Origin of the sequence: Neorhizobium turbinariae (genome assembly GCF_023223505.1) — a bacterium.
Classification (GTDB): domain Bacteria; phylum Pseudomonadota; class Alphaproteobacteria; order Rhizobiales; family Rhizobiaceae; genus Neorhizobium; species Neorhizobium turbinariae.
Map to the genome: position 1 here is coordinate 56,309 of NZ_JALPRY010000006.1, position 57,671 is coordinate 113,979.

General features: G+C 60.0%; 49 protein-coding genes (1 of these 49 cut by a window edge). 24 read left to right on the top strand and 25 right to left on the bottom strand.

Annotated elements, in window-relative coordinates:
* Positions 1-140 precede the first annotated feature (140 nt).
* Genes M0654_RS04705 through pcaD form a run of 5 tightly spaced genes read right to left on the bottom strand, consistent with a single transcriptional unit; the run spans position 141 to position 3,817 of the window.
* Entirely contained in the window at positions 141-1,211 is a 1,071-nt protein-coding gene (locus M0654_RS04705) for a 3-carboxy-cis,cis-muconate cycloisomerase (RefSeq protein WP_248682049.1), read from the bottom strand.
* Positions 1,212-1,232: 21 nt separating this feature from the next.
* Entirely contained in the window at positions 1,233-1,850 is a 618-nt protein-coding gene (gene pcaG, locus M0654_RS04710) for a protocatechuate 3,4-dioxygenase subunit alpha (RefSeq protein ID WP_248682050.1), read from the bottom strand.
* Positions 1,851-1,852: 2 nt separating this feature from the next.
* Positions 1,853-2,593 carry a protocatechuate 3,4-dioxygenase subunit beta gene (gene pcaH / locus M0654_RS04715; RefSeq protein WP_118852184.1) on the bottom strand — a complete coding sequence of 247 codons (741 nt, stop codon included), beginning with the start codon at positions 2,591-2,593 and terminating at the stop codon, positions 1,853-1,855.
* Positions 2,590-3,018 carry a 4-carboxymuconolactone decarboxylase gene (pcaC, locus tag M0654_RS04720; RefSeq protein WP_248682051.1) on the bottom strand — a complete coding sequence of 143 codons (429 nt, stop codon included), beginning with the start codon at positions 3,016-3,018 and terminating at the stop codon, positions 2,590-2,592. The genes pcaH and pcaC overlap by 4 nt, the downstream gene beginning before the upstream one ends.
* 7 nt (positions 3,019-3,025) lie before the next feature.
* A complete protein-coding gene (gene pcaD / locus M0654_RS04725) occupies positions 3,026-3,817 on the bottom strand; it encodes a 3-oxoadipate enol-lactonase (protein ID WP_248682052.1) in 792 nt (263 codons plus the stop codon).
* A gap of 90 nt (positions 3,818-3,907) precedes the next feature.
* On the opposite strand from pcaD, the gene pcaQ reads away from it, so the two are divergent.
* Together pcaQ and M0654_RS04735 are read left to right on the top strand one after the other, a co-directional pair.
* Positions 3,908-4,834 carry a pca operon transcription factor PcaQ gene (pcaQ, locus tag M0654_RS04730; protein ID WP_118852187.1) on the top strand — a complete coding sequence of 309 codons (927 nt, stop codon included), beginning with the start codon at positions 3,908-3,910 and terminating at the stop codon, positions 4,832-4,834.
* 65 nt (positions 4,835-4,899) lie between these two features.
* Entirely contained in the window at positions 4,900-6,156 is a 1,257-nt protein-coding gene (locus M0654_RS04735) for a glycerate kinase type-2 family protein (RefSeq protein ID WP_248682053.1), read from the top strand.
* Between the two features lie 17 nt (positions 6,157-6,173).
* Here the strand turns inward: M0654_RS04735 and M0654_RS04740 are convergent, their stop codons facing one another.
* From M0654_RS04740 to M0654_RS04755, 4 genes are all read right to left on the bottom strand, one after another.
* The gene (locus M0654_RS04740) at positions 6,174-7,079 is read right to left on the bottom strand and encodes a S1C family serine protease (protein ID WP_118852189.1); all 906 of its coding nucleotides are present in this window, start codon (positions 7,077-7,079) and stop codon (positions 6,174-6,176) included.
* A 110-nt stretch (positions 7,080-7,189) separates the two neighbouring features.
* The gene (locus M0654_RS04745; RefSeq protein ID WP_118852190.1) at positions 7,190-7,444 is read right to left on the bottom strand and encodes a hypothetical protein; all 255 of its coding nucleotides are present in this window, start codon (positions 7,442-7,444) and stop codon (positions 7,190-7,192) included.
* A 114-nt stretch (positions 7,445-7,558) separates the two neighbouring features.
* On the bottom strand, positions 7,559-8,089 hold the full coding sequence (locus tag M0654_RS04750) for a DUF992 domain-containing protein (RefSeq protein WP_118852191.1): 531 nt from the start codon (positions 8,087-8,089) through the stop codon (positions 7,559-7,561).
* Between the two features lie 170 nt (positions 8,090-8,259).
* On the bottom strand, positions 8,260-9,372 hold the full coding sequence (locus tag M0654_RS04755; protein WP_248682054.1) for an RHE_PE00001 family protein: 1,113 nt from the start codon (positions 9,370-9,372) through the stop codon (positions 8,260-8,262).
* Between the two features lie 715 nt (positions 9,373-10,087).
* Between M0654_RS04755 and repA the strand changes: the two genes are divergently transcribed.
* From repA to ligD (M0654_RS04780), 5 genes are all read left to right on the top strand, one after another.
* Positions 10,088-11,284, top strand: coding sequence for a plasmid partitioning protein RepA (gene repA, locus M0654_RS04760; protein WP_118852193.1), 1,197 nt, complete (start codon positions 10,088-10,090; stop codon positions 11,282-11,284).
* A gap of 75 nt (positions 11,285-11,359) precedes the next feature.
* Positions 11,360-12,337, top strand: coding sequence for a plasmid partitioning protein RepB (gene repB / locus M0654_RS04765; protein ID WP_248682055.1), 978 nt, complete (start codon positions 11,360-11,362; stop codon positions 12,335-12,337).
* Positions 12,338-12,493: 156 nt separating this feature from the next.
* Positions 12,494-13,783, top strand: coding sequence for a plasmid replication protein RepC (gene repC / locus M0654_RS04770; RefSeq protein ID WP_248682056.1), 1,290 nt, complete (start codon positions 12,494-12,496; stop codon positions 13,781-13,783).
* Positions 13,784-14,042: 259 nt separating this feature from the next.
* The gene (locus M0654_RS04775; RefSeq protein WP_248682057.1) at positions 14,043-14,837 is read left to right on the top strand and encodes a DUF2243 domain-containing protein; all 795 of its coding nucleotides are present in this window, start codon (positions 14,043-14,045) and stop codon (positions 14,835-14,837) included.
* Between the two features lie 57 nt (positions 14,838-14,894).
* Entirely contained in the window at positions 14,895-17,531 is a 2,637-nt protein-coding gene (ligD, locus tag M0654_RS04780) for a DNA ligase D (RefSeq protein ID WP_248682058.1), read from the top strand.
* Between the two features lie 2 nt (positions 17,532-17,533).
* Here ligD (M0654_RS04780) and ligD (M0654_RS04785) read toward each other — a convergent pair whose 3' ends face one another.
* Genes ligD (M0654_RS04785) through ku (M0654_RS04795) form a run of 3 tightly spaced genes read right to left on the bottom strand, consistent with a single transcriptional unit; the run spans position 17,534 to position 20,289 of the window.
* The gene (gene ligD / locus M0654_RS04785; RefSeq protein WP_248682059.1) at positions 17,534-18,571 is read right to left on the bottom strand and encodes a non-homologous end-joining DNA ligase; all 1,038 of its coding nucleotides are present in this window, start codon (positions 18,569-18,571) and stop codon (positions 17,534-17,536) included.
* Between the two features lie 2 nt (positions 18,572-18,573).
* Positions 18,574-19,386, bottom strand: a complete 813-nt coding sequence (gene ku, locus M0654_RS04790) for a non-homologous end joining protein Ku (protein ID WP_248682060.1) — start codon at positions 19,384-19,386, stop codon at positions 18,574-18,576.
* 12 nt (positions 19,387-19,398) lie between these two features.
* Positions 19,399-20,289 carry a non-homologous end joining protein Ku gene (gene ku / locus M0654_RS04795; RefSeq protein ID WP_248682061.1) on the bottom strand — a complete coding sequence of 297 codons (891 nt, stop codon included), beginning with the start codon at positions 20,287-20,289 and terminating at the stop codon, positions 19,399-19,401.
* Between the two features lie 329 nt (positions 20,290-20,618).
* On the opposite strand from ku (M0654_RS04795), the gene M0654_RS04800 reads away from it, so the two are divergent.
* Genes M0654_RS04800 through M0654_RS04830 form a run of 7 tightly spaced genes read left to right on the top strand, consistent with a single transcriptional unit; the run spans position 20,619 to position 29,239 of the window.
* Entirely contained in the window at positions 20,619-21,386 is a 768-nt protein-coding gene (locus tag M0654_RS04800; protein WP_248682062.1) for a FadR/GntR family transcriptional regulator, read from the top strand.
* A 58-nt stretch (positions 21,387-21,444) separates the two neighbouring features.
* Entirely contained in the window at positions 21,445-22,953 is a 1,509-nt protein-coding gene (locus tag M0654_RS04805) for an ABC transporter substrate-binding protein (protein WP_248682063.1), read from the top strand.
* 58 nt (positions 22,954-23,011) lie between these two features.
* Complete coding sequence (locus tag M0654_RS04810) at positions 23,012-23,959, top strand: ABC transporter permease (RefSeq protein ID WP_118852201.1); 948 nt, start codon at positions 23,012-23,014, stop codon at positions 23,957-23,959.
* Positions 23,956-24,828: an ABC transporter permease gene (locus M0654_RS04815; RefSeq protein WP_248682064.1), complete on the top strand. Its 873-nt coding sequence runs from the start codon at positions 23,956-23,958 to the stop codon at positions 24,826-24,828. The genes M0654_RS04810 and M0654_RS04815 overlap by 4 nt, the downstream gene beginning before the upstream one ends.
* 35 nt (positions 24,829-24,863) lie before the next feature.
* The gene (locus tag M0654_RS04820) at positions 24,864-26,648 is read left to right on the top strand and encodes a gamma-glutamyltransferase family protein (protein WP_248682065.1); all 1,785 of its coding nucleotides are present in this window, start codon (positions 24,864-24,866) and stop codon (positions 26,646-26,648) included.
* Between the two features lie 3 nt (positions 26,649-26,651).
* On the top strand, positions 26,652-27,413 hold the full coding sequence (locus M0654_RS04825; RefSeq protein WP_248682066.1) for a DUF1028 domain-containing protein: 762 nt from the start codon (positions 26,652-26,654) through the stop codon (positions 27,411-27,413).
* 14 nt (positions 27,414-27,427) lie between these two features.
* Positions 27,428-29,239, top strand: a complete 1,812-nt coding sequence (locus M0654_RS04830; RefSeq protein WP_248682067.1) for an ABC transporter ATP-binding protein — start codon at positions 27,428-27,430, stop codon at positions 29,237-29,239.
* A 23-nt stretch (positions 29,240-29,262) separates the two neighbouring features.
* Here M0654_RS04830 and M0654_RS04835 read toward each other — a convergent pair whose 3' ends face one another.
* The gene (locus M0654_RS04835; protein ID WP_248682068.1) at positions 29,263-31,179 is read right to left on the bottom strand and encodes an FAD-binding monooxygenase; all 1,917 of its coding nucleotides are present in this window, start codon (positions 31,177-31,179) and stop codon (positions 29,263-29,265) included.
* 103 nt (positions 31,180-31,282) lie between these two features.
* Here M0654_RS04835 and M0654_RS04840 point away from each other — a divergent pair, with 103 nt between their 5' ends.
* The 7 genes from M0654_RS04840 (at position 31,283) to M0654_RS04870 (ending at position 38,605) form a co-directional block, all read left to right on the top strand.
* The gene (locus M0654_RS04840; RefSeq protein ID WP_248682096.1) at positions 31,283-31,732 is read left to right on the top strand and encodes a MarR family winged helix-turn-helix transcriptional regulator; all 450 of its coding nucleotides are present in this window, start codon (positions 31,283-31,285) and stop codon (positions 31,730-31,732) included.
* A gap of 97 nt (positions 31,733-31,829) precedes the next feature.
* Positions 31,830-32,900: an ABC transporter ATP-binding protein gene (locus M0654_RS04845; RefSeq protein WP_248682069.1), complete on the top strand. Its 1,071-nt coding sequence runs from the start codon at positions 31,830-31,832 to the stop codon at positions 32,898-32,900.
* 42 nt (positions 32,901-32,942) lie between these two features.
* Entirely contained in the window at positions 32,943-34,181 is a 1,239-nt protein-coding gene (locus tag M0654_RS04850; RefSeq protein WP_248682070.1) for an extracellular solute-binding protein, read from the top strand.
* Between the two features lie 58 nt (positions 34,182-34,239).
* The gene (locus M0654_RS04855) at positions 34,240-35,160 is read left to right on the top strand and encodes a carbohydrate ABC transporter permease (protein WP_248682071.1); all 921 of its coding nucleotides are present in this window, start codon (positions 34,240-34,242) and stop codon (positions 35,158-35,160) included.
* Entirely contained in the window at positions 35,157-36,017 is an 861-nt protein-coding gene (locus M0654_RS04860) for a carbohydrate ABC transporter permease (protein ID WP_248682072.1), read from the top strand. Before M0654_RS04855 ends, M0654_RS04860 begins: the two co-directional genes overlap by 4 nt.
* A gap of 148 nt (positions 36,018-36,165) precedes the next feature.
* Entirely contained in the window at positions 36,166-37,560 is a 1,395-nt protein-coding gene (locus M0654_RS04865; protein ID WP_248682073.1) for an FAD-binding oxidoreductase, read from the top strand.
* A 103-nt stretch (positions 37,561-37,663) separates the two neighbouring features.
* Positions 37,664-38,605: a nucleoside hydrolase gene (locus M0654_RS04870; protein ID WP_248682074.1), complete on the top strand. Its 942-nt coding sequence runs from the start codon at positions 37,664-37,666 to the stop codon at positions 38,603-38,605.
* A 51-nt stretch (positions 38,606-38,656) separates the two neighbouring features.
* Here the strand turns inward: M0654_RS04870 and M0654_RS04875 are convergent, their stop codons facing one another.
* The 8 genes from M0654_RS04875 to M0654_RS04910 form a co-directional block, all read right to left on the bottom strand.
* Complete coding sequence (locus tag M0654_RS04875; RefSeq protein WP_248682075.1) at positions 38,657-39,586, bottom strand: pseudouridine-5'-phosphate glycosidase; 930 nt, start codon at positions 39,584-39,586, stop codon at positions 38,657-38,659.
* Between the two features lie 30 nt (positions 39,587-39,616).
* Entirely contained in the window at positions 39,617-40,726 is a 1,110-nt protein-coding gene (locus tag M0654_RS04880) for a PfkB family carbohydrate kinase (RefSeq protein ID WP_248682076.1), read from the bottom strand.
* A 77-nt stretch (positions 40,727-40,803) separates the two neighbouring features.
* Entirely contained in the window at positions 40,804-41,124 is a 321-nt protein-coding gene (rhaM, locus tag M0654_RS04885; RefSeq protein WP_248682077.1) for an L-rhamnose mutarotase, read from the bottom strand.
* Complete coding sequence (locus M0654_RS04890) at positions 41,124-42,122, bottom strand: ABC transporter permease (RefSeq protein ID WP_248682078.1); 999 nt, start codon at positions 42,120-42,122, stop codon at positions 41,124-41,126. Before M0654_RS04890 ends, rhaM begins: the two co-directional genes overlap by 1 nt.
* Positions 42,119-43,108 carry an ABC transporter permease gene (locus M0654_RS04895; RefSeq protein ID WP_248682079.1) on the bottom strand — a complete coding sequence of 330 codons (990 nt, stop codon included), beginning with the start codon at positions 43,106-43,108 and terminating at the stop codon, positions 42,119-42,121. The genes M0654_RS04890 and M0654_RS04895 overlap by 4 nt, the downstream gene beginning before the upstream one ends.
* Positions 43,109-43,117: 9 nt before the next feature.
* Positions 43,118-44,587, bottom strand: a complete 1,470-nt coding sequence (locus M0654_RS04900) for a sugar ABC transporter ATP-binding protein (RefSeq protein WP_248682097.1) — start codon at positions 44,585-44,587, stop codon at positions 43,118-43,120.
* A 189-nt stretch (positions 44,588-44,776) separates the two neighbouring features.
* Positions 44,777-45,772: a rhamnose ABC transporter substrate-binding protein gene (rhaS, locus tag M0654_RS04905; RefSeq protein WP_118852217.1), complete on the bottom strand. Its 996-nt coding sequence runs from the start codon at positions 45,770-45,772 to the stop codon at positions 44,777-44,779.
* Positions 45,773-45,819: 47 nt separating this feature from the next.
* A complete protein-coding gene (locus M0654_RS04910) occupies positions 45,820-46,635 on the bottom strand; it encodes a DeoR/GlpR family DNA-binding transcription regulator (protein WP_118852218.1) in 816 nt (271 codons plus the stop codon).
* 201 nt (positions 46,636-46,836) lie between these two features.
* Between M0654_RS04910 and M0654_RS04915 the strand changes: the two genes are divergently transcribed.
* Complete coding sequence (locus tag M0654_RS04915; protein WP_248682080.1) at positions 46,837-48,933, top strand: bifunctional rhamnulose-1-phosphate aldolase/short-chain dehydrogenase; 2,097 nt, start codon at positions 46,837-46,839, stop codon at positions 48,931-48,933.
* Between the two features lie 20 nt (positions 48,934-48,953).
* Positions 48,954-50,246, top strand: a complete 1,293-nt coding sequence (rhaI, locus tag M0654_RS04920; RefSeq protein WP_248682081.1) for an L-rhamnose catabolism isomerase — start codon at positions 48,954-48,956, stop codon at positions 50,244-50,246.
* Between the two features lie 49 nt (positions 50,247-50,295).
* Here rhaI and malQ read toward each other — a convergent pair whose 3' ends face one another.
* On the bottom strand, positions 50,296-52,176 hold the full coding sequence (gene malQ / locus M0654_RS04925) for a 4-alpha-glucanotransferase (protein WP_248682082.1): 1,881 nt from the start codon (positions 52,174-52,176) through the stop codon (positions 50,296-50,298).
* A 90-nt stretch (positions 52,177-52,266) separates the two neighbouring features.
* Positions 52,267-53,151: a helix-turn-helix domain-containing protein gene (locus M0654_RS04930; protein WP_248682083.1), complete on the bottom strand. Its 885-nt coding sequence runs from the start codon at positions 53,149-53,151 to the stop codon at positions 52,267-52,269.
* Positions 53,152-53,420: 269 nt separating this feature from the next.
* Between M0654_RS04930 and M0654_RS04935 the strand changes: the two genes are divergently transcribed.
* Positions 53,421-54,872 (top strand): aldehyde dehydrogenase, encoded by a 1,452-nt coding sequence (locus M0654_RS04935; RefSeq protein ID WP_248682084.1) that lies wholly within the window; start codon positions 53,421-53,423, stop codon positions 54,870-54,872.
* Between the two features lie 48 nt (positions 54,873-54,920).
* Here M0654_RS04935 and M0654_RS04940 read toward each other — a convergent pair whose 3' ends face one another.
* On the bottom strand, positions 54,921-55,469 hold the full coding sequence (locus tag M0654_RS04940) for a DUF1003 domain-containing protein (RefSeq protein ID WP_248682085.1): 549 nt from the start codon (positions 55,467-55,469) through the stop codon (positions 54,921-54,923).
* Between the two features lie 92 nt (positions 55,470-55,561).
* A protein-coding gene (locus M0654_RS04945) for a xanthine dehydrogenase family protein molybdopterin-binding subunit (RefSeq protein ID WP_248682086.1) crosses the window boundary here: on the bottom strand, positions 55,562-57,671 show its 3' portion. The gene runs 143 nt beyond the window's last position; the window shows 2,110 of its 2,253 coding nt (coding positions 144-2,253); its start codon lies beyond the right edge, outside the window; the stop codon is at positions 55,562-55,564.

Below are 57,671 nucleotides of genomic sequence, written 5' to 3' on the forward strand. Positions count from 1 at the left end.
CAGCCAAACAGGATTAGAAGCTGGTTGTTACTGTCGCATTTCCCAAGTCGATACATCGCCCGCTTCAATATGGGACAGCGGTTACATGGCATGACCGGATCTGTCAGCAGCTTGCTCAAGCAGGTTGCTACAGACCAGCCTTATGCCCGCCCGATGGACTTGATGTTCCCGACGAGCTCCATCGCAAGTCGCAATGAGGCCCCAGTTGCCATCACCATCGGCGGCAGGAGCAGCCATTCCAGCGTCCAGGCGGCACCCGAACGCTCCTGCTCGTGCACCATCGACTGCTGCATGCCAGATACCTGCACCGCATTGAACCGCGCCAGCGCAACGAGCGCCTCGGCAGCGACCGGGTTCTGCTTATGCGCCATCGCCGACGATCCGCCGCCGCCAGCGAGCGCTATTTCCCCGCCCATCTCGGCCAGAAGCGCGACGTCCTGGCCAAACTTGCCAAGCGTTCCGGTGATCAGGGTCAGTACGCCTGCTAAGTCGACAAGGCGGTCTCGCTGGCTTTGCCAGTGCAGCGCGTCGGTCAGTTGAAGCTCCTTGGCAAGCGCTTCCCGGACTGCTGCCGCCTTGTCACCGAGTCTTTCGAGCGTGCCGGCCGCGCCACCGAACTGCACCGGCAGCCCGGTTTCGACAATGGCCACCAGCCGGTCACGATGACGGGTGAGCGGTTCTGACCAAGCGCGCAGGCGGTCGGAGACGCGGATTTCTATTGCGGCCTGCATGCGGGTGTGGCCCATCAAGGCACGGGAGCCATACTTCGCATCGACTTCCGCGAACTGTGCCTCCACCGACATCAGTCGATCGATGAATATATTGCAGGCGCGCTTCAACCGCAGAACCAGAGCCGTATCAATAACGTCCTGGCTGGTCGCGCCGAAGTGGACGTGTGTTGCAGCATCTGTGCTGCCAGCCTGCTTCTCCACGGCTCTACGCAACTGCTTGACCAGATCCGCCACGACGACCCCATCCCGACCCGTGCCCATGCGCAGTTGCGCCATGTCCGGTTCGAATACCCGCGAGACTTCAGTAATGAGTTCGGCGGCCTCACGGGGGATGAGACCACAGGCCGCTTGTGCGCGGGCGAGACTGGCTTCGAAGGCCAGCATCGCATCGATCTCGGCTTTTACTGAAAACACCTCCGCGGTCTCGTCGTCGCCAACGAGACCGGAAAGATAGGGATGCTGGAACGCCGATACGCTCATGCCTGCGCTCTTATGTCCGCGTCAGATGTCAAAGAAGATCGTTTCGTTCTCACCCTGGATGTGGATGTTGAACGTCACGGTGTCCCCTTCCCGCTTGCCGATCAAGGTCGGCACGCGAACGCGATGCTCGATGCGCGACAGAATCGGATCTTCCGCATTCGCCTCTTCTTCGTCAGAGAAGTACATGCGCGTGTTCAGGCCGAGGTTAATGCCGCGAGCGACAATCCAGAAACTGACGTGCGGCGCCATCAGGCGACCATCGCGGAACGGCACCCGGCCGGGCTTGATGGTCTCGAACACGAACTCGCCTGTCGCCATGTCACCCGGGCAGCGAGCCCAGCCGAAGAAGTTCGGATCGGCCTTGCCGCGTGTTTCCGACGGGCTGTTGTAGAAACCATCGGCATCGGCCTGCCAGATCTCGATCAGCGCGTCCTTCAATGGCGTCATGGTGCCATCGTAGACAAAACCGCGGATCGTGATGCGCTCGCCGCGTGTGTTCTCGTTGACCATCGGACCCGAACCCAGATCTTCTGGGTAGACGCCGGTGATGCCCGCAAAGTTGGGGGTGCATCCGATGTGGACATAAGGGCCTGCCGTCTGCGAAGCGGATTCCTTCAGGTAGTTGAGCGGCTGTACCATGATCAGTTCCCCTCCTTGCGGTTCTCGAAGAAGGTCGAGCGTCGACCACGCAAAATGATATCGAATTTGTAGGCGCGCATGTCGTGCGGGATCGTGTTCTGCATGTCGAGAGCCGCGATCAGCCCGTTGATGGCTTCCTGATCCGGGATCGTGTTGACGATCGGGCAGATCTTGATCATCGGATCGCCCTCGAAATACATCTGCGTCACGAGGCGCTGCGCAAATCCATGGCCGAAGACGGAGAAATGGATGTGCGCCGGGCGCCAGTCGTTGACGCCGTTAGGCCAAGGATATGCGCCGGGCTTGATCGTCTTGAAGTAATAGCCACCGTTCTCGTCGGTGATGGTGCGTCCGAAGCCCCCGAAGTTCGGATCGAGCGGCGCCAGATACGTTTCCTTCTTGTGCCGATAGCGACCGCCGGCATTGGCCTGCCAGAATTCGACAAGCGCGCCGGGAACGCCAAGACCACGTTCATCCAGCACGCGACCGTGAACCAGAATTCGTTCGCCGATCGCGGACTCGCCCGGCTGGGCATAGTTGACGATCAGGTCATTGTCGAACTCGCCCAGAATGTTGTGACCGAAGACCGGTCCGGTGATTTCAGTCTTTGTGCCTTCAAGCGAGATCAGGGCGCGCTGCGGCGACCGGAGAACGGAGGTCTTGTAGCCCGGCGTATATGCCGGCGGATGCCACAACCGGTCACGCGCAAAGAAGGGTGTCGTTTCTGGGGGCGTGTTCTTCATTTCATCTCTCCCGCGGCTTGTCCGTCAGATCCTGTTTTGTCCATTTCGGCATAAGTTGCCTTGGCAATCTTGAAAGCATGGTTGGCGGCTGGCACACCGGCATAAATCGCCACATGCATGAGCGCCTCGCGAATGTCCTCGGGCGTCGCACCCGTGTTTGCCGTGGCGCGAATGTGCATGGCAACTTCATCATGATGGCCGAGTGCGGCAAGCAACGCGATGGTCACGATGGAGCGTTCGCGCTTGGTCCAGTTCGTGCGCGACCAAACCGTACCCCATGCGCCTTCCGTGATGAGCTCCTGGAATGGCTGGTCGAATGCCGTCTTGTTTGCCTCTGCACGGTCGACATGCGCATCGCCGAGTACCGAGCGGCGCGTTTTCATACCCTGCAGGAAACGTTCGGATGGAGCCGGATGATCTGCCATGGAAGCCTCAGTCGAGTTGGTCAATGAAGCCGCGGATCAACGCAGCATGAGCGGCGGGCGCTTCAACGCACGGAATATGCGCAGCGTCTTCGAGTATTTCGTACTGTGCGCCGGGAATAAGGTCTGCAAGAGACTTCACGAGCTCCGGGGGGGTGGAGCCGTCCTGCTGCCCAGCAATGCAAAGCACCGGGACGGCGATCTTCTTGGCGTCTTCGGTAAAATCAGCGTCACGTATCGCTTCACATGTCCCGCTGTAGCCGGTGGCTGGCTGTCGAACCAGCATGTTGCAATAGGCGCGGTAGGCCGGGTTCTCCGGCTTCCGGAACGGCTCCGTAAACCAGCGCTCCATAATGGCGTCGAGGATGCTGCCGATCCCGTTCTGATCGACCGCGGCTATACGATTGTTCCACGTCTCCGCATTGCCGATCTTGTGGGCCGTGTTTGAAAGGATCAGCGCCTTCACAAGATCCGGTCGTTTTGCATAAAGCCCCTGCCCAATCAGACCTCCGACGGACAGACCGCAGACGATGACCTGCGAAAGCCCGAGATGATCAAGCAATCCTGCCAGGTCTGCCACATGGTCAGCAATGGAATAGGGCGGATTGGCGAGGTCCGAGAGGCCGTGACCACGCTTGTCATAAGTCAGGACTGTGTAATGATCCGTCAGCTTCGGCAGTTCGTGATGCCAGATGCGGCTGTCCGTCCCGAGCGAGTTCACGAACACCAGAACCGGCCGCTGCTCATCCGCCCGCTGAAGACGATAGTGAATCAAAACGCCGTTGATGTGTACAAACTGCATCTAGCCTCTCCCTTCCTTCTTCATTGCATTCCTATAAAGTTAAGTAAAATGACATTTTAATGCCATTACATAACTCATTGGCTATCTGATATGATCGACACCCGCATCAAGTTTCGCCACCTGCATACATTCCTGGAAGTCGCGCGACAGAAAAGTGTCATGCGCGCGGCTGAGATCCTGAACGTCAGCCAACCTGCGGTGACGAAAACGATCCGCGAACTGGAAGAAGCTCTCGGCGTCACCGTTTTCGAGCGCGACGGACGTGGGATTCGTATTACTCGTTACGGCGAGGTGTTCTTGAAGCATGCGGGGGCGTCGCTTGCTGCGCTTCGCCAAGGCATAGATTCCGTTTCGCATGAGCTCTTCACCACCGCTCCGCCGGTTCAGGTTGGCGCGCTGCCGACCGTCTCAAACCGCATCATGCCACGCGCAATCACGTTGTTCCTAGCCGAAACGACGGGTGCCCGGGTCAAGATTGTCACCGGCGACAATGCGGTGCTGATGGAACAGCTGCGGCTGGGGGAGCTTGATCTTGTTGTTGGGCGGCTCGCGCCACCAGAGAAGATGACCGGCCTCTCGTTTGAACATCTTTATTCCGAGCAGATTGTTTTTGTGACGCGGACCCGCCATCCGCTGCTGGACCCCAGGCAATCCATCTTCGAGAGGCTGAAAGACTTCCCGGTGCTGATGCCGACGCGAAGCTCGATCATCCGACGATCCGTGGAGCAGTTCCTGATCGCCAATGGTGTCGCGAACCTTCCGGTCCAGGTGGAAACGGTGTCGGATGCTTTCGGCCGCGCCTTCGTGAGCTCCAGCGATGCCGTCTGGATCATCTCGGCGGGCGTGGTCGCGGAGGACATCAAGCACGGGCTCCTGGCAACACTGCCGATCGACACCAGCGAGACCAAGGGGCCGGTAGGGCTGACCATCGCGGCTGATGCCGTGCCGTCTGCCCCGCTCTCCATCCTCATGCAGACAATCCGGCAGGCAGCTATGGAAATCATGCCAAACAGCTGAGGCATAGCCGGTTGACGCTTCGCACGTGCCATGGAAGGTACCGCGTGCTGACAGGGGAGAAGCCAATGAAAGACCGGGAACTGCTCGAGGCGATGTTTGCGGAAGCCGTCAAGGCAGCCGAACCCATCAACGGCATCAAGAAGCATCTTCCGACCCCTCCCCCGAATGGACGCACCGTGGTCATTGGTGCCGGCAAGGGAGCCGCGCAAATGGCAGCGGCTCTGGAGCAGGTCTGGCCGGGCGACCTTTCCGGCGTTGTCGTGACCCGTTATGGTTATGGCTGTGCCACCCAATCAATTGAGATCATTGAAGCTGCCCACCCGGTGCCGGATGCCGCCGGTCTTGCTGCGTCGGAACGCTTGTTCGCAACCATCGCTGATCTGAAGGAAGACGATCTGGTGATTGCGCTGATCTGCGGCGGCGGCTCAGCGCTGCTGCCCGCTCCGCCTCAGGGGCTGACGCTCGACGACGAGATCAAGCTCAACGAGATCCTGCTCGCCTCAGGGGCACCGATTTCCGCCATGAATGTCGTGCGGAAACACCTTTCGAGGATCAAGGGCGGACGATTGGGCGCTGCGACGCGGGCCCGTGTCGTGAGCCTCATCGTATCCGACATCCCCGGAGACTACCCTGCATTCGTGGCCTCAGGCCCAACAGTTCCAGATCCCTCGACGCGGCACGATGCACTCGAAATCGTAGAACAGTACAAACTGCAGCTTCCGCCGCCGATGATGGAGTATCTCAAAACACCTGATGCCGATGCTCCCCATCCGGATGACGCCTGTTTCGCAGGTCATGAGCATTTCATCATTGCTTCCGCGGCAGTGTCGCTGGAAGCCGCAGCCGAGGTCGCGCGGCGTCAGGGCGTCACCCCTTATATTCTGTCGGACGCGATTGAAGGCGAAGCGCGCGACGTTGCCATGGTTCACGCGGCGATTGCTCGGGAAGTTTCACAGCGCAAAAGGCCCTTCGCCAAACCCGCGGTGCTGCTTTCTGGTGGAGAAACGACCGTCACCTTGCGCGCCAAGGGTGGCAAGGGAGGCCGAAATGGCGAATTTGCCCTCGCCCTTGCGCTGGCGATAGATGGAGAAACGATTTCAGCGCTTGCCGCCGATACCGATGGAATCGACGGATCAGAGAAAAACGCCGGCGCCTTTGTCGATGGCACGACCGCCCGCCGGCTACGCGCCGCCCGGCTGAACGGTCGCCAGCTCCTAGCCGACAACAACAGCTATCACTGCTTTTCGGCCTTGGGAGATCTGTTCGTGACAGGTCCAACGGGAACGAATGTCAATGACTTCCGGGCGATCCTGATCCGCTAGGGCGAACGGCTGCCAAGCTACTGCAACTGCGGCTTGCGGAGGAAATCGTTACGGTCTGCCGACTTGATGCGCAGCCAAGCCTCGCGACCATCGCGCAGCACTCGCATCGGGATCTCGGCACCAGGAGCGCCGCTGTCCCAGATCTTGCGGTAGAAATCGGCCAGTCCATCGACTTCACCATCGCGGATCTCGGAGATCACATCGCCGCGTCGCAGGCCACCGCGCGCGGCGGGGCCGTTCTCGGTCACGCTCATCACGACGACCTCACCGTTCGTTTCAGCCGACATTGCGCCGAGCCACGGCCGAGGCGGACGCTTGAACTCGCCCTCGTGCAGCAAACCGTCGAGGATCGGCTTCACCAGGTTGATCGGGACGATCATGTTGATGTCCGCGATCTCACCGCCCTTGCTCATCTGCAGACGCAAGGACCCGATGCCGACAAGCTGGCCGCCATCATCGATCAGAGCCGCACCGCCCCAGGAGGGATGCGCCGGTGTGGTGAAGATTGCCTCGTCCAGCAGGTATTCCCAGTACCCGGCAAATTCCTGCTTGGCGACGATGTTGCCGCGCACATACTGGCCTTCGCCGTCGGCAACGACGATAGCATCACCGACATCGGCCAGATTGGAATCGCCGATCTCGATCGGCGGCAGGTCGAGCGGCGCCAGCGCCTGCACCAGGCCAAAGCCGCTCTCCTGATCGTAAACCAGGGGATGGGCAGGGACAACTTGTCCGTCGTGGCGGGTGAGCCAGACATCTTCGGCCTCGGTAATCAGGTAACCTATGGTAAGCACCAAGCCATTCTCGCGGATGACAACACCGGAACCCTCGCGACGGGTGCCAAGCGTATCCGCAGTGAAGGCATTGTCTGGAATGGATGCGCGAACGGCCACCAGCGACCGCATAACTTTTTCTAGGTCCATAGAAACATTCCCGAAGCAGTAGCCCCGCATCGGTCAAATGCGGGCTGTTATTAACTACTTAGGTAGGGACCGTTTCCGGCACTGCAAGCTTTGCGGCTCGAGCCGGCTGATCAGATATGCCCACCAGAAAGATGCGTACGGCGCTCAACGAGGCTTTCGCGCCAGTCTCCCGCAAAGCCGAAGGTCGGTGCCGCAATCTGATCAGCAAACCAGAACGAGCTCAAGTGCGAGGTGTTGGGTGCACAGTACCAGTGCGCCTTGCCGTCTTCATCAACGGCCCACCATCGTGCATGTGCAGGTGCCAGATCCCAATCCACCTCTATGGCTGCAACGGCAGCAGGTGTTGGCTTTTGTAAATCTTCCATGGCGGCCGCAACTTAAACCTCCGCCCTGAACATCTTCTGAAAAACCCGGTCATCCCGGGTTCAGGTTGGGCCTCCGCCGCCGGGGGCGGCGGCAAGAGGCCACAATTGTGACCGTCAGCCCGCAGGCGTCAACGTCACGGAGGTGCCGGTCGCTGCGACGTTCAGGCCAAGCTGCCCGGTGACGCTCACCGTCTGCAGGTGGATTGAGCCGGCGGTACCCCCAACGAGGATATTGGCGCCAACGCCTGCACCCACCGTCGCTTCTGCGGTGGCTCCTTGGTAAAGTCCGCCAAGCGAGCCTGGATGGTAACCGGCCGTCGGTGCGAACACTGCCCAGATTAGCCGCGAACGCGTCGTGAAGCCGAGGTCGACGCCCATCTTGCGAACGACGCCCGTGTAATAGTCGAGCGGCTCACTTCCGATCGTGCTCGTGAACACACAATCGGCTTCCTTGGCCGAGCCGATAACATAGCCGACCCCGCCACCGATCGAGCAGTCGAGATAGCCGATGCGGACGCCTCCGCGCGACCCCGACTCCTCATAAACCGGCGCCTGTTCGCGGCGGACGAGATCCGCGGACACGGCGACACCGGCACTCGTTAGCAATGATGACGTAGCAAGTGCTGCGGCAACGATCTTCTTCATCCCTGTACTCCTTGTGGTCATTTATCGCCCCCAAAAGGCACCACCAGATCCGTGGTGGAGCGTCGACAACGTCGCCGGTCCATTTTTGCTCCCTCAGGAGCGATCACGTTTCTTTCGCAGATATTGCGATTTGTGACTTCAAGCCGGGCGGGTTGTCCCGCGGCAGAAGATCAGATTAGGCCCCAGGCGCGGAACCGGCCCCTTCCCGTCAGCTCACGCAGCCCGAGTTCTTCGATAATTCGCAATGCGGCGCGCGGCGTTACCTTCAGCGTCTCGGCGATCATAGTCGCAGACACCAGCGGTCGCTGGACGACGAGCTCGGCCAGTTCCGGAAGCTTGGAGGTCGATCGTTTGCCGATCAATCTCCGCTGCAGCATCTGACTTGCAAGGCTCAGGCGGTCGTGCTCCTTCAACCCCATTTCGCCAGTCGTCTGCAGCGCGCGTACGACAGCGAGCAGCCTGACGCCGCGATCTTTTGAGCGTCGTCGATCGACCGGGATCGACTTCAAGCCGACATTCAATGCGGCGAGATGCTGTCCAGAGGTCACGTTTTCCCGATGCAGAATGGCGGAGGCAAGAAGACGTCCAAGCCACGGCATGTTTTGGAGAACCTGGATCTCCTCCCAGGCATCCAGGGCGACCGCAGCCTGCAGCACCGGCGGCAGATGTTCGATCTCGCCGACCACCCTTTGCCATTCGTGCATCCGCGCCTCTTCGTCCCAATCCAGATCGTAGAGAAGCGGATCCTTTTCACGTGCCGGGCGCGGAACAGCATTTCCAATGTCGTCGAGCGCTGCAGCGGAGCGTGCGAGTAGGGCGTCGATCTCCGAGTAGTCGATCTCGAGGTCGTCCTGCCCTTGAAGAAAATCCTCTTCCTGGTCCTGCAATCCGGGCGGCGAACCACCAAAATCCCCCTCAATCGAACCCGAAGGCATTGCTTGCGGTGATGTGCGCTTGGCGCGAAGGACGGAAAGGCCGTCTGAAGACAATGCCCATCCCGGCTTCTGCTGTGCGATCCGCCGGCGAGCCCGAAGCACATCTCGCGCAATGACGAGTTCATGGGTGGGCGAGCGAACATCGTGGCCGGTGTCGTGGAGGACGAGATCCTCGAGGTTGACCAACTCACCATCCACCCAGAGCGATGCGCAGGCATCGGCGAAGTCGAGCCGCTCGACGACACCGTTGGCGAGCGAAGACCGCGCCGTGCGCTCGTCGAAACGAACGAGCGCTATCTCGGCACTTGAAGCCGCCTTTAGCAGCGTCCGGCAGCTCAAATCGGGCATGGCATAAGTCATTGAAGAATCAATATGCGATTCGTCAAACAGACGCTATCTGCCCGTTACGGTCCGTCACTGCGTATTACTGTTGAATGGGCTTTTGGGGAGAGAGAGGGCCGCTAGATCAGGCTTGCAGGCACTGTAGAGTTCTAGTGGACATCCCCTAACATCGCGTTAGCATGAGGGACGCTACAGAGGATTTCTTACCGACGCAAGCCCCTTCAAGTTAGACCCACCACCTTCAGTCGCGGGATCATTGGCGCGCCGAGAACTTTCGAAGACCGCGCCGCAGCGCGTCAAAGCTAGCAGGGATCCGCGTTCAAGATCACGCGTTGGACCTGCTCGGGACCACGTTTCCTTATGTTGATTCTGGTACCGCGCCCCAGCAGGCGGCGATTCTTCCAGAACCAGCCGCGGCTGTTTCCTCTGGCGCGCGCCATCTTTTGCAACAGACGCCTGCCCGGCAAGGCCGGGGCTTTTCCTCGTCCGTTTCATCTAAACCACCTAAACTTCCATTTTCATTGGGCAATCCGCCATTGTTGACGGCCGTCAACAATCCATCCGCAGCATCGCTACTGGCTCAACCCGCCGACTTTTGATGAGTGTTGGGGGCATTAACCTTCCGTTAACCCTATTCTCCTTGTCAGACTGAGAGAATCGCGGATAATGACGGCATATTGCCATTTAAGGCGCTTCTATCGACAGAATGGTCCAAGAGAGAATGAACGCGTTCAGCAATCTGCCGACGTTTGAGTTTGACGACAAGATCCTGATGCAGGGCGCAGAGATCTCGCGCAAGCTGGACCAATTGCGTCTGGAGAACTTCCCGCCGAACGCCCGCAAGACGCTTCGCCCATTCTCGGTCGCTGAGGTCGCCCACTATCTCGGCGTCACGCCCAGCAACCTAAAGCGTCTGTATCTCGAAGGCAAAGGTCCGATGCCGACAACGATGTCGGGCAATCGCAAATATTATACGGCCGAGCAGATGCAGGAGTTGCGCTTCTTCCTCGACAAGACAGGCAAGAGCGAAGCAAAGAAATATGTTCCGCATCGCAAGCCTGGGGACAAACTCCAGGTGATCGCGGTCGTCAACTTCAAGGGTGGTTCGGGCAAGACCACGACTGCCGCGCATCTTGCGCAGCATCTGGCTCTGACGGGTCATCGCGTCCTGGCACTCGATCTCGACCCGCAGGCTTCCTTGTCTGCGCTGCACGGTTTCCAGCCGGAGCTCGACCGAAACCCCTCGCTCTACGACGCCATTCGTTACGACGGCGAACGCAAGTCGATCGAAGAGATCATTATCCCGACCAATTTCCCGGGGCTCGATATCATCCCGGCCAATCTTGAACTTCAGGAATACGAATACGACACGCCGCTGGCGATGCAGTCCGGCACCGAAGGCAAGCGCTTCTTTACGCGTCTTGGCAAAGCGTTGGAGACGGTGGATAGCCGCTACGATGTGGTGATCGTTGATTGCCCGCCGCAGCTCGGTTACCTGACGCTGACAGCGCTCACCGCAGCAACGTCCGTACTCATCACGGTTCATCCGCAGATGCTCGACCTCATGTCGATGTCGCAGTTCCTGCTGATGCTTGGCAATATTACCAAGACGATTAAGAAGGCCGGAGCCAACGTCCAGATGGATTGGCTGCGTTACCTGATCACACGCTTTGAGCCGTCGGACGTGCCTCAGGTGCAAATGCTTGGCTTCATGCAGTCAATGCTTGCCGAGGAAATCCTGAAGAGCCCGATGGTGAAGACGACGGCGATTTCCGATGCCGGATTGACAAAGCGCACGCTCTACGAGCTCGACCGCTCCAACTTCACGCGCGAGACCTATGACCGTGCGATCGAGTGCATGGATGCCGTCAATTTCGAGATCCAGGGCCTGATCCACCGTGCATGGGGGCGGCTATGAACATGTTGACGCCCGTCAAAACCGTTGAATTTTCCATGAAGAACAAGCCTTTAGCGTCATTTGGAGGCGACTGAGATGGCTCGGAAGAACCCATTCTTGAGCGTCATGAACAACGAGCAGTCCGCCGCCGATAAACCGGCTTTGGACTATACGATTCGTGGGGCGTCCAAGTCGATCCTCAACTCGATCGGTGAAATCGCGGCGCGCGCCGACAAGCTCCTTGAGGGCGAAACAATTGTTGAACTTGATCCTGAGATAGTCGACGGATCCTTTATCCGTGATCGCCTTGAAGAGGACGAGCAGGAATTCAACGAACTGGTCGAGGCGATCCGGGATAGGGGGCAAGACAGCCCTATTCTCGTTCGCCCACATCCTGAAGCCGCCGGTCGCTACATGGTCGTCTTCGGCCATCGCCGTCTTCGTGCCGCTAAGCAGCTTGGCCTCAAAGTGCGTGCAGTCGTAAAAGATCTGAAGGATGCCGATCATCTTCTCGCGCAGGGACAGGAAAATTCTGCCCGCGCAAGCCTCTCCTTTATCGAAAAGGCGATGTTCGCCCACCAGATCGCACGCCGTCACCCTGACAACGACAACCGTCTCGTCATGTCGGCACTGTCACTCGACAAGGCAACGCTCTCCAAGATGCTGTCCGTAGCGAGCCTTCCCCCCGAGATCATCAGCGCCGTCGGCGCCGCAAAGGGCGTTGGACGCGATCGCTGGTACGAGCTCAAGTCGCTTCTCGAAAAACCATCGAACCTCGACAAGGCGGCCCAATACATCGCTACGGATGAGTTCACGGTGAAGAGGGGAGACGAGCGCTTCAACAGCCTACTCGCCTGGATAAAAACCTCTTCCAAGGGAAGTAAGGCACCCGCTGCACGGACGCAGAAGTGGACCTCCTACGACAGATCACTGGCGGTCGATTCCAAGACCGACGGTCGTACCTACACGTTTGCTTTGAAGGCCAAGGAGGCGGTCGGTTTTGGAGAATTCCTCTCCGAGCGCCTGCCTGAGCTCTTCGAGGCGTATCGCGAGAAGACCCAACAAGGAGACTAAACCGCAAAAGAAAAAGGCCCCCAAACGACCAGGTCGTGGAAGCCTTCCTCCGATTTGTAGCAAGATCGAGAATCGCATTTCCACGAATCACAGTCAAGAGTCTTGAGCGTCATTTTGGCGGGTGGATTTCTTTTGCCTTTAAAAAGGTGAAGGAAAATGGAGAGTGGAAGTGTAACGACGCCGTTTGGGCGGCGGTCGATGACGCTTGCCATGTTGTCGAGGCAAGTCGCCTCGCAACAGATCGTGGCAAACAAATCAGTCGACAAATGGAAATTGTTTCGTAACCTCTGCATCGCAAAGCCTCGTCTCGGTGTAACAGACCGGGCGCTTGCGGTGTTGAACGCACTGCTGAGCTTTTATCCCAAGAATGAACTGGCGGAAGAGCATGGACTGGTCGTATTCCCGTCCAACGTCCAGCTGTCGATCCGTGCGCACGGCATGGCCGAGCAGACGATCCGGCGTCATCTTGCGGCATTAATCGCTGCTGGTCTGTTGATCCGCAAGGACAGCCCCAACGGAAAGCGTTACGCGCGCAAACGCAGGTCCGGGGAAATCGGCGAAGCCTATGGCTTTTCTCTCGCGCCCCTGCTTGCCCGGTCGGAAGAGTTGGAAAAACTCGCAGCGGATGTCGATGAAGAACGTCTGTGCCTGCAGCGGCTGCGGGAACGCCTCACGCTGTGCAGGCGCGATATCACCAAGTTCGTGACCGCTGCGGTTGATGAAGGCTGCGATGGGGACTGGCTCAACTTTCGCTTCCAGTTGTCAGCGGCTCTGGGACGTCTGCCACGCGTGCCTGACGTCAAACAGCTATCGGAAGCCGTCGCGGAATTGGAGCGCCTTCGCCAGGAAGTTTTCAACCAATTGAAAAGACAGCAAAATTTCGGGAAACAGAGCGGCAATCCCAATCAAACTGAGCGGCACATACAGAATACAGAATCCGAATCTATAAATGAAGAAGCGGTCGTCGTTTGCGCGAATGAAGAGCGAGCTTCGCAAGCCATGCCCAATCGAGATTTGAGCCGCTCATCGGCGTTTTTGTCCGAACGCCAAAGCGAGAGCACTCTTCCACCACTCTCGTTACCGCTCGTCCTGCAAGCCTGCCCTCGAATTACAGACTATGGTCCTCACGGTCGAGTGTCGAACTGGCAGGAGCTACTGTCGGCTTCCCATGTTGTGCAGTCGATGCTGGGGGTAAGCGCCAGTGCCTACAGAGACGCGTGTTCCGTTCTAGGTCTTCAACAGGCGTCAATACTGATCGCTTGCCTGCTGGAGCGTGCTGAGGAACTCATTTCTCCTGGAGGTTACCTGCGTGAACTCACACGCCGAGCCGCGCAGCAAAGGCTTGCGATCGTGCCTATGCTGCTAACTCTCCTGAAGACCAAGAGTCACGAGGCTCACCGGACGCATCAGATTTCGGTCAACAAGCCGATGCCGACGCTATGTTAGTGGTTAAAGATCCTGTTGACATCCACTTGCGACCGAACGGTGCCTCCAGCGCACGGGAGGATTGGAAGCTTGGTGTAACTATGGGCTGTTTCTGAACCGGTCAACAGCTCGGCGTTGCTTGGCTGTTCGAGTTGCTCGCGGCGCTCTTGCTGCAATACCGGATGATCGCCCGTTGGGGGCGCGGGGCCCTCGATCAACGACCACGCGTGAAACTATTTAATCCCTTTCTTGTTCACGCGGCAGAAGAGGGAGGTGAGACGTGCCTAATGCTGTGGAAGGTAGTGCCTATGCTGGTGATGAGAAGCCCACGACCTGTGCCGGGTACATGCTCGGCTTTGCGTTTGGCGGCTTCTTTGACGGAATCCTATTGCATCAGATCTTGCAATGGCATCATCTGCTGAGTGGGCTTGAGCAGGTAGGGCAGGACATTCGGGCTCTGATCCTTACCGATGGGCTCTTCCATCTGCTGATGTATGTCGTTGCCATCGTCGGGCTTTGGCTCCTCTGGCGATCAAGGTCGAACTCGCATGCTACCACGGTCGACGGAGGCGCGCTCCTTAGCAGCGTGCTCATTGGTTTCGGTGGATGGCATGTCGTGGACGCCGTGTTGTCTCACTGGATCCTCGGCATCCACCGCATCCGCATGGATACGGAAAACCCACTTCTATGGGACCTGCTTTGGTTTGCGATCTTTGGCTTCGTTCCCCTGGTGGCGGGCCTTGCACGGCGCGCATCTAAGCCCACGTCCGGCCGATTGTTGGTATCCCCAACTGCTTTGGCCTTCTCAGTCGTAATCGCCGGCCTGATATCGGCCTTTCCTCCGCAGCAGGAAGGACCCGTTACCGTTCTTTTCGCTCCGGGTGTCTCGCCGGAAAGAGCAATGACCGCGATCGGTAGCGTCAATGGCCAGGTCATCTGGACGGATACTTCGTCTCAAGTGTGGACCATCGTGCTGCCGAAAGGCCAGTCATCACAGGCACTCTATCGCCATGGAGCATTGTTGATCAGCGGCTCGCTTCTGCCAGCAGGCTGTTTGGACTGGGTGCGGTTGTAGCGGCTGGAACCAACCACCGGCCCATCGCATTCGGATCAGGAGCGGATCCGGAACACCATGACAAACAACCTCACCTCCTATCGCGCCAAGCGAGATTTCAAGAAGACAAGCGAACCAAGCGGCGAAACTGCGGTCAATCCGTCGAACCGCCGTCGCTTCGTCATTCAGAAGCATGATGCCACCCGGCTTCATTATGACCTCAGGCTGGAGTTCGATGGGGTCTTCAAATCTTGGGCGGTCACCAAAGGTCCTTCGCTTAACCCGCACGACAAGCGCCTCGCCGTGGAGGTAGAGGATCATCCGCTGGATTACGGTGACTTCGAAGGCACTATCCCGAAGGGCCAGTATGGCGGTGGCACCGTGATGTTGTGGGACCGCGGTTACTGGGAACCCGAAGGCCAGAGGTCACCGGAAGAAGCGCTGAAGAAGGGCGACTTCAAGTTCGTGCTAGAAGGCGACCGCCTGCACGGCAGCTTCGTGCTGGTCAGGATGCGCAATGACAGGGAGAGGAGCAAACGCACCAACTGGCTCCTTATCAAGCACCACGATGACTTTTCCGTGGAAGAGCATGGTGAAGCAATCCTTGAGGAGAACATGACGTCCGTCGCGTCCGGCCGCAGCATGGAGCAAATCGCCGGTGGCAAGGGGCGCAAGCCGAAGCCCTTCATGTTGAAGGCGGGTCAAGTGGAGGCGGACGCCGTCTGGGACAGCAAGACCGGGCTCGCGGCCGACCAACGAAAAACGAAGTCGGGTCCAAGTGCCAAAGCCAAGAAAAACAAATCCGTTGTCATTCCGGAGTTCGTCGCACCGCAATTGTGCCAGACTTCCAATCGGCCACCATCGGGCAAGAACTGGCTGCACGAGATCAAGTTCGATGGCTACCGTATCCAGATCCGGGTGGCGGATGGTGAGGTTACGCTGAAGACGCGCAAAAACCTGGACTGGACGAGCCGATATCCCGAAATCGCCGAGGCTGCGAGCGGTCTGCCAGACTGCCTGATTGATGGTGAAATCTGCGCCCTGGATTCAAGTGGCGCGCCTGATTTCGCTGCGTTGCAGGCTGCCCTATCTGAGAAAAAGACGAACGATCTGGTATTTTTCGCCTTCGACATCCTGTTCGATGGTGAGGAGGACCTGCGTCCTCTGCCGCTGACTGACAGAAAGCAACGCCTGCAGGCGATATTGGAGGATGTCGAGAACGCCACGCGTCTGCGATTTGTAGAGCATTTTGAGACCGGTGGTGATGCGGTTCTTCGCTCGGCCTGCAAGCTCTCGCTGGAAGGTATCGTTTCCAAGCAAGCGGACGCGCCTTATGTGTCAGGCCGAACGGAAACCTGGGTCAAGTCCAAATGCCGGGCCGGCCACGAGGTCGTCATCGGCGGTTACGCCACGACCAACGGCAAGTTCCGTTCGCTTCTGGTGGGTGTCTTCCGCGGTGACCACTTTGTTTATCTCGGACGGGTTGGAACCGGTTTTGGTGCGGCGAAGCTCAAAACCCTGGTGCCGAAATTCGAAGCGATGCGAACGACAAAATCTCCTTTCACCGGGGCGGGGGCGCCAAAGAAGGCGAAGGAGATCGTCTGGGTAAAGCCGGAACTCGTCGCGGAGATCGAGTTCGCCGGCTGGACCGCGGACGGACTCGTGCGGCAGGCTGCTTTTAAAGGCTTGCGGGAAGACAAACCGGCGATGGATGCCAAAACCGATGAGCCGGCACCGCTTGAAGACAAGGATGCCAAGGCCCCGAAACCGTCGAAACGAGCAGGTCGTCTAAAAAATGCAAAGGCGGAGGTTATGGGCGTCCTGATCTCAAACCCTGACAAGGCATTGTGGCCCGAAGCGGGAGACGGGAAGCCTGTTACCAAAGAAGAATTGGCCCAATATCACGAGGTTGTCGGCGAGTGGTTGATCAATCACATCAAGGGAAGGCCGTGCTCAATCATCCGTGCACCCGACGGAATTGGCGGGGAGCAGTTCTTCCAGCGGCACGCTATGCCGGGCACATCCAACCTGCTCGAACTGGTGAAGGTGTTTGGCGACAAGAAACCTTACCTGCAGGTCGATCGGGTCGAGGGCCTTGCCGCTATCGCTCAGATCGGCGGCGTCGAGCTGCATCCCTGGAATTGTGAACCGGGGCAGCCGGAAGTACCAGGCCGCCTCGTGTTCGACCTTGATCCCGCTCCGGACGTCGCATTCTATGATGTTGTTGCCGCAGCCCGTGAGATGCGGGATCGTCTCGATGAATTGGGGCTCGTCAGTTTCTGCAAGACGACGGGCGGCAAGGGCCTCCATGTCGTGACCCCGCTCAAGGTCAACAAAAGGAAGCCGCTCGCCTGGGCCGACGCAAAAGCCTTTGCGCATGACGTGTGCCAAGCCATGGCGCAGGACAGCCCGGACCGCTACCTCATCAAGATGACCAAGAGCCTGCGGAACGGGCGGATCTTCCTCGACTATCTGCGCAACGATCGTATGGCCACCGCCGTGGCGCCGCTTTCACCAAGAGCGCGTCCGGGAGCAACCGTGTCCATGCCGCTGACTTGGAGCCAGGTGAAAGCCGGACTGGATCCTAAACGGTTCACCATCAGGACAGTGCCGGCGCTGCTGGCCAAGACATCTGCCTGGCAAGACTATTGCGACGGCGAACGGCCTCTCGAGCAGGCGATCAAGAGGCTCGGAAAGGCAAGCAAGGCGGCCTAGTCCTATTCTGGAAGCTCGTAGACCGCCGCATCGTCCTGTGCTTCCCGAAGACCCTTGAACGAGGCATGCCGCAGGCTTCCGTCACCGGTCCAGCCGCGAAATTCGATCTCGGCAACAAGTGTCGGCTTCACGAACACCATGCGCTTGCCCTTCAGCGGAACCACTGGCTTTGTCGTCGCCCTCTCGTCGAGGGCGCTTCGCAAATTCTCGGCAGTCTGACGTGTAAAACCGGTGCCGACAGCACCGACATAGGCCCACTCACCGCCGCGTCTTGCTGCAAGGAGCAGGCTGCCAAGCCCACCGCGCGCAGATGTAGAGCGCTCATAGCCGATGATGGCAAAACTCTCGCTCTCGATGCACTTGATCTTCAGCCAGTCGCCCGTGCGACCGGATCGATAGGGGCGGTCTCGGTGCTTGGCAATGATGCCTTCCAGCCCAACCCTGCAGGCGTGGCTAAGAAGCGTATCAGCCGCGATCTCCATTTCTTGCGACAGCCTGATGTCGCCATCAAGCTCACGTGGAACTACATCCTCCAGCAAATGACGCCGCACCGATAGCTCGGTGTCACAGAGATCGTAACCGTCTAGGTATAGAAGGTCGAAGGCGTAGAAGATCGCTTCCACGGACGTTCTTTTCCCGCCACGGCCCCCGAGTGAACGCTGCAGCGCGGAGAAATCCGACCGACCTTGTTCGTCCAGAACCACCGCCTCGCCATCCAGGATCGCGCTGTTCACCCCAAGTGCCTTCGCTGCCGCAACGATGGTCGGGAAGCGGTGTGTCCAGTCGTGCCCGCCGCGGGTGAGAACGCGCACCGTGTCGCCTTCTATGTGCAGGGCAAGCCGGTAGCCGTCCCACTTCACCTCAAACAGCCAATCCGGCCCCTCAGGCACCGAAGGCTTTAGCAGCGCCAGGCACGGCTCGATGCGTTCCGGCATCGGATCAAAGGGCAGGTCAGGCTGGGCGTGATTGGCCTCACGCAGCGGGCGAGACCGAATGGCTGCTGGTTCTTCGCGAAGCAGGGACTGCTTGCTCCTGATCACGGTCAGCGTTTCCCTGTGCGGGTTTCGGCCTCGACGGATTTGCGCAACGCATCCATGATATCGATGACATTGCCCGGTGCAGCGTCGGGTTTCGATTTCGAGTTTGTCTTGCCGGCCTTTTTCGCCGCGCGCTTCTTCAACTCGATCAGTTCGAGAAGCTTCTCCTGGATCGGGTCCTCCACCATCTTCGGGCTCCAGTGGACCGTCTGCTTCTTGATCAACTGCTGGATGAGCGGCATCATCGCTGCTTCAGCTGGCGCCTCATCAATGCTGTCAAAATAGACAGTCTCGTCACGGACCTCGTCGCCGTATCGAAGCGTCCACAACACGATGCCCTTGTCCCGCGGTTCAAGCATGATGGCGCGCTCACGCCGGGAAATGACCAGTCGCGATATGCCCACCATGTTCTCTGCGGCCATGGCATCGCGGATCACCGAGAAAGCCTCTTCGCCGACCGGATCATCCGGGGCGAGGTAATAAGGCGTGTCGAGCCAGATCCATTCAATGTGGTCGCGCGGGGTGAAGACATTGATGTCGATTGTCTTGGTGCTCTCGAGAGCAACATTCTCCAACTCTTCGTCCTCCAGCAGAACGTAGTCGTTTTCGCCGCGCTGATAGCCTTTCACCTCGTCACCGTCATCGACCTCCTCGCCAGTAACGCTGTCGATGTAACGGCTCACCACCCGGTGCTTTGTCTTGCGGTTAAGCGTATGAAATCGAACCTTCTCGCTCTCGGACGTCGCCGGCGTCATCTGCACGGGGCAGGTGACGAGCGACAGCTTGAGGTATCCCTTCCAGTAGGGGCGAAGTGCCATGTCCGCCTCCTATCAACCGGCTCGGCGCTGCTGCGCGCTCGTCGTCTTGCTTCCCTTGGCCACTGCTGCGGTTTTGCCTCGTGCCGCGCCGCGGTTGCGGGTGGCGGGTGCAGGTTTTGGTCGGGCGGCAACAACGCCGGCGCTTTCCCGCAAGGCTTCCAACAGGTCGCTTGTCTTGGGCTTCGGCGCGGCCTTGCGCTTCGGCAGGGTCCGGCCTTCCAGCTTTGCCTTCACCAGTTCTGCAACAGCTTTCTCGTAGCGGTCGTCAAAGGCCCGGGTGTCGAATTCGCCCGCCTTCGTGTTGATGATGTGTTTGGCGAGTTCGAGCATCTCGCCTTCGATCTTCATGTCGGGAATGTCATCCAATGCCTTGGCTGACGAACGCACCTCGTAATCGAAGTTCAGCGTCGTCGCGATCAGTCCCTTGCCATGCGGACGGATCAGCACGGTACGCAACCTGCGAAACAGAACGGTCTTGGCAATTGCCGCCACCTTGGCCCTCTTCATCCCATCGCGGAGAAGCTTGTAGGCATCAGCGCCCATCTTGTCGGGCGCGAGGTAATAGGGTTTGTCCAAATAGACGTCGTCTACCTCGCTGCAGGGGATGAAAGCTTCAATGCTCAGCGTCTTGTCGCTGGAGGGAACTGTCGCTGCCACTTCCTCCGGTTCCAGAATGATGTACTGGCCATTCTCGATCTCATAGCCTTTCACCTGGTCCTCACGGCTGACCGTGCGACCGCTTTCGCTATCAACGAACTCCCGCTGGACACGGTTACCAGTGGTCCGGTTGAGCGTATTAAAGGTGATGCGGTCAGACGAGGAGGCCGCCGTATAGAGAGCTACGGGACATGCGACTTCTCCAAACTTGATGAAGCCCTTCCAATTCGCTCTCGGTGAGACCATTTACTCGCACTCCTGACACAACCAATGCGAGTCAATCGAATCAGTATCGCTATGGTTCCGAGTCGAAATGAATCTTAAATCAAACACTTAGCCTATCGGTCCGGACCCGTTTTACGAGTCAGCATCAACATCCTGATTCGACTAACGAATCAGCTTGGACGCGTAATCTGGTGGCTTTTCCCATGTCGACCTTTTGCCTCACAGCCACATTCAAGGCAGTGCGTAGGTGCTGCGCATTTCTTGAGAAGACGACACTTTTGCATAAGAAGTGACTTGACGAGGGCAAGAAAATGTCGTGACTGTGGACCAATTGGTAATTGGTTCGCACAATGGTTCATTCTCCCGCCCTGCCGGAGCCGCCGCACGAGAACTCGTATTATGCTCTTGAGAAGCTGCGCGAGGTCATCCGCTCGGAGACTTTTGCAGCACAAGGACGGCTTCCGACGGAACGGGCTCTTGCGGAAATGCTCAATGTCGGGCGGCGAGCTATCCGCCGTGCACTTGAGGTACTTGAATCCGAGGGGTTGATCTGGCGCCGGCAGGGTGCGGGGACTTTCTTGGGCGAGCGGCCGAATAGCTGGAGCGACCATGTCGATGCATTGATTGCCGGCACCGATATCATGGAAATCATGGAGGTCCGGCTGCGGATCGAGCCGCAACTTGCACAGTTGGCGGCCATGCGTGCCAAGCCTGCGGAAGTGGACCGCATGCGAAAGCTTATCGAGAAAGCCGATGCGAGCATCGATGCCGATGCCAAGGAGCTCTGGGATGGTGCGCTCCACCGGCAGATCGCACAAAGTGCAGGCAACCAGCTCTTCCTGTCGATCTTCGACGTCGTCAACCGAATCCGACAGGATGATGCCTGGCAGGCGATCCGTGAACGTGCCCGCGGCGCGGGAACGGGGGCAGGGGAGTATCTTCGCCAACACAATGCTATTGTGGACGCCATCGCCGCAAAAGATCCAGCGAAAGCGGGTGAAGCGATGCGGCAGCATCTGCTGATGCTTCAAGCAAACCTGATCCGGGCAACGTCATCCGCCGATGGGGATCACGTGCACGAATTCAGCGAGGAGACTAGCCTGCGAACAGCATCTTAGGAGCTGTTCACCGGTGTTCAGATTGTAACCTTTACTAACACCAACCAGAGGATTGAACATGAGCAGACTTTCAACTCTAACCGCGGCATTGCTCGCCGGTGCCTTCATGGCATTCCCGGCAATGTCTTCTGAACTGCGCATCGGCATCAACGACGATGCGGACGTTCTGGACCCGGCGCAGTCGCGCTCCTTTGTCGGCCGTATCGTCTATACAGCGATGTGCGACAAGCTAGTCGACATTGACCAGGACATGAAGATCGTGCCGCAGCTCGCCACCGAGTGGGAATGGTCTGAGGGCGCCAAGGTCCTGACGATGAAGATCCGCGAAGGCGTCAAGTTCCACGATGGTGAGGACTTGGACGCTGCCGCCGTCGTTGCAACGATCGAACGCAACATGACGATGCCGGAGTCGCGCCGCAAGAGCGAGCTGTCGTCGGTGGAAAAGGTCGAGGCAACCGGCCCGCTGGAAGTCAAGTTCACCCTGAAGTCCCCGGACGTCACGCTGCTCGCGCAGCTTTCTGACCGCGCCGGCATGATTGTCGCCCCGAAGGCCGCCAAGGAGCTCGGCGCGAACTTCGGCTCCAAGCCGGTTTGCGCAGGTCCGTTCAAGTTCGTCGAGCGCATCCAGCAGGACCGCATCGTGCTCGAGAAGTTCGCTGACTATTGGGACAAGGACAAGGTCCTTGTGGACAAGGTAACCTACCTGCCGATCCCGGACACCACGGTAAAGCTCGCCAACCTGCGTTCCGGTGATCTCGACATCGCCGAGCGTATTGCTGCATCCGATGCCGAGTCCGTCAAGAACGATCCGAACCTCACCTATGCTGACGTCATCGGCCCGGGCAACATGGGCGTCTACGTCAATGTGGGCAATGGTGCTCGTGCGGACAATCCGATGGGCAAGGACAAGCGCCTGCGTCAGGCATTCTCGCTCGCGATCGACCGCGAAGCGATCAGCCAGATCGTTTTCGAAGGCACAGCTATGGCGGGCAACCAGCCCTATCCGCCGACCAGCCCATGGTACAACAAGGAAATCCCGGTTCCGGCACGCGACATCGAGAAAGCCAAGCAACTGATGAAGGAAGCTGGCTACGAGACGCTCGATGTTGAGCTGCAGCACGCTAACAACACCATGCAGACGCAGATGATGCAGGTCGTCCAGTCGATGGTTGCCGAGGCAGGCTTCAACGTCACGCTGAAGGCGACCGAGTTTGCAACGCTGCTTTCCGAGCAGACCGCCGGCAACTACCAGTTGAGCCGTTCCGACTGGTCGGGCCGTGTCGATCCGGATGGCAACATCCACCAGTTCATGACCTGCAAGGCAGGCCTGAACGACATGAAGTATTGCAACCCGGAAGTCGACAAGCTTCTTGATGAAGCCCGCGCTTCGACCGACGACAAGGTCCGCAAGGAAAAGTACGACGCAGCAAGCGTCATCCTCGACGACGAGCTGCCGATCATCTACCTCGGCCACCAGCCCTACGCATACGGCGTCTCGAACAAGGTCGAAGGCTGGAAGCCTTCGCCGGATGGCATGATCCGCCTGCTCGGCGTTTCGAAGAAGTAAGCGTACCAGAGGCCGCGCGGCAGGTTCTGCGCGGCCTCACCAACAAGGGGGCGATGTCATGCCTGTCTACATCGGCAAGCGGCTGCTGGTCGCGATTCCGACTTTGCTGATCATCTCGATCTTCGTCTTTTCGCTGCAGAAACTCCTGCCGGGCGATCCTGTTCTCGCCATGGCCGGTGAGGATCGTGATCCGGCAACCATCGAGATGTTGCGCGAAAAGTACCATCTGAACGAACCGGTGGTGACACAATATGTCCGCTGGGTCGGCGGCATCCTCGTCGGTGACTTTGGCGTATCGCTCCGAACCAACCAGCCGGTGCTCGAACTCATCGGGCAGAAGCTGCCCGTCACAGTCCAGCTCGCCGTAATGGCGATGATCTTTGCGCTCCTGATTGGCATCCCGACAGGCATCCTGGCGGCGGTCTACAAGAACCGCACGCTCGACTACATCTCCAACCTGATCGCCCTGTCAGGCTTGTCCGTCCCGAACTTCTGGCTGGGCATCATGTTGATCCTGCTGGTGTCGGTGAACCTCGGCTGGCTGCCTGCATCCGGGTATGAATCCATTTTCGTGGATCCGGTCCGGTCGATCAAGACCATGATCATGCCGGCCTTCGTCCTGTCGACGGCACTGGCTGCCCAGCTGATGCGTCACACCCGCTCAGCGATGCTCGGAGTATTGAGCTCCGACTATATCCGTACGGCGCGGGCCAAGGGTCTGTCGCCGCGACAGGTCATTCTCAGCCATAGCTTCCGTAACGCGCTGCTGCCGATCGTCACGCTCTCGGCGCTGCTGTTTGGCGAACTGCTCGCCGGCGCCGTATTGACCGAGCAGATCTTCACCATCCCAGGTTTTGGCAAGCTCACCGTCGATGCCGTCTTCACTCGCGACTACGCAGTCGTGCAGGGCATCGTCATGTGCACGGCAATCGGCTTCATCCTGATGAACTTGATTGCCGACGTGCTTTACGCACTCCTCAACCCGCGCCTGAGGGCAAGCCTATGACCGTCATCGAACAGACAGCCCCGATCCCTGAACCGCGGCAGAAGAGCCGCGCATGGCGCAAGATGCGCGCAAACCGCGGCTCGATGGCCGGGTTGTTCATCATCGCTTTCTTTGCGGTGCTCGCCGTTGCCGCGCCCCTTCTGCCTATTCCCGATCCGGTCGCGACAAGCTGGTCGGCACTGCGCAAGGCGCCATCGGGAGCACACTGGCTTGGCACGGACGATCTCGGACGGGATATCCTGTCGCGGATGATCTGGGGCGCCCGTGCATCTTTGATGGCTGGCGTCATCTCGGTCGCAATTGCCGTGGCGATCGGCGTCCCCTTCGGCTTGCTCTCAGGTTACTTCGGCGGCTGGATCGACCAGGTGATCCAGCGCATCACCGAGGCTCTTCTGGCCATGCCGTTCCTGATAACCGCCATCGCGCTCGCCGCCTTTCTCGGCCCAAGCCTGATGAATGCGATGATCGCGATCGGTCTTTCTGCCATGCCGATTTTCGTGCGGCTCACCCGCGGTCAGGTGCTGGCGGTGAAGACGGAAGACTATGTCGAAGGAGCGCGCTCCATCGGTCTTGGCCATTTCGACATCATGTCCCGCTACATCCTGCCGAACGTCTTCGCCCCGATCATCGTCCAGGCGACGCTTACGGTCGCGACGGCGATTATCGCGGAGGCCAGCCTTTCCTTCCTGGGCCTCGGACAGCAGGCTCCTGCTCCAAGCTGGGGTTCAATGCTGAACGTCGCGAAGAACTTCCTCAGCCAAGCGCCCTGGATGGCCATGTGGCCGGGGCTCGCCATCTTCCTCGTCGTGATCGGATTTAACCTGCTCGGTGACGGGCTGCGGGATGCGCTCGACCCGCGCGAAGCCTGATTGCGAAACACTCTTTTTACAAGGACTCTATCAGAATGACCGATTTCACCACGCGGCCTGAGATACTGGGCACCTTTGGCGTCGTTACGTCCACCCACTGGATTGCGTCTGCCGTCGGCATGGCCATCCTTGAAAAGGGTGGCAACGCTTTCGATGCCGCCGTTGCCACGGGTTTCGTGCTGCAGATCGTCGAGCCTCATCTTTGCGGACCGGGCGGCGACATGCCGGCCGTGTTCTATTCGAAGAAGAAGGACAAGGTTGAAGTCATTTGCGCCCAGGGTCCGGCCCCGGCAGGTGCGACCATCGAACATTACACAGGGGAAGGCCTGAAGCTCATCCCGGGCGACGGTCTCCTCGCAACGGTCATTCCCGGCGCATTTGACGGTTGGATGCTGATGCTGCGCGACTACGGCACCATGAGCGTGCGCGAAGTTTTGGAGCCTGCCATCTACTACGCGGAGCAGGGGCATCCGGCGCTGCCGCGCGTCTCGGCAACCATCAAGGATCTCGCCGACTTTTTCCAGAAGGAATGGCCAACCTCCTATGAGACTTGGCTGCCGGGCGGTGTGGCGCCTGAACCTCACGGCAACTTCAAGAACCCGGTCCTGGCCGAGACTTGGAAGCGCATTGTTTCTGAGTCCGAAGCAAAGGCATCGCGCGAGGATCAGATCGAAGCCGCACGCGACGCCTTCTACCGTGGGTTCGTCGCAGAAGCGATCGACCGCTATTTGAAAACCGCTGAAGTCATGGACGCGAGCGGGACCAAGCACAAGGGCGTGCTGACGGCCGACGACATGGCGAATTGGCGCGCGACTGTAGAGGCTCCGCAAACTTACGACTACCTCGACTGGACGGTGGCGAAGACGCCGGCCTGGGGGCAGGGGCCCGTTCTCTTGCAATCGCTTGCCCTGCTGAAGGGTATCGACCTGAGCTCCATGGATCCGTCGGGTCCGGACTTCGTCCATGCCGTCGTGGAGGCCATGAAACTCGCCTACGCCGACCGCGAGGTCTATTACGGCGATCCGGAATTCGGGCAGATCCCAACGGAATACCTGCTATCGGATGCCTACAACAACGAGCGCCGCAAGCTGATCAGCGAAAACGCTTCGCTCGACCTGCGGCCGGGCGTGGTTCCCGGTTACGAGCGTCAGGTCGATGCAACGATGGCGATGCTTGCCGAAATGAGCGGCACGGGCGCGGTCTATGAACCGACGATGGCCCACCTGACTGAAAAGAAGGGCGATACGGTTCATATCGATGTCATCGACCGCTGGGGCAATATGGTGTCGACCACGCCGTCCGGCGGCTGGCTGCAGTCCTCGCCGATCGTGCCGGGACTGGGTTTCGCGCTGAACTCGCGCGCTCAGATGTTTTGGTTGAAAGAAGGCCTGCCGACCTCGCTGGCACCAGGCAAGCGTCCGCGCACGACGCTCACGCCGTCGCTCGCCCTGCATCAGGGCAAGCCGTCGATGGTGTTCGGCACGCCGGGCGGCGACCAGCAGGATCAGTGGCAACTGCCTTTCTTCCTGCGATATGTCCACCACGGCAAGAACCTTCAGGCCACGATCGACATGCCGCTGTTCCACACCTCGCACTTCCCGGGTTCTTTCTACCCGCGAACCAGCTCGCCGGGCGAGATCATGGTGGAAAGCAACATCGGAGAAGCATCGCTTGGCGAGCTGCGCCGTCGCGGACACAAGGTCACGGTTGCTGATCCGTGGACGGTAGGTCGCCTGACGGCCGCAAAACGCGATGCCAATGGCTTGCTTCGTGCTGCTGCAACGCCGCGGCTCATGCAAGCCTACGCGATCGGACGTTGATCCATGACTTGGTCGATTGTCGCGCGGGATCCTGAAACAGGGTACTTGGGTGTAGCGGTCGCCAGCCGGTTCTTTGCCGTCGGCTGCGCGGTGCCGCATATCAAGGGAAGGGTAGGGGCTGTTGCAACGCAGGCCTTCGTGAGCCCTCTGTATGGAACAGACGGTCTGAAGATGCTCGAAGAAGGGCTTGCCCCTGAAGAGGTCATCAGGACGTTGACCTTGCGCGATGACGGCCACCGTCAGCGCCAGATGCATCTCATCGATGCTTCTGGCCGAAACGCCGCCTTTACCGGTGAGATCTGCGTGCCGTGGGCCGGACACCTTGTTGACAGCAATGTTTCGGTTGCCGGCAACATGCTCGCTGGGCCGCAGGTGATCGAGGAAACCCTGAAGGTTTACAATGAACGGGCTGCATATGGAGCCCCGCTCGCGGATCGGTTGTTGGATGCGATGGATGCCGGCGAAGCCGCCGGTGGCGACAAGCGCGGACGCCAGTCCGCAGCGATCGTCATCTACCGAGACCAGGATTATCCGTGGCTGCGTATCCATGCGGATGATCACGCAGAACCGCTTGTCGAGCTGCGACGACTTTACGCCGTTGCGCAGGAACGTTTCCTACATGTGGCCGAGACAATGCCGACCCGGGAGAACCCCCACGGCGTGACGGATCGGCGCGTCATCGATGAGCGGATCGCAGCTCTGGAAGCCGCCCGCCAAGAGCAGGGGCGTCCATCGGCGTCCTTTGCCACCCCGCCTAAGGCATGATGAGAGATGCTCCTATGAGTGATGCACCCATTCTTTCGGTAAAGAACCTGACCACGTCCTTCCTCGTGGACGGGCGTTGGAAAAGCGTCGTCCGTGGCGTCTCTTTTGATGTTCGTCAGGGGGAGACGGTCGCGATCGTCGGTGAATCGGGTTCGGGAAAGAGCGTGACCTCACTGTCGATCATGCGGCTTCTTGCGCCTATGTCGAGCCGAATTGAAGGCGAGATCATCCTCAACGGGCGTGACCTGACCAAGCTCACCGACAAGCAGATGCGCGAGATCCGAGGCAACGAAGCCTCAATGATCTTCCAGGAGCCCATGACGTCGCTGAACCCGATATTCACGATCGGGCGGCAGATCTCCGAGGTGCTGACGCGCCACAAGGGCATGTCCAAGACCGACGCCCGCGCGGAAACGGTCCGGCTTCTCGAAAAGGTGCGCATCCCGAACGCTTCGTCGCGCTTTAACGAATACCCGCATCAGTTCTCCGGTGGCATGCGCCAGCGCGTGATGATCGCGATGGCCCTGGCGTCGAAGCCGAAGTTGCTCATCGCCGACGAACCGACCACCGCGCTCGATGTGACGATCCAGGGGCAGATCCTCGATCTCATCAAGATTCTTCAGGAAGAGGAGGGGATGTCGGTTCTGTTCATTACCCACGACATGGGCGTGGTGGCCGAGATTGCTGATCGCACGATCGTCATGTTCCGTGGCGAGCAGGTGGAGACCGGCCCGACCGAAGACATCTTCAACCGGGGCCAACATCCGTATACGCGCGCGCTGCTTTCGGCCGTGCCAAAGCTGGGTTCGATGCAGAACCACAAATGGCCGACCCGTTTCCCGATCGTCGACATGAAGACCGGCACGGCGGAAGAGCCGATCGAGGTTTCCGGAACTGTGGCGGCGGAGAAGGCGCCGGTGCTCAAGGTCAAGAACCTCGTCACCCGCTTCCCAATCCATTCTGGGCTCTTGTCGCGCCAGACCGGCGCGGTTCACGCCGTGGAAGACATCTCCTTCGACCTGTTTCAGGGAGAGACCCTGTCGCTCGTCGGGGAGTCGGGCTGTGGCAAATCCACGACGGGCCGTTCGATCATGCGCCTTGTGCAGCCTACCAGCGGCGAAATCCTGCTGGACGGCCATGATGTACTGAAGCTGCAGCCCGCCGAACTGCGCAGCATGCGCAAGTCCGTGCAGATGATCTTCCAGGACCCGTTCTCCTCGCTCAATCCGCGCATGTCGGTGGGCACTGCGATCTCCGAGCCATTCATCAAGCATAAGCTTGGAACGGCGAAACAGGCCAAGGAAAAGACCGCCGACCTTCTCGAGAAGGTCGGGCTTTCCGCTGATATGGCCAGCCGCTACCCGCACGAGTTTTCCGGCGGTCAGCGCCAGCGCATTGCCATTGCTCGCGCGCTTGCGCTCGATCCCAAGGTGATCGTGGCGGATGAGAGCGTCTCGGCACTTGATGTGTCGATCAAGGCGCAGGTCTGCAACCTGCTTCTCGACCTGCAGCAGAGCCTCAACCTCGCCTTCCTGTTCATCTCCCACGACATGGCCGTCGTGGAACGTGTTAGCCACCGCGTTGCGGTGATGTACCTTGGCGAAATTGTCGAAATCGGGCCGCGGGCTGCCGTCTTCGAGAACCCGCAGCATCCCTATACAAAGAAGCTGATGTCAGCCGTCCCTGTGCCTGATCCGGCACGTCGCGGCATTCGCCGCGGGATCACCAACGACGAACTTAAGAGCCCGGTTCGTAAACTGGACTACCGGCCGCCCGTCCGGCAGTACCGGGAGGTTTCGGAAGGGCATTTGGTCCAGGTCGCTTGAGCGTTAGCTCCAATTGAGATCGGTCAGGCGACGGATCTCATGAAGCCGTCGAAGAAGGCGCTTAGCCGCTGATGGGCGTCCATCGGCAATACAGTCGCGACATACTGGTCCGGTCGGGCAACCACGATGCACCCGGCAGCGCGATCGATACCGCGCATCTCAAAGACGTCGTTGCCGCCCTTGTAGTCCGGGCAGAAGACCTTTTCGTAGTCGCGCAAGCCGTAGCGGCCCTTCGGCGGAAGCAGGAGAGGCGGTACATCCTCGACCTTCAGGTCGCGGTGGGGTTGCTGCAGGACGGCCCGCACATCGATGACCGAATCCGGGTCGTTGCCGTCTTTGGTGAACTTCTTAAGCGGCGACGAGGGGTCGCCGGAGAGAAAAGCGATCGTCGCTTGAAGCGCAGAGCCGGCCACGAAGGGTTCTTCTGCCCCCGCAAACAGGAAGAGGCGCCAGCGTCCGTCAGCCTTTATGGTATGGCCAAGCTGCATTGGCTTGCCATCCGACAACCTGATCACGGGCGCCGAGTGGAAGCGCATCCCGATCGGAAAACCTAGCGCCAGATGCTGATATTCTCCGTCCTCCGTCAGAACGGAGGGTTGGTAACGCGTCGCGGTGCCGGCGGTATAACGGCCATGGCGCACGAAATAATCCTGTGTCTTTGCGGGGTCGACGGACCCTGCGGATGAGGCGCTGAGCATGCGTGCCCATTCGCGGTCGAATTCGATCAACTCCTTGGCGATAGCCTGGCGCTCAGTCGAATAGGTTGCCAGAAGCGAAGGCTCGCTCTGCTCCTTGAGGACCGATGCCAGTTTCCAGCCGAGATTGAAACTGTCCTGCATGGAAACGTTCATGCCCTGCCCAGCCTTCGGGCTGTGCGTGTGGCAGGCGTCGCCGGCGATAAAGACGCGCGGGATTAGGCTCACGGCCTGATCTTGTGGCACATCATCAAATCGGTCGCACAACCGCTGGCCGATCTCGTAGACCGACCACCAGGCAACCTCCTTCACATCAAGGCTGTAGGGCTTGAGAATAAGCTGCGCGGCGGCGATCAGGTAGTCGGCATTGATGTCCAGGTTACCAGCGCGTTGCCCTTCGCTCAGCTTGTCCAGTTCGACATAGATGCGAACCAGATATCCGCCTTCCCGCGGGATGAGGACGATGCTGCCTTCGCCAGCGGACTGGATCAGCGCCTTCAGCCGGATATCCGGGAAATCAGTGACCGCCAGCACGTCCATGACGCCCCAGGCATGGTTGGCAGAATCGCCATGCAACGTCTGACCGATCGACTTGCGCACCTTGCTGCGGGCACCATCGCAACCAACGACATACCGGGCTCGCACGATTTCCGTTTCGCTGCCGGCCTCGCCGCTGCGCTGGAGGGTCACCGTGACCGGATGGCTGCCCGCACTCTCCGACCTGTCAACCGTCAGGTCATGGAACTGCCGATTGTAGTGTGGCTCAAGCTGGGTTTTCGACTTGCGCATCACGTCGAGGAAGAAGTCGTGCACCCGCGCCTGGTTGAGGATGACGTGAGGGAACTCGGACAAACCGTCTTCGGTGTCGTAGATCCGGCCGCTTCGCGTGATCGTGCCCGGCACGGCTTCGTTCGGTCTCCAGAAGGAGGTTTCATTGACCCAGTAGGACTCCTTGAGCACCCTTTCTGCAAAGCCGAAGGCTTCAAACATTTCCATCGTCCGGCAGGCAATACCGTCCGCCTGGCCGCGAAGAAGCGGGCCGGGCTTCTGGTCAACGATGCAGGTTTTGATGTCCGGGAAGGCGGAAAGCTGCGCCGCGAGTGTCAGCCCTGCCGGCCCGCACCCGACGATCAGCACATCGACCTCCGTCGGAAGCGGGCCTTGGGTTGCCGTCGATACCGTGCGGGCGTTCGGGTCCAGGATTTCCGGGTCCCCCGGCTGGTACCCATCAAGATGAAACTGCATATGACCTTCTCCTCAATGTTGATCAGCATACTGAAGATCATTATACTGTCAATTCGCACCGTGCCGGACGGAGGTTCAGGTGAAGGTGAAGTCGAATGATGAGATGCCGGGACACCTGGCGCGTCGCTTCCAGCAGATTGCGACGGCGGTCTTTCTGTCGGAAACAACAGCGGCCGGTTACGATCTGACGCCGGTGCAATATGCTGCGCTGTCGGCGATCAAGCTTCACCCCGAAATCGACCAGATCACACTCGCCGGCCTCATCGCCTACGACCGCACGACAATCACCGGCGTCGTTGACCGCTTGGTGGAGAAGGGATTGATCATCCGCACTGCGAGCAGCCGTGACCGGCGTTCGCGCGAACTTACGTTGACCGCTCGGGGTGAGGAGGTACTTGCAGGTGTCACGCCCGCCGTAGAAGCTGCGCAACAGATGATGTTGCGTGGGCTGAGCCAGACCGAAGCTGCGCAACTCATGCAACTGCTACGCAAGGCCATCGATCATGCAAACGACCTAAGCCGCGCCCCCTACAAGCCCCTCCCTCGGCGATAGAATAGAAAATTCCGCCGCGAATTGACAGCTTGGAATAATCGAATAGGGTCTCTGTAGACACCCCTCATGCAGACTGGGGCCGATCAGGGATTTGCACATGGCTCAGTTGAGTTTGAGCGGGATCAAGAAGGGGTTCGGCCCGGTCGAGGTGCTTCATGGCATAGATCTCGAAATCAAGGACAAGGAATTCATCGTATTCGTCGGCCCGTCGGGGTGCGGAAAGTCCACGCTGCTGAGGCTGATCGCGGGTCTCGATACGATCAGCGCCGGCGAGTTCCGCATGAACGGTCGGCGCATGAACGAGATCGCACCGTCGCGCCGCGGCATCGCCATGGTGTTCCAGTCCTATGCGCTTTACCCGCACATGGACGTCTACGAAAACATGGCTTTCGGCGTTCGCCTGATGGGTCTGGACAAGGCCGAGATCGAACGGCGAATCGCAGACGCCGCGCAGATGTTGAGGCTGGGGGAGTTGCTGAAGCGCAAGCCGCGCGAGCTTTCAGGCGGACAGCGCCAGCGCGTGGCGATCGGGCGGGCGCTTGTGCGCAAGCCGCAGTTGCTCCTGCTGGATGAACCGCTTTCCAACCTTGACGCGGCACTACGTTCGGATGTTCGGCTCGAGATCGCCAAGCTGCATCGCGACATCCAGGGGACGACGATCTACGTGACCCACGACCAGGTCGAGGCGATGACGCTCGCCGATCGGATCGTGGTCATGAACAACGGCCGTGTGGAGCAGTTCGGCAGCCCCCGTGAGCTGTACGAGCGTCCTGCCAACACCTTCGTGGCGGCCTTCATTGGTTCGCCCCGCATGGCTCTCCTGGACGTCGAGCGCCAGGGGAACAGGCTCGGTCTTCCGGGCTCAGGGTCACTGTCGTTGACGCGGCTTCCGCAGATCGACGAACGGGATCTCGTTCTGGGCGTTCGCCCGGACTCGCTGACCATCACGACGGATCTGGCTGCCGAAGGCTTCAAGGGAAGCGTGATCTACACCGAGTATCTCGGTGACAACACCTTTATCTATGTGCGCCTGGGCGACGGCACCCTGGTCAGCATACGCGCCGCAGACACGGTCGAGCTCGCGCCCGATACGCCCGTCGTCGTGCAGGTTTTGCCGGATGCCGTACATTATTTCAGCCGGTCGACCAGGGAGAGGTTGGCGGCCTGAACGGGAATTGTCTCCCGATAAAATGAGAGAGGAAGGAACACGATGAAGAAGTTGATTTTGAGCGGCATCGTGGCGCTCAGCGCGCTGGGAGTGAGCATGCCGGCCTGGGCCCAGGAGCTCAGCTTCTGGAGCTGGCGCCAGGAGGACAAGGCCCAATACGAAAAGTTCATCAAGGCGTTCGAAGAAAAGAACCCTGGCATCACGGTGAAATTCGAAACTTTCGAAGCCACCAACTACAACACCATCCTCTCGACGGCACTCGCCGGTGGATCGGGACCAGATGTCCTATTTGCCCGCGCCTATGGCGGTCTGGAAAACGTCGCCAATGCTGGTTACCTGCTGCCGCTCGACAAGTCCAACGTGCCGGCGCTTGAGAGCTTCGCTCCCGCCGCGATTGCCGCCGAGACCATGCGCTCCACCAAGGTAACCTATGCGGTACCCTTTGCCAGCCAGACGATGCTTGTCATCTACAACAAGGACATCTTCGACGCGAACGGCCTGAAGGAGCCTGAAACATGGGATGAACTCGTGCAGGCGTCGGAGAAGCTGAAGGGCGCGGGCATCATGCCATTCGGCAACGGTACGGCGACCGCTTGGCAGAACGAGGTCATGGTCGGCGGCATCGCATCGACGCTGATGGGCCGCGGCTTCTACGACGACCTGATGGCCGGAAAGGCTGATTTCACCGACAAGCGTTATGTCGAAGCGCTCGCCAAGCTCAAGGAGATCACCAAGTATTTCCCGGATGGCTTCATCGGCCTCGATTATGCATCGTCGCAGCAGCTCTTTGCATCCGGCATGGCCGGCATGTTCGTCGGCGGTTCCTATGAACTGGCGAACTTCAAGAAGCAGAACCCGGACATCAAGATGGGCATCTTCGCCATGCCCGGCATGAAGGCGGACGATGAGAAGCTGGTCGCGCAATATTTCGACGGTGGTTATGCGGTCAACGCCAAGACGCAACACAAGGAAGCCGCGCTGAAGTTCGTCAACTTCCTGGCGAGCCAGGAGTTCGGCCAGATGTTCGCCGACGAGCTGAACAACATCTCGGCTGTTCCCGGCGTAAGCTTCAAGGATCCGCTGTTGGCGGAGGTTGCCGAACTCAACAAGAACTCGATCCCCTACATCATGCTGGTGCACTTCCGCTTCGGCGAACCGTCGGGCTCGGTTCTGTTGCAGGGCGAGATCCAGAAGCTCCTGAGCGACAAGGCGACGCCGGAAGAAGTCGGCAAGAACCTGACGACCGGTCTTGCTGCCTGGTACGAGCCCTTCAAGAAATGATGCAGGCGGTGGCGGTCGGAACGCGGTCGCCACCCGTCCCGAACCCGAAGAGTTCTTGATGCACGGATCACCCCTGCTGGCGCGGCGACTTTGGATAACGGCGCTGATCGTGCCGCCACTGGCTTTTGTCGCCCTGTTCGTCGTTTATCCGATCATTTCCGCCTTTGCTTATGCCTTCTTCCAGTGGCATGGCCTGGCGCGGGGCGAATTCGTCGGTTTTGCGAATTTCTACAAGGTTCTGTTCACCCAGCCCTATGCCGACTGGACGGTGAACGCCTTCCTCAACAACGTCCTCGTCTTCTTCGCCCTGATGGTGCTGCAGAACGGGGTCGGCTTCCTGCTTGCATATTTCCTTTGGCGCGAACTTCCGGGTGCTGCCTTCCACCGCGTCGCGGTGTTCCTGCCGGTCGTGCTGTCGACGATCATCGTCGGCTTTCTGTGGAAGCTCTTCCTGCACCCGCTGTTCGGCGTCGTAAACATATCACTGCGAGGCACCGGCCTTGGGTCGCTTGCGCAGCCCTGGCTCGGTCAGGAGGGAACGGCGCTCTGGGCGCTCATCATCGCCAATGCCTGGCACATGGTGGGGTTCCCCACCCTCGTATTTCTCGCAGGCATGCAGCGCATCCCGGGCGAAATCCTAGATGCGGTGCGGATGGAAACGGAAAGCGAGTGGGTGAAGATCAGCAAGGTCGTCTGGCCGCTGGTTGCGCCAAGTGCGACGATTGTCTTCACGCTGCTTTTCGTCGGCAGCTTCAACTGGTTTGAACTGCCTTACATCATGGCCGGTGTCGACGGTTCGCCACACAAGGCAACGGATGTGCTCGGTCTGTATTTCTACCGCACCGCCTTTGGAGACCAATCCGGTTCCGGCCAGGACTTTGGCGCCGGTAGCGCCCTTGCGGTTCTGATCTTCATGTTCATCGCGGTGGTCGCAGGCTTCATCACCTTCCGGCTGCGGGCCCGAGAGATCCAGATATGAGCACCGCCGAAACCTATTACGATCGGAAAGGCCTGCTGCAGACGCTCGGCCGCGACGGACTGATCCAGATCATCCTGATCCTCAACACGATCGTGATGCTCGGGCCGCTGGTGATCATGTTCTTTGCGGCGTTCAAGACGAACGCGCAGATCTTCCGGTCGCCGTTCTCTTTCCCGGACTTCACGAATGTCACGAATATCGTGAAGATCTGGACGCAGACGAACTTCCTTCGTTACCTCCTGAACTCCGTCATCGTCACCGGATCCTCCATCGTCATCATTCTGACGCTCGGTACCATGGCAGCCTATGCCATCGCGCGTTACCGCTTTCGCGGTTCAGGCTTCGTGTTGATGTTCTTCGTCGCTGGGCTGACCTTGCCCCTGAAGCTTGCGATTATCCCTCTCTTCATCCTGATGCGCGACCTCGGGATCCTGAACACGCAGTTGTCGCTTATCGTCATTTATGTGGCGATGGGCCTGCCAACGACCGTCTTCATCATGACCGGGTTCATCCGCACGCTGCCGAACGAGTTGGAAGACGCAGCGCGAATGGATGGGGCCAGCGAGCCCCGCATCATGTGGTCGGTCATGTTGCCGCTGGTGCGTCCAGCGCTGGTGATCTCGGGCATCCAGAACCTGGTGCCGATCTGGAACGACTTCTTCTTCCCCCTGATCTTCATCCAGAAAGACAACCTCAAGACCCTGCCGCAGGGCCTGACCACCTTCATGGGAGAGTATACGACGGACTGGGGCGTGCTCTTCGCCGGTCTGATGCTGTCGTCTGCGCCGGTGATCATCATCTACATCATCCTGTCACGCCAGTTCATCAACGGCATGACGGCGGGCGCAGTCAAATAGACGGCTTGCGGACGAGATCCAAACTCGGCAAAGAGTAGCGCCATCACGGTCGGCGGCCCCTCCCATCCAATGCAGATCCACAACGGTTCAGCACGCTTCGGGTTTGGCCGCGGCCAGGGAATGGCATTGTGGATAAGAGGTCAAACAGATGGATCAGCTTCTTCCGGACCCAGTGCGGTCCTTGCTTGCGCAATTGCAGGAGAAGCTTGATCCTGCTGCAGTCGTGCTCGATCCCTCGCTTCTCGATGCCTATGCCGCCGACGCGACGGGACGTGGTGCGGTGCCGCTGGCAGTCCTTCGTCCCAAGACGACCGAAGAGGTCTCCACCATCCTGCGTCTGGCAAACGATCTGCGGCAACCGATCGTCGTGCAGGGCGGTCGCACCGGTCTGTCCGGTGCCTCCCGGCCGCAGACGGGTGAAATATCGCTATCGCTTGAGCGGATAAACGGGGTGGAGGCGATCGATCGGGCGGCACAGACCATGATTGCTGGCGCCGGGACCCCAATGCAGACCATTCAGCACGCAGCCGAAGAGGCCAATCTCTATTTCGGCGTGGATATAGGCGCTCGCGGTTCTGCTACAGTCGGCGGCAATATCGGCACCAATGCCGGCGGCATCCGCGTGTTGCGATATGGCATGTACCGCGCGCAGGTGCTGGGCGTGGAAGCCGTTCTCGCGGACGGGACCATCGTATCGTCCCTGAAGGGGCTGGCGAAGGACAACTCCGGCTACGACCTTTCACCGCTTTTTATCGGCACCGAAGGCACGATTGGCGTCGTCACCCGCGCCTGCCTGAAGCTGCATCCGAAGCCGAAGATCGAGCGCAACGCATTTGTGGCGCTGCCGTCGCTCGCTGCCGCACGGGAACTGCTGGCAAGGCTACGAGTGGAGCTTTCCGGCTTGCTCTCCGCCTTCGAGGTAATCTTCCCGAATGCCTACGAGAAGACTGTGCATTTCATGGGCATTCGGCCTCCGGTCGAAATCGGCGCCGGGATGTATGCGATGATCGAGATCCAGGGTCAGTCTCCCGACCAGGATAACGAGCGCTTCGAAGGCTCCCTTGCGCAGGCGCTGGAGGATGGCTTGGCGACCGATGTCGTGCTCTCCAATTCCCTGCGCGATGCCGCAGCGTTTTGGGCCATCCGTGATGGAATCAACGACTTCCTGGATAGCGCCCACGTCCATACCAGCTTTGACATCTCCGTTACGCTCCGGCGGATGGAGGAGTTCCTGGATGCCGTGAAGGGACCGATTGATGCGGTCGACCCGCAAAACCAGACCTATATCTTCGGGCACATGGGCGATGGAAACCTGCACTACTGCATGTCGACCATTGCCTATACGGCCGTGGCAGACATCATCTTTCGGGGCATTGCTAACGTCGGTGGCGGTGTGACTGCCGAACACGGCGTTGGCACGGACAAGAAACACTATCTCTCCTATGTCCGCAGCGCCGCCGAAATCGACGCGATGCGCCGGCTGAAACGGGCCTATGACCCGAACGGTATCCTCAATCCCGGCCGTGTCTTCGACCCGGCCTGATAAGCGACAGGCGCAAAGTCCCGCACTGGACTCTGCGCTCGTAGCTGGGGTAGGGATCAGCCCCACCACCAGCGCATTGCAGACATCACATAGAGTAAGCCTCATGGTAGAAAAGATCATCATCGACACAGATCCGGGCCAGGATGATGCCTTGGCGATCCTTCTTGCGCTGGCTAGCCCGGAGCTTGAGGTGCTCGGCATCGTCGCGGCGGCCGGCAATGTGCCGCTGTCGTTGACCACCGTGAATATCCGCAAGGTCTGTGAACTCGCCGGGCGCTCCGACGTGAAGGTCTTTGCCGGCTGCAGCCAGCCGATGGCGGGTCCGCTGGTGACGGCGGAGTACGTCCATGGCGCAACTGGCATGGACGGCGCGGACCTGCCCGACCCGACGATGCGGCTACAGGAGCAGCACGGCGTAGACTTCATCATCGACACCCTGATGCGGGAACCTGCCGGAACGGTGACGGTCTGCACCCTTGGCCCAATGACCAACCTCGGGCAGGCCATCACCAAGGCGCCCGAGATCGCTACCCGCATCAAGCGGGTGGTCCTGATGGGCGGCGGTTGTTTCGAAGGGGGCAACATCACCCCGGCCGCAGAGTTCAACATTTACGTTGATCCAGAGGCCGCTGCCGTTGTGTTCGCTTCCGGTGCGCCCATCGTCGTCATGCCGCTTGATGTCACCCACAAGACCCTGACGACGCGTCCGCGGGTCGAAGCCTTTAAGGCGATCGGAGGGCAACTGGCTGAAGTGCTTGTCGGCTGGCTCGACTATTTCGAGCGCTTCGATGTTGCCAAATACGGCAGTGACGGCGGCCCGCTGCACGACCCGAACGTGATCGCTTACCTCTTGAAGCCGGAGCTTTATTCCGGCCGCCATTGCAACGTGGAGATCGAGGTCAACTCGCCGCTCACCCGGGGCATGACCGTCACGGACTGGTGGGGCGTGACCGACAGGCCGAAGAACGCGACCTTCATACGTGATGTGGACGCCGATGGTTTCTACGCACTTCTGACAGAACGTCTGTCGCGTCTTCGCCGCTAATGGTTCAGAGCGAGCCGACGGGTCGGCTCGCTCGATTTCTTTCGGTCGTGATCAGCGGTCGGATTTCTTCATCGCGGCGTAGGCCACCGCCATCTGTGCAGCCAAACGGGCGTTATTTTTCACCAGTTCGATATTGGCCTTGAGGCTTTCGCCATTTGAAAGCTCGTTGATGCGCGCCAGCAGGAAGGGCGTCAGCTCCTTGCGGCCGATGCCTTTTTCATCAGCCTCGCGGACTGCATCAGCAATCGTGCCGTCGATGAACTCATGCGTCAGAGCCGCAGATTCAGGGATCGGGTTGGCGATCATCAAGCCGGTGCCGGTGCCAAGCTTGTGGTGCAGGTGCATGGCCTGCGCGATCTCTTCCGGCGTGTCGAGGCGGTGGTCGGCCTTGTAGCCACTCTCGCGCGTGAAGAAGGCGGGAAAGTCTTCGGTGCCGTAAGCGATCACCGGCACCCGCTGCGTTTCCAGATATTCGAGCGTCTTGGCGATATCGAGGATCGACTTCACGCCGGCGCAGACGACGGCGGTCTTGGTGCGGCCGAGTTCCGTCAGGTCCGCAGAGATATCGAATGTCTGTTCAGCGCCGCGGTGTACGCCACCGACGCCGCCGGTTGCAAAAATGTCGATGCCCGCAAGATCGGCAAGCAGCATCGTGGCGGAAACCGTCGTACCCGCCGACTGCTTCTTGACCATCGCGACGGCAATGTCGCGACCGGACGCCTTCACGACGTTCTTGGCTTGCGCAAGTTCGTCGAGTTCATGGCGCTCGAGGCCGACGCGCAGTTCACCATTGATGACCGCAATGGTCGCCGGCACGGCGCCATTTTCACGAATGACGGCTTCGACGCCCAGCGCGGTCTCCAGGTTTGCCGGATAAGGCATCCCGTGGGTGATGATCGTTGATTCCAGAGCGACAACAGGGCCGCCGCTTGCAACGGCATCGGCAACTTCGCGGCTCAGCTTGGGTTTTAGAAGGGTCATCTGCCTATTCCTTGATGTTGTTCCGGCCAGTCAGCCGACGAGACGGTGCATATTGGCCTGCAGGAAGTGTTCGGAAAGTTCGGTATGGACGCTGCCGTGACTTTCGGTGGTGAGCGTGCCGAGGAGGGAGCCTGTGCGGGCGGCCTGATAGATGTCGTCCCCTTGGAGGATGCGGTGGAGCGTCCCGGCGATCATGGCGTCACCCGCGCCGGTCATGTCCACCGGTGTGGCTTGAACGGCGGGGAAGCTTCGCCCGCCCTCTCTGCCGGCAACAGCGATACCGCGAGCCCCCACCGTGACGACCGCCTCTTCAGCGCCTGCCGCTTGCAATGCCAAGGCCGCTTCTTCCGGGTCAGTGATCGCATCGCCCGCGCCACGCCGCAGGACGGCATTGGCCTCGTCGATATTCATGAACAGAAGGTCGATACCGCTCAGATTCTCAGGGAGGCGGGTAGCCTTCGGTGTCGACACGGCGTCGATGGCCAGTTTGAAGCGCGAGCGCTTGCGTTTGGCGATGATGGCGGCAAGCGTCTCGGCAGGCGGATTCGTATCACTGAAGACCCAGTTCGCGGCGGCGAGGTGCGGCCAGATGCGATCAAAATGCGCCGGCAGCAGAAGGTCGAAGATGCCCATGTCGGCGATGCCGAGCACGAGGTCACCCCTCATGTCGAGGATTGCTACATATTCGGCGGTGGACCGGTCCTTGGAGGTGACAACCTGGCTTACATCGATGCCGCGGTCGCGCATGTATTTCAGCAGCGCGTGCCCGCCATCATCGTCCCCAACAATCGAAACGAAACTCGTCGTGGTGCCAAGCAGGGCGAGGTTTTCGGCAACGTTGCGCGCCACGCCACCCATCGAACGGACGCTGTCTGCGGGATTGGACGTCTCGAATACAATATCCGCTTTGGCGCGATATTTTCGGTCCAGCACCGCACCGCCAATGCACACCGCTCGGGCATCCGTCGGCACGACGTAGCCTCGGCCAAGGATGTAGCCCTTCTGCATGAGTTGCACGATGTGAGCCGCAACCGTCGATCGGGCAACATTCAGTTGGTCAGCAATTTCCTGCTGACCTGCAAAGGGATTGTCTCTGATGATCGCGAGGACGGCAGCCTCTTGAGGAGAAAGGTCTTCCAATGACGGGCACTCGTTGAACTGCCACCGTCATGGCAAACAGTTGTTTTGATGTCAACAACTGTTGTGGGTTTGGTTGCTTAAGGCAGGTGAAAGACGGGCACAAGATCCTTAGCTACTGGGGAACCATCCGGGTTGGTCTCCATGATGTCGCCCATATGCGCCCACCATTTCTTCATCACCGGGTGCTCTGGCAGGCTCCCCATGCCGTGGTCAGCGGGCCGGCTCAGGATGGCGAACAGTATGTTGGACTCCGGATCGAGGTAGATCGAATAGTCGCTGACGCCGGCGCCGTGGAGCAGATCCACCAGTTCCGGCCAGATTTCATCATGCCGCCTGCGATACTCCGCCTCCATCCCAGGATTGAGCTTCATCTTGAAAGCGTATTTCTCTGTGGTCATCAACGCATCTCCCGGATACGGCGGACAACGATCGGCACGGCGATCGTGATGATCAGCAGCAGGCCGACAAAAATGGACATCACGATTCCCGGCACGTTGAGAAGCCCAAGGCCGAAGGTCACGAGCCCCATGACGAAGGCGGCTATTACCACGCCACCAATCGTGCCCGCGCCGCCCAGGATGGAGACGCCGCCAAGCACCACCATGGTGACGACTTCGAGCTCCCAGCCTTGCGCAATTGACGGGCGCGTTGATCCAAGGCGAGAGGTGAGGCAGACGGCTGCGACACCGGACATCAGGCCCGTGAGCAGGAAGAGAATGAACTTCACGCGCTCAACCGGGATGCCGGAAAACCGTGCAGCAAACTCGTTATTGCCGATGACGAAGACCTGGCGGCCGAAATTGGTGGCATGCAACAGTATCGCGAAGAGGACGGCCAGCACCCCGAACAGGACGAACTCGAAGGAAAATACCCAGGCGACATAACCCTGCCCGAAGAAGGCGAAGTTTTCAGGATACTTGCCATAAGCCTGGTCACCCAGCACAATATAGGAGATGCCACGGAAGAGGCTCATTGTGCCGATGGTGACCACGATCGAGGGGAGCTTCAGGCCCGAGACGAGCAGCCCGTTCACCGCGCCGCAGCCCAGACCGATACCCAGACCGATCGCCACAAGGCCCGGGGTGCCGATGCCCATCTGAGCGGCCGCACCCATGGCCGTCGATGCTAGCGCGATGATCGCTGCAACGGACAGGTCGATCTCGCCGGAGATCACCAGCATCGCCATCGCGAAAGCGATCATGGCTTTCTCAGTGAAATTGAACGTGGCGTCTGACAAGTTCCAGGCGTTCAGGAAGTATGGGGAGGCGAGTGCATTGAAGATGAAGATCAGCGCCGCCACGCCGAACAGCAGAACCTCCCAGCTGGCAAGAAGACGAGAGGTTCTGTTTCCGAGCCGATCGGGAATGACGCGTTTGGTGGAAACCGCTTCGTTCATGGGGACACCTCCGGTGCCGCTCGGTCACGTAGGATGATGCGGCCGACCTTGCGTTCGGCACGCGCATTGAAGACGACTGCGAGTACGATCACGACGCCGGAGATCGCCATCTGCGCGAATGGCGAGATACCGATAACCGGGAGCGCGTTCTTGATGATACCGAGGAAAAGAGCGCCAAGCAGGGCGCCCGCAACAGAGCCGATGCCCCCGGCAATCGATATGCCCCCGATGACACAAGCGGCTACAGTATCCAGCTCGAAGCCGATGGCCACGTCGACATAGGCGACGGCGTAGCGGGAAACCCAAAGGTAGCCGCACAGGCCGGCCAGCGCTCCCGAGAGCATGAAGGCGAAGAACCGCGTCTTGCCGGTGTCGATCCCAGCATAAACGGCCGCCGTCGGATTGCCGCCAGAGGCGTAAGCCGCGCGGCCGAAGGGCAGCCGTGTCATCACGAACCAGGCGCCGACCACGATGATGATCGCAACCCAGGACAGGATGGGCAGGCCAAGCACCGGCAAGCGCGGAACGTTGAGGAAGGATTGGGTCATCTGGTGCGCGTTCACCCAGCCACCGCCTGAAAGCACGAAGGCCATGCCGCGATAGATCGTGAGGGTCCCGAGCGTAACCACGATCGGCGGAATCTGCAGCGCCCAGACGAGGTAGCCGTTGATCGCACCCAGGAAGGCGCCGATGCCGATCGCCATGACGATGAGCAGAGCTAGCGGTACGTCCGGGTAAGCAGCATTGGTCATCGCAACGGCCATGCCGGTAAAGGCGAGGTTGGCTGCGACTGAGAGGTCAATCGATTTTGTCAGGATCACGGTCATCTGGCCGAGCGCCAGGATGATCAGGATCGACGTGTCGTTGAAGATGTTGGCGAGATTGCCCGGCGCGGCAAAACCGGGTGCCCGGGTGGCGAAGCCTGCAATCATGATCGCGATGATCATGACAAGCAGGGATTCCCTGTTTTTGAGCAGCTTTTTCATGATGTGGCCTCACGCATTGCCGGTCGCCGCTCGCACAAGTGTTTCCGCCGTCGCCTGCTCGCGCCCGAACATGCCGGCGATCAGGCCTTCGCGCATCACCATCACCCGATCGGACATGCCGAGGATCTCCGGAAGCTCGGAGGACACCATGATGATCGACAAGCCTTCTGAGGCGAGCTCACTGATGAACCCGTGAACCGCCGCCTTCGAGCCGATGTCGATGCCTTTGGTCGGCTCATCGAGAATGATGACCTTCGGCTGGGTGGCCAGCCATTTGCCGATCACCACCTTCTGCTGATTGCCGCCGGAAAGCGTGCCGACAGGCACGGAAAGCGCAGCCGCGCGCAGATCAAGCCGCTCGGCGTATCTTCGCGAGAGCGCCAGCTCGTTTGCAGCCTTCAGGAAGCCGCCGCGCGAGGTGCGGGAAAGCGAGGGAAGCGACATGTTCTGGAAGATCGGCATCGGCAGTGCCAGTCCGTGGCGACCCCGCTCCTCAGGGACATACACGATGCCGGCGCGAATCGCGTCTCCCGACGAGCTGATCTGAAGCGGCCTGCCTTCGAGCGTGAGGGTGCCGCCGGAGGGACGTGTGACCCCGAAGAGTGCCTGGCAAAGCTCCGAACGGCCTGCGCCGATCAGGCCGTAGATGCCGAGAATTTCGCCCCGGCGAAGCTCGAAGGAAATGTTATGGAATTCCGTCGGATGCGAAAAACCTTGTACCTGGAGCACCGGCGCCCCGATCTCGACCTTGGTCTTCGGGAAAACATCCTTGACGTCGCGCCCGACCATCAGCCGGACAATCTCGTGCTGGCTCGTGTCCCGCAGCTTTCCATGGCCGACCGCGCGTCCGTCACGGAACACGACGAAGTTCTCTGCGATCTCATAGATCTCGTCAAACTTGTGGCTGATGAACAGGATCGCCTTGCCTTGGCGCTTCAAGCCCTCGATGATGCGGAAGAGGTCGTCGATTTCCTTGCGGGAAAGGGCGGCGGTTGGTTCATCCATGATGACGATGCGCGCTTCCACCGACAATGCCCGGGCAATCGCCACGAGATGCCGCTGGGCGATCGAGAGATCGCGCAGGCGGATTGTCGGGTCGATGTCGCTTTCGAGCGCCCGCAGCAGGTCCCGCGACCGCTTGTTGATCGCGCTCCAGTCGATCATGCCAAACCGTGTGCGAGGCGCATGGCCGATAAAGATGTTCTCGGCGACGGTGAGGTCGTCGAAGAGCACGGTTTCCTGGTGAATAGCGGTCACACCGGCATCAATGGCCGCCTGGGCGGCACTGAAGACGACCGGCTGCCCGTCAACCAGGATTTCGCCCTCGTTGGGGCGGTAGATGCCGGTCAGGATCTTCACCAGAGTCGATTTGCCGGCGCCGTTTTCACCGATGAGCGCCGTGACTTGGCCCGGGTAGAGCTTGATATCTACCTGATCCAGCGCCTTAACCCCGGGGAAGATCTGGCTGATACCGCGCATCTCCAGGAGCGGCGCAGTTTCGACCAGCGGTGCCGGGCGAGGAGGGCTATCCTGGACTTGGGTAACGCCGTTCATCATGCGTGGCCGTTGTTCTCGCTGCCGCAACTTCAGACGTTCTTCTCCCCTCGGGGAGAAGGTGCCGGTAGGCGGATGAGGGGTCTCCACCGCCTACCGTCGACAATGTGCCGATCAGAAGATCTTTGAGAACTGGTCGATGTTCTCAGCGTTGTAGACGAAGGGATCCGCCATGGCTGCTTCGCCATCGTCGCCGATCTTGATCGTACCCATGCGGCCTGCCTGAATCTCGGATCCCGGCTTGCCATCCGCATCACCCTTCACGAGGTGGTAGGCGATCTGGGTGGCAGAGTAACCGAGATCAATCGGGTTCCAGATCGCGAACTCCTTCGTCGCGCCCGACTTGATGGCGCCGGCCATTTCGGAAGGTAGGCCAAGCCCGGTCACGTAGACCTTTCCGATCATGCCGGCATCCTTCACAGCTTGCGAGGCAGCCAGAACGCCAACGGTGGTCGGTGCGACAATGACTTTGACGTTTGGCTGCGACTTCAGGAGCCCCTGAGCCTCGCGGTAAGACTTGTCGGCCAGATCGTCACCATAGACGGTCGTGGCGAGGTTGAGGCCGGGGAAATCATTCAATTGCTTCTTCATCTCGGCAATCCAAGTGTTCTGGTTCGTCGAGGTGGTGGTGGCGGAAAGAATGGCGAAGTCACCCTGGCCACCTTCCAGATGGTTCTTGGCAAGCGTCAGGCACATCTTGCCGATCAACTCGTTCGACGACGGGTTGAGGTGCATGATGCGGCCTTCCTTGGCGACTGCGGAGTCCCAAGAGATCACCTTGATGCCGCGCTGCGCGGCTTTCTTCAGTGCCGGGATGACGGCGTCCGGGTCGTTGGCAGAGATAGCAATCGCATCCACGCCCTGCGCGATCAGCGAATTGATCACCTCGATCTGGCCTTCCGCGGTTGTCGTGGTCGGGCCGGTATAGATGATCTCGACCCCGCCGAGTTCCTTGGCGGCTTCCTCCGCCCCCTTGTTGGCCGCTTCGAAGAAGCCGTTGCCGAGCGATTTCACGACCAGTGCGATTTTCATGTCAGCGGCGCTGGCAGCATTGGCCATGGCGGCGACTGCCAGTGCCACGCCGATCATCAGTTTCCTTGCAAGTTTCATGTTCAGTCCTCCCGTTGACGTTACCTTCCTCCCGCCGGTCGCGCTCCTCATGCGACAGACGTGAATTCCTCCTTGTCGGTGCCCGCTGCCGCCGCCTTGGCAATCAGCAACTTGGCGCCTGCGTCCTCGATCATCTTCGCTGCCTGGTCCTCGATTCCCGGATCGGTGATGATCGTCGTCACCCGATCGAGCGGGCAAAGGATGAGGCTCGACCGGCGGCTGAATTTCGATGAATCCGCCATCACGATCAGTTCTTCCGCTTGGCTCATCAGCTTCTGCTCGCTCTGGATCACCAGCGCATCCGCTTCCATCACGCCCAGCGGCCCGATCCCTTGCGCGCCGATGAACATGCGGCGTGCGTAGAAATTGCGGATCGCATCATTGTCGAACGGCGACAGGATCAGACTCTGCTCGCGGTAGATGGCACCGCCGGGCACCGTCACGGTGCTCTTGGAATGCTTCACCAGGTGTTCGGCGATGGCGAAGGAATTGGTCATCACCTGCAGCCGCCGCGCAGACATGTAATGCACCATCTGGAAGGTCGTGGTGCCCCCATTGATGATGATCGAGTCACCGTCGCCGCAGAGTTCGACCGCACAACGGGCAATCGCGCGCTTCTTGTCGATGTTGACGGATTCGGAAACGCGGAACGGACGTGCGGCAAGGTTACCCAGGGTCGGTGGATGCATGGCTTCTGCGCCACCGCGAACCCGGCGAAGTTTCCCCTGGATATGCAAAGAGGCGATGTCGCGCCGTATCGTTGCCTCGGACGCCTCTGTCAGTTCGGCGATATCCTGGACCGTGACAACCGCCTTCTCCTGGATGGCGCTCAAGATGATCCGATGGCGCTCGCGCTCGTGCATATGCATCCTCCTGAGGCTCATCATGTTCCGTTTTCTGCGGCTGTCAATCATAATCAATCATGGTCAACTCTGACGCGCTGCAACATGAACGATAATGATCGTTTGTGATTGACAGCTGGCGCGATGCGGCGTGATAACTGCGGCCACGGTAGATGACGTGTGATGCGTCATCAGGAGCCGGAACAGCTTGGGAGGAATGCGATGACGGGCCAAACCCGGCTTCTCGAAAACCGTTGGGATGATGCCTTTGCTGCGACGCTCGATGAGCCTGGCAAGCTGCTCTATCGCTCCAACCTCCTCGGTGCAGACAAGCGCATCACCAACTATGGCGGCGGCAATACGTCGGCCAAGGTCATCGAGACCGATCCGCTCACGGGCGAGCAGGTGCGCGTGCTGTGGGTGAAGGGATCCGGGGGCGATGTCGGCACGATCAAGCTCGACGGCTTCGCGACCCTCTATCTCGATAAGCTGGAAGCGTTGAAAGGTATCTACAAGGGTGTCGATGACGAAGACCGGATGGTCGGCTTCCTGCCGCACTGCACCTTCAACCTCAACCCGCGCGCCGCATCCATCGATACGCCACTGCACGGTTTCGTGCCGTTCGCGCATGTGGACCACATGCACCCGGACGCGATCATAGCGATTGCTGCTTCCAAGAACTCGCGGGAGCTGACGCAGCAAATCTTCGGCAACGAGATCGGCTGGCTGCCATGGCGGCGGCCGGGATTCCAGCTGGGGCTTGATCTTGAAGCTTTCGTCAAGGCCAATCCCAATGCCAAGGGCGTTGTGCTGGAAAGCCACGGGTTGTTCACGTGGGCGGATGACGCAAAGGATTGTTATGAGCTGACGCTCGATATCATCAACAAGGCGATCGAGTGGTTTGCTCGCGAGACCGAGGGCAAGACGATCTTTGGCGGCGCGGTGGTCGAAAGCTTGCCGCAGGCGGAACGGCGCGCCATCGCCGCGCGCCTGATGCCGGAAATCCGCGGGCGCATCGGTCATGTGGAGCGAAAGCTCGGCCATTTCGATGATCAGGATGCCGTGCTCGAATTCGTCAACTCGAAGAACCTGAAGCCGCTCGGCGCACTCGGCACTTCTTGCCCCGACCACTTCCTGCGCACCAAGATTCGGCCGCTAATCCTCGATTTTGATCCTGCCAAGCCGGATGTTGATGCCGTGATCGCAGCGCTTGACCAGGCGCTGGAAGCGTATCGCGCGGACTACAGCCGCTATTACGAAAGCTGCAAGCACGGCAACTCGCCCAAGATGCGTGATCCGAACCCGGTCATATTCCTGGTGCCGGGCGTTGGAATGCTCTCCTTTGCACGCGACAAGGCAACGGCGCGCATCGCTGGCGAATTCTATGTCAACGCCATCAATGTCATGCGTGGTGCGTCGACCGTCTCGGAATACCAGGGGCTGCCGGAACAGGAGGCTTTCGACATCGAGTACTGGCTGCTCGAGGAAGCAAAGCTCCAGCGCATGCCGAAGCCTAAGAGTCTCGCCGGCCGCGTGGCATTCGTGACGGGCGGCGCCGGCGGCATCGGTCGGGCCACCGCAGCGCGGTTGATGGGCGAGGGGGCCTGTGTCGTGCTGGCCGATATCGACGGTGCGGCGCTGGAGGAAACGAAGACGGGGTTCGAAAAAAGCTTTGGCAGGGATGTCGTGCGTGGCGTACTGCTCGATGTAACAAGCGAGGAAGGCGTCACCAACGCTTTCCGCGAAGCCTGCATTGAATTCGGTGGCATCGACATCCTTGTGTCCAATGCCGGCATCGCTTCGTCTGCTCCGGTTGAGGAAACGAGCCTCGATATTTGGAACCGGAACATCGATATCCTGGCGACTGGTTATTTTCTGGTGTCTCGCGAGGCATTCCGGCTGTTTCGCCGCCAGAAGCTCGGCGGCAACGTCGTCTTCGTCGCCTCGAAGAACGGGCTCGCTTCCTCGCCCGGTGCGTCCGCATACTGCACGGCAAAGGCTGCCGAAATCCATCTCGCCCGTTGCCTGGCATTGGAAGGTGCGGAGGCAGGAATTCGAGTCAACACCGTCAATCCAGATGCCGTGTTGCGGGGCTCCAAGATCTGGAACGGCGAGTGGCGCGAGCAGCGCGCCGCGTCTTCCAAGATCGAGGTAAGCGAGCTTGAGGAACATTACCGCAAACGGTCGCTGCTGAAGCTCAACGTGCTTCCGGAGGACATCGCCGAAGCCGTCTACTTCATGGCGTCGGATGCATCGGCGAAATCGACGGGCAATATCATCAACGTGGATGCCGGCAACGCACAGAGCTTTACGCGGTAAGGCGCTCTTGGGAGGAGCACATGTCTGAAATGAAGATCGCCGCGGATGTAATTGCCGCGGAAAACGAAGCCCGTGCGCAGGCGCTCGACGCCGAATATGCGGCGCTTGGCGAGACGCTTGCTCGGCGCGGCATCGAGATCGATAACATTACGGACAAGGTGTCGGAGTTCTCTGTTGCCGTACCGTCCTGGGGCGTCGGCACCGGCGGCACCCGCTTCGCACGTTTCCCTGGAGGCGGCGAGCCGCGCGGAATTTTCGACAAGCTCGATGACTGCGCTGTCATTCATCAGCTGACGCGAACGACCCCTACAGTTTCGCTTCACATCCCGTGGGACAAGGCGGACCCGAAGGAATTAAAGGCGAAGGGGGAGGCGCTCGGCCTCGGCTTCGACGCGATGAACTCGAACACCTTCTCGGATGCGGTCGGGCAATCGCAGTCGTACAAATACGGCTCTCTCAGCCACACGGACGCAGCCACCCGGGCCCAGGCAATTGAGCACAATCTTGAATGCATCGAGATCGGCAACGCGATCGGCTCGAAAGCGCTGACCGTATGGATCGGTGACGGCTCGAACTTCCCGGGCCAGAGCCACTTCACGCGACAGTTCGAACGGTATCTCGCGTCCATGGCGGAGATTTACAAGGCGCTGCCGGATGACTGGCGCCTGTTCTCCGAGCACAAGATGTACGAGCCGGCATTCTATTCGACCGTGGTTCAGGACTGGGGCACCAACTACCTGATCGCCAACACGCTTGGTCCGAAAGCCTTCTGCCTCGTCGATCTCGGACATCACGCGCCGAACACCAATATCGAAATGATCGTCGCCCGGCTCATCCAGTTCGGCAAGCTCGGTGGCTTCCACTTCAATGACTCGAAATATGGCGACGACGATCTCGATGCCGGGGCGATCGACCCTTACCGGTTGTTCCTCGTGTTCAATGAACTGGTCGATGCAGAACATCGAGGCGTGGATGGCTTCCACCCGGCGCACATGATCGACCAGAGCCATAACGTCACAGATCCGATCGAAAGCCTGATGGCGAGCGCCAACGAGATCCGCCGCGCTTATGCCCAGGCGTTGCTGGTCGACCGAGCAGCCCTTGAGGGATACCAAGACGAGAACGACGCGCTGATGGCTTCGGAAACGCTCAAGCGCGCCTACCGGACAGATGTAGAGCCGATCCTGGCGCAAGCCCGACGCCGTGCCGGTGGCGCGATCGATCCCATTGCCACCTACCGTGCCAGCGGCTACCGCAAGAAGGTGACGATGGAGCGGCCTGCGTCTGTGAGCGGTGGCGGCGGTATCGTCTGAGGAGCAGCAACAGCGGGCTGAAAACCAGTCTCCGGTTTGTCCGCCTAGATCAACCTTTCTCTCCGGCCCGCGGGATCTCGCGGTTCTGCGCCTCGGCGATCCGCCGGAACAGGCTCATCTCACCCAGTGCTTCGAGCGAGACTTTCAGCTTCAGTCGCCAATTCGGATATTCATCGACTGTGCCGGGTACGTTGGTTGATCGGCTCTCGCCGACCATGTCCGCGAGCCTCACGGCGACCAGCATGCTCCGCGTTTGCAGGAGAAACCGGTGAGCCGCCACCAGAAGGTCGGCTGTCATTTCCGGCCAACGGTGGAGATTGGCTTTACTTGAGGGGATGAGTTCCGCCTTCGCCAAGGCCTGGAGCAGTGTCAGTTTACGTTCCGCGCGCTCTTCACGAAGACGAACCGCGGCTTCGGCATCGAACAGCCCGACCTCTTCGGCAAGCTCTATGTCGGCACCGCGCCACCAGCCTTTCAGCGGCGGCAGGTCATGGGTCGAGAGACACCCGAGCGACAATGCAAGAGGCGCGTCCGCGGCCGGTTGTTCTTCCGCCAGATCTTCGAAATAAAGAACCCGGTAACCCAGCACACCAGCTTTCTGGAGCGCGGGACGGAAACCATCCGGTACGTTGCCGAGATCTTCTCCAATGACGACCGTCTGGCGCTCTTGCGAAACTTTCGCCAGCGATGTGATCATCTGCGTGAAGGGGTAGCGGAGATATCCGCCTGCCGAGGCTTCCTGGTCTTGCGGGATCAGGAAGAGCTGCCACAGGGTCATTGCGTGGTCGAGGCGCAGCGCGCCTGCAAAACGGGCGGAGCTGTCGATCAGCCGGCCATAGTGTGATGTGTCGGGATCGAGAAGATGCTGCGGATGCAGCGGCACCAGACCCCAGTCCTGCCCCTTGGAGCTGAAGGCGTCCGGCGGTGCGCCAACCTTCATCGACGGCAGAACCAGGCCGGGTGTCGACCAGGTTGACGAACCATCAGGCACTTCACCGACAGCGAAATCAAGGTAAAGCCCGAGCTCTAGGCCAGCCCTCTTTGCAAAATCTGCCGCTTCCTGCATCTGACGCGATGCCAGCCATTGCAGCCAGGCATAAAATTCGATGTCATCGCCGTGCTCTGCAGCATGACGTTCGACAGCCGGTGCGTGCCGGTCCCGATACTCTTCCGGCCAATCGCGCCAACCGCTGCCGTGCCCACGCTTCACCATCGCAGACGACAGGCTCTCGAACAGACAGTGGCCGAGGAGCGCATCACCTTTCTCGCTCTTGAACTGCTCAAAGTCGTTGCGCGAGAATTCTTGCCATTCCTCCATCTTCCAGTCGTCCCAGAGCTTTCGAAGGACCAAGAGCTTGAGCCTTGCAACGGCGGGATAATCGACTGTTTCTGAGGACCGCAGCCGCGCCAGTTCCGCATGGTCAACGAGATCCTCTCGAAACCCTGGAAGCTGGTCGACGGCGATATGCAGCGGGTTGAAGAACAGGCGGCTGGATGGGGAATAGGGACTGTTGCGCTGCGGGTCAGACAGGAAAAGCGCGTGCAACGGGCTGAGCCCGATGAAACTCGCGCCGACCGAGGCCGCAATGCGGCTCAGGGTCTTGATGTCCTCGAAGTCACCGATGCCCCAGTCGCGCTCGGACAGGATCTCGTAGATCTGGACGGAAATGCCCCAAGCCCCATCCCTCTGCAGCCATTCGGGGAGATAACATTTGACACCGTCCGGAACGTCGAGCGCCGGTTGCGGCCAGCGCTTGTCGGCGGTGGGATCAGGCTCCTGTTCGATACCCAGCGCCTTCAGGATTTCCCGGCGCGTGGCATCCGGGATTTCCTTTGTTTCACCCTGAAGGTCCTCGTAAGCTTTCGTCACCCCCAGCTTCTCGGCCCAGTCTTCGACCTTCGGGCGATCTATCTTCTGTTGTTCGGGCATCGGCTTGTCCTACGGCTTTGAATTCCGTGGCAATCAACAAGCTTTCGTTCCCGAAGTTCCTCAAGCGCCCATCTTGCTGTGCCGGTTCGGCTAAGGCCAGGCCGCGTAGCTGTCCTGCGCGGCACCTCGTCGGTCTACCGCTTGCTGCCGATACTGTCTCGGCGACATCCCCATCAGCCGCTTGAAGAACCGGCTGAAATAGGCCGCGTCGCGAAAGCCAAGAAGCTCGGCAATCTCCCCAGTCTGCATGGCAGAAGAGTGGAGCAGACGGGCGGCTTCCGTCAGCATCCGCGCATGGACAACCTCCATCGGTGACCGTCCGGTGGCGCGGCGAATCGCCGTGTTGAGGCGGTCCGAGGTGACACCCAGCGCGGACGCATATTGCGGCACGCCCCAGTGGTCACGGACGTGAAGTTCAACGAGATGCACGAAACCACGCACGATCATCCGCGGCGAGGGTTGGCCCGGATGCTGGACCGGATCAGACATACGCCAGATCTTCAGGAGCAGGAGTGCGATGTAGTGTTGGACGGCTTCACGGCTGCCCGCTTCGTCGCCTTTCAGTTCGCCCTCGATCGAACCCAGCAGGTTCAGCATCTGCCGCGCGTCTGCTGCTGCCGATCGACTGATGAGAAGCCGGGTGATGGCCTCGCGAACCTGCGTCGACACAGCGCCCGCCGGCATGGCCTGGCCAAGGATGACATCCGGAGCAGCCAGCATCCCGCCTTCCGATCCCGCCTCCAGACTGATCGACCCGTCCGTTGCCGGCGACCATACAACGACCGGGCCCTCCAGTGCGGAGTGCCGACCGTTCGCGGTGATGCTTCCGCTCCCGGAAAGGATGATGAACAGGTAGTCGAGGTTTTTCCGCAGCGTCCAGATCAACGGATGGAGGCTGCTACCGAACAGGCGGGCCTCCATTGCCGATGCCGTTGGCGGCGCGAACGTGATCGCAGATTGGACAGGTTCTCTCAAACGGCGCCTCCTTCGCAAAAGTACAAATTTCTCCGCTGAAAGTCTATTGTGTCCGCGTGGTGCTCCCCTAACCTGTGCCCGCTCGCCGAGGCGGATGTTTACAAACCGGCAAGCTCGAATCCGTAGGAGCGGACCGCAAGGGAGGACCATCACGACGATGAAAAGCGAAGACCGATCCTGACGGCACAGCACCCTTCCGAAGCTTTGCCAGCCGCGCCGTACGATGCGCCTCGCACGGCGCCACCAATCAATACAATGAGGAGATGCCCATGACGGTACTTGGATTGAAGATCGACAACCGCGAAATCGACGCCGCTGACGGTCGTACATTCGAACGCCTCAACCCGATCACAGGCGAAGTGGCGTCGACCGTCGCTGCCGCATCCGTGGAGGATGCCCGCAAGGCTGCCAATGCCGCAGCCAAGGCCTTTCCCGCCTGGGCCGCCACAAGCCCGGGCCAACGCCGCAAGATCCTCAATGCCGCTGCCGACAAGCTGCAGGAAAAGGCGCCGGAATTCGTCGCCGCCATGGCAGGCGAAACCGGCGCTACGGCCGGGTGGGCGATGTTCAACGTCACGCTTGCTTCCGACATGCTGCGGGAGGCCGCCGCAATGACGACGCAGATCACGGGCGAAGTGATCCCGTCGAACCGTCCGGGCAGCCTCGCCATGGCGGTGCGCCAGCCTGCGGGCGTGGTGCTCTCCATGGCGCCATGGAACGCACCGGTGATCCTGGGGGTCCGTTCGATCGCAATGCCCCTCGCCTGCGGCAATACCGTCGTGATGAAGACATCTGAAATCTGCCCACACACACACCGACTGATCGTGGACGCGCTTCATGATGCCGGTCTGCCGGAAGGTGTGCTGAATGCCATCTCGAACGCGCCGGAGGACGCCGGCCCGATCGTGGAGACGCTGATCGCGCATCCGTCCGTGCGGCGCATCAACTTCACCGGCTCGACCCGCGTTGGCCGCATCATCGCGGAAACCGCCGCTCGTCACTTGAAGCCTGCGCTTCTGGAACTCGGCGGCAAGGCACCGTTCATCGTTCTCGATGATGCTGATATCGATGAAGCTGTCGCGGCCGCAGCCTTCGGCGCCTACATGAACCAAGGCCAGATCTGCATGTCGACGGAACGTCTGGTTGTCGATGACAAGATCGCCGACCAGTTCGTGGAAGCCATGACCGCGAAAGTGAAGACCCTCAAGGCTGGCGACCCGCGCCGGAGTGATGCGCCGCTTGGTTCGCTCGTTGATCTGCGTGCGGCGCAGCGCATCGAGGCGCTCGTGCGCGACGCTGTATCAAAGGGCGCGGTACTGGCAGCAGGCGGGCGTGTTGAAGGCACCGTCATGGATGCAACGCTGCTCGACCGTGTGACGCCGGCGATGCGGATCTATGGCGAGGAAAGCTTCGGCCCGGTCGCTTCCGTCGTGCGTGTTGGCTCGATTGATGAGGCTGTAAGAATCGCCAACGATACGGAATATGGTCTCTCGGCCGCAGTGTTCGGTCGCGACGTCAACCGTGCGATGAGCGTGGCGCGGCGGATCGAAAGCGGTATCTGCCACATCAACGGCCCCACCGTCCACGACGAGGCGCAGATGCCGTTCGGTGGCACCAAGGATTCCGGTTACGGACGCTTCGGCGGCAAGGCCGGTATCGCGGAGTTCACCGAGTTGCGCTGGATCACCGTCCAAGACGGTCACCTCCACTACCCGATCTAAGAACGAAAAAAGGCGATGCAGCCCGTAGCGGCTGCATCGCCTTCGAAGTCAGTTCTCCGACTCCGATTCGATACGATCGAGCACCGCCTCGGGCGCGACATCCTTCTTCAATTCGTGGACTTCGTGATCGGCATCCGTTGAGACCTCGAGCTTCTTGGCGATCGCCTCGACCATGGCGATGAGCCGCGTCGTCTCATGCTCATTGAGCAGGTTTACCTGCAGGTCCAGGTCCGCTCGCATGTCATCCTCGGCAGCCATGCGGTTCTGGTTGATCAGCACGAAGGTCGACAGGAAGATCGCCTCGACCGAGGCTTCCATCGCCAGGATCACCAATGACGGGTCCCATGGCTCGATGATGGGGATCCATCCGAGGTTCACGATGATCCACGTGCTGTAAAGGACGAGGTGGATGTAGACGAACGCCATCGAGCCGGCGAAGCGGCTAATCGCCGCCGCAGCCCGTTCCTGCAGCGACGCTGACTTCTGCGCCTCTTTGCGCCGCTGCATGACGGCATCGATGTTTCGCGCAAGAGCAGGCGTCAAGCCGTCTGCCGCTGGATTGGTCGGACTGGCGACCGGAGTGTTCGCTGTTGCCATGGAGGGATCAACACCATCATCTATCTATCAAGCGGCGGCCGCTGATCATCACGAACATCCGGCGGCGCTGCAGGTTCCTCATCCAGTCAAAGTCAGTGTCGATCAGGTTCGGCGAGGAGCTTGTCGATCGTCATCGGGAAGTGACGGATCCGCTTGCCCGTGGCGTGGAAGATCGCGTTCGAAACCGCAGCGGCAACGCCCACGATGCCGATTTCACCCAGCCCCTTCACACCGATCGGGCTCACCTTGTCGTCGTCTTCCTTCACGAAGATCACCTCGACGTCCTCGATATCGGCGTGAGCCGGCACATGATATTCTGCAAGGTTGTGGTTCATGACGCGCCCGGTGCGGTGGTCGACCATGCCTTCTTCATGCAAGGCCATGCCGACGCCCATAACCACGCCGCCGAGGATCTGGCTGCGCGCCGTCTTCGGGTTCAGGATCCGGCCGGCTGCCACCGCTGTGACAACGCGGGTGACGCGCGGAATCAACAGTTCTTCGTCCACCTTTACTTCAAGGAATACGGCCGAATGCGTATAGGCTGAAAACTTCTTCATTGTCGCCGGGTCCGGCGCCACCTTGCCATGCTCCTCCACTTCCGAAACGCCGGCAGCCTCCATAATGTCAGCAATTGCGACGCCGACCTGATGATTGGCCTGCAGCACAAGCCGCCCGTCGGCGATCTCGACCTGGTCTTCTGAAGCATCGGCGAGCGGGGAGTTCGGCATGGACTGCGCGTGCTTCAACAGCGTTGCGACGACGGCTCTAGCAGCAACCTGAACGGCCGATCCGGACGAGGCGGCGGTCCATGATCCGCCTTCGACGCTCGTCTTTGGCAGGCTGGAGTCGCCGATGCGGACAGTGACGGCCTGGGGCGCTACGCCGAAGGCTTCGGCAGCAACCTGGTTGAGGATGGTGTAGGTGCCGGTGCCGATGTCGGATGCGGCGGCCGAAACGACCACTTTGCCGTCGGATGACAGGCTGACCTTTGCTTCCGCTTCGGAAAGCTGGGCTTCCCAGAACCCGGTCGCCATGCCCCAGCCAACAAGGTCATTGCCATCTCGCATTGACCGCGGTTCATGGCTCCGGTTCGCCCAGCCGAAGCTCTCTGCTGCTTCACGATAACAGGCGTGCAGAGCCTTGGATGTCAGTTCCTTGTCCTGGTTCTGGTCTACATGGATGAAGTTGCGGATGCGCAGCTCCAAGGGATCTATGCCGACCTCGTAGGCGAGTTCGTCCATGGCTGTTTCCAGCGCGGTCACCCCGGACGCTGCACCTGGCGCACGCATATCGCCGGGCGTCGAGCGGTCGAGCTTGGCAATCTCATAGGAGATCTTCACGTTGTCGCACTTGTAGGCCATGCCCGACCAGTTGGCGACGTTCTCCTGGTAATCCTCGTAACGCGAGGTGCCGCCGAGGGCGTGGTGCATGATCGATTGCAGGTTGCCTTCGGCATCGGCCGCCAGTGAAACCTTCTGCAGGCAGACCGGCCGCCAGGTCAGGTAGAACATCTCGCGCCGGCTCATCTCGGCCTTGACCGAACGCTTCAGGTCGAGGCTCGCCATCACCGCCAGGAAGAGCTGGTATTTGGGGCGCAGACCCTGTCCGAAGGCACCGCCGACGAACTTGTTTTGCACGACCACGTTCTCAGGCTTCAGGCCGAAGACATTGCAGACGTAGTCATGCGAATTCTGCGGGCCTTGCGTCTTGTCGTGGATCGTCAGGCGCCCGTCGTTTTCCCAAAGCACCGTCGAGCCGAACAGCTCCATCGGATTATGGTGCTCTCCTTCCATGTAATACTCGGAGGCGATCTTGTGGGGCGCCAGCGCGAAGGCGCCTTCCGCATCCCCCCGTGGCTTCGGCGGCATGAACTCCTTCATGCGCGGTACGGGCGGCTCATAGCCGTTCGCCTGCTCCTGGAGAAGATCGGTATGAGGATCATACGCGGCGTAACGGACGCGGATCAGTTCCGCCGCATCACGTGCGACCTCGAAGTTCTCGGCGACGACGAAGGCGATCGGCTGCCCATCGAACTGCACATGGTCGTCCTCAAGCGGCCGCATCGTGTAACCCGGAAGGGCGACTTCGTCCTTCCACTTTGACTCGCGCTTCGCCACCGTCGGACGGTTCTTGTAGGTATAGACCTTCACCACGCCGGGGAACCGTTCAGCCTCGGAGACATCGATGTCGGTAATGCGGCCC

Coding starts and splice junctions, on each gene's coding strand:
- pcaH (WP_118852184.1), bottom strand. CDS start 2,593: ATGAAGAACACGCCCCCAGAAACGACACCCTTCTTTGCGCGTGACCGG.
- rhaI (WP_248682081.1), top strand. CDS start 48,954: ATGTCTGAAATGAAGATCGCCGCGGATGTAATTGCCGCGGAAAACGAA.
- M0654_RS04875 (WP_248682075.1), bottom strand. CDS start 39,586: ATGACCCTTCTAAAACCCAAGCTGAGCCGCGAAGTTGCCGATGCCGTT.
- M0654_RS04750 (WP_118852191.1), bottom strand. CDS start 8,089: ATGAAGAAGATCGTTGCCGCAGCACTTGCTACGTCATCATTGCTAACG.
- M0654_RS04860 (WP_248682072.1), top strand. CDS start 35,157: ATGAGCACCGCCGAAACCTATTACGATCGGAAAGGCCTGCTGCAGACG.
- ku (WP_248682060.1), bottom strand. CDS start 19,386: ATGGCACTTCGCCCCTACTGGAAGGGATACCTCAAGCTGTCGCTCGTC.
- M0654_RS04820 (WP_248682065.1), top strand. CDS start 24,864: ATGACCGATTTCACCACGCGGCCTGAGATACTGGGCACCTTTGGCGTC.
- repA (WP_118852193.1), top strand. CDS start 10,088: ATGAACGCGTTCAGCAATCTGCCGACGTTTGAGTTTGACGACAAGATC.
- M0654_RS04805 (WP_248682063.1), top strand. CDS start 21,445: ATGAGCAGACTTTCAACTCTAACCGCGGCATTGCTCGCCGGTGCCTTC.
- M0654_RS04915 (WP_248682080.1), top strand. CDS start 46,837: ATGACGGGCCAAACCCGGCTTCTCGAAAACCGTTGGGATGATGCCTTT.
- M0654_RS04825 (WP_248682066.1), top strand. CDS start 26,652: ATGACTTGGTCGATTGTCGCGCGGGATCCTGAAACAGGGTACTTGGGT.
- M0654_RS04900 (WP_248682097.1), bottom strand. CDS start 44,587: ATGCGCGGTATCAGCCAGATCTTCCCCGGGGTTAAGGCGCTGGATCAG.
- M0654_RS04910 (WP_118852218.1), bottom strand. CDS start 46,635: ATGCACGAGCGCGAGCGCCATCGGATCATCTTGAGCGCCATCCAGGAG.
- M0654_RS04745 (WP_118852190.1), bottom strand. CDS start 7,444: ATGGAAGATTTACAAAAGCCAACACCTGCTGCCGTTGCAGCCATAGAG.
- M0654_RS04890 (WP_248682078.1), bottom strand. CDS start 42,122: ATGAACGAAGCGGTTTCCACCAAACGCGTCATTCCCGATCGGCTCGGA.
- M0654_RS04835 (WP_248682068.1), bottom strand. CDS start 31,179: ATGCAGTTTCATCTTGATGGGTACCAGCCGGGGGACCCGGAAATCCTG.
- malQ (WP_248682082.1), bottom strand. CDS start 52,176: ATGCCCGAACAACAGAAGATAGATCGCCCGAAGGTCGAAGACTGGGCC.
- M0654_RS04735 (WP_248682053.1), top strand. CDS start 4,900: ATGAAAGACCGGGAACTGCTCGAGGCGATGTTTGCGGAAGCCGTCAAG.
- M0654_RS04815 (WP_248682064.1), top strand. CDS start 23,956: ATGACCGTCATCGAACAGACAGCCCCGATCCCTGAACCGCGGCAGAAG.
- pcaC (WP_248682051.1), bottom strand. CDS start 3,018: ATGGCAGATCATCCGGCTCCATCCGAACGTTTCCTGCAGGGTATGAAA.
- pcaD (WP_248682052.1), bottom strand. CDS start 3,817: ATGCAGTTTGTACACATCAACGGCGTTTTGATTCACTATCGTCTTCAG.
- M0654_RS04740 (WP_118852189.1), bottom strand. CDS start 7,079: ATGGACCTAGAAAAAGTTATGCGGTCGCTGGTGGCCGTTCGCGCATCC.
- M0654_RS04855 (WP_248682071.1), top strand. CDS start 34,240: ATGCACGGATCACCCCTGCTGGCGCGGCGACTTTGGATAACGGCGCTG.
- M0654_RS04845 (WP_248682069.1), top strand. CDS start 31,830: ATGGCTCAGTTGAGTTTGAGCGGGATCAAGAAGGGGTTCGGCCCGGTC.
- M0654_RS04755 (WP_248682054.1), bottom strand. CDS start 9,372: ATGCCCGATTTGAGCTGCCGGACGCTGCTAAAGGCGGCTTCAAGTGCC.
- pcaQ (WP_118852187.1), top strand. CDS start 3,908: ATGATCGACACCCGCATCAAGTTTCGCCACCTGCATACATTCCTGGAA.
- M0654_RS04840 (WP_248682096.1), top strand. CDS start 31,283: ATGCCGGGACACCTGGCGCGTCGCTTCCAGCAGATTGCGACGGCGGTC.
- M0654_RS04810 (WP_118852201.1), top strand. CDS start 23,012: ATGCCTGTCTACATCGGCAAGCGGCTGCTGGTCGCGATTCCGACTTTG.
- repC (WP_248682056.1), top strand. CDS start 12,494: ATGGAGAGTGGAAGTGTAACGACGCCGTTTGGGCGGCGGTCGATGACG.
- repB (WP_248682055.1), top strand. CDS start 11,360: ATGGCTCGGAAGAACCCATTCTTGAGCGTCATGAACAACGAGCAGTCC.
- M0654_RS04705 (WP_248682049.1), bottom strand. CDS start 1,211: ATGAGCGTATCGGCGTTCCAGCATCCCTATCTTTCCGGTCTCGTTGGC.
- M0654_RS04935 (WP_248682084.1), top strand. CDS start 53,421: ATGACGGTACTTGGATTGAAGATCGACAACCGCGAAATCGACGCCGCT.
- ku (WP_248682061.1), bottom strand. CDS start 20,289: ATGGTCTCACCGAGAGCGAATTGGAAGGGCTTCATCAAGTTTGGAGAA.
- M0654_RS04830 (WP_248682067.1), top strand. CDS start 27,428: ATGAGTGATGCACCCATTCTTTCGGTAAAGAACCTGACCACGTCCTTC.
- M0654_RS04850 (WP_248682070.1), top strand. CDS start 32,943: ATGAAGAAGTTGATTTTGAGCGGCATCGTGGCGCTCAGCGCGCTGGGA.
- M0654_RS04895 (WP_248682079.1), bottom strand. CDS start 43,108: ATGAAAAAGCTGCTCAAAAACAGGGAATCCCTGCTTGTCATGATCATC.
- rhaM (WP_248682077.1), bottom strand. CDS start 41,124: ATGACCACAGAGAAATACGCTTTCAAGATGAAGCTCAATCCTGGGATG.
- M0654_RS04865 (WP_248682073.1), top strand. CDS start 36,166: ATGGATCAGCTTCTTCCGGACCCAGTGCGGTCCTTGCTTGCGCAATTG.
- M0654_RS04940 (WP_248682085.1), bottom strand. CDS start 55,469: ATGGCAACAGCGAACACTCCGGTCGCCAGTCCGACCAATCCAGCGGCA.
- pcaG (WP_248682050.1), bottom strand. CDS start 1,850: ATGGTACAGCCGCTCAACTACCTGAAGGAATCCGCTTCGCAGACGGCA.
- rhaS (WP_118852217.1), bottom strand. CDS start 45,772: ATGAAACTTGCAAGGAAACTGATGATCGGCGTGGCACTGGCAGTCGCC.
- M0654_RS04800 (WP_248682062.1), top strand. CDS start 20,619: ATGGTTCATTCTCCCGCCCTGCCGGAGCCGCCGCACGAGAACTCGTAT.
- M0654_RS04870 (WP_248682074.1), top strand. CDS start 37,664: ATGGTAGAAAAGATCATCATCGACACAGATCCGGGCCAGGATGATGCC.
- ligD (WP_248682058.1), top strand. CDS start 14,895: ATGACAAACAACCTCACCTCCTATCGCGCCAAGCGAGATTTCAAGAAG.